This window comes from Massilia niastensis DSM 21313 (genome assembly GCF_000382345.1).
GTDB classification, from domain to species: domain Bacteria; phylum Pseudomonadota; class Gammaproteobacteria; order Burkholderiales; family Burkholderiaceae_D; genus Telluria; species Telluria niastensis.
The window spans coordinates 1-56,386 of record NZ_KB908113.1 but is presented as its reverse complement, the minus strand read 5'-3'; the positions used below and the strand labels follow the sequence as shown (position 1 = coordinate 56,386).

Genomic DNA, 56,386 nt, shown 5'->3' with positions numbered 1-56,386 from the left:
CGGCATGCCTGCTGTCCGCTCGATCTGGCACGGTTGCGCCTTCGTGGCGGCGTATATCGCCTGCGACATGCTGAGCGGCCCGGAAGCCCGCTACCAGACCATCGCGCCGGTCTGGCATCCGGCCGCCGGCCTGGCCTTGTATGCCGTGATCCGGCACGGCAGGCGCGCCCTGTTGCCGCTGCTGGCCGCGGCCTTGCTGGCGGCCAGCATCACGCCCGCCATGCCGGCGCGGCCGGCGCTGTCCCTGCTGGCGGGCCTGCTTCCCGTGCCGGTGTACGTGGCGCTCGGCCTGTTCACGCGCAGCCGCCTGCCCGGCAGCACCTTCTTCGCCAGCCATCGCGGCATGCTGACCTGGGCGGGCGTGGTGTCGCTGGGAAGCCTGGCCAGCGCCATGGTGTACGCGGCGATGCTGCTCGGCCCCGGGCTGCATGCGCAGCGCCCGTGGATCGACGTGCTGACCCGCTACACCATTGCCGAGACCGCAGGCATGCTGGTGATCGTGCCCGCCGCCTGCTGCCTCCTCGACCCGGAGCTGCGCGCCGCTTTCCTGGCCCGGGTCCGCAACCGCGACACCGTCGCGTACACGGCGTTGATCGCGCTGGTGCTGGCGATCGCCCTGCAAAGGCCGGCGCCGGCCTCGCTGGCCTACTACCTGCTGATGCTGCCGCTGGCCTGGGCAGCCTCGCGCCAGGGCATGGCCGGCGCCGTCACCGCGGCCATCGTGCTCGAAGCGGGCGTGACCATCGCCGCGCTGTGGCCGATCGCCTCCACCGCGCACATCCCGAATGTCCAGATGCTGGTGCTGACCCTGACCTTGTCCGGCTTCCTGATCGGCATCGCGGTGGACGTCGCCCGGCGCGCCAGCCACGAACTGCGCCACTCGCTGCGCCTCGCCGCGGCGGGCGAAATGGCGGCCGCGGTGGCCCACGAACTGAACCAGCCGCTCACCGCCCTGTCGGCATACGGCAGCGCCTGCCAACGCCTGGTGACGCGCGATGGCGGCGATCCGCTGCTGACCAAGACGATCCATGCGATGGCTGCGGAATCGCAGCGCGCCTCGAACGTGCTCAAGCGCCTGCGCGAATTCTTCCGCAGCGGTTCCATCGCACTCGAGGAGCTGTCGCTGGCGGAACTGATCGACGACAGCGTGAACCCGTTTGCCGAGCAGGCCCGCAACGACGGGGTGAGGCTGGAGGTCCATGCGATCCCCGCGGCGACCTTGCTGGGTGACCGGATACAGCTGGAGATCGTGCTGCGCAACCTGCTGTCGAACGCCTTGCAGGCGCTGGCCCAGATGCCGGAAGGTATGGAGCGCCGCATCACGGTCGATGCGGGCGTCGAAGGTGTTTCAATCTGGATCCGGATCGCCGACAATGGCCCTGGCATCGACGACAAGATCCGCGCCCGCCTGTTCGAGCCCTTCGTCTCGCTGAAATCGAGCGGACTGGGGCTTGGGCTGGCGATCAGCCGCTCGATCGTCGAGACCCATGGCGGCTCGCTCACGGCCGAGCCGGGCCGCCATGCGGTACTGAACATCACATTGCCCGCGCAGCCGCCGGGCGCGGAAAGGACGTAATGCATGGCCAGTGAAAACACCGTCTATATCGTCGATGACGATGCGGCCGTGCGCGATGCGCTGGGCTTGTTGCTGAGCCTGAACGGATACAGGACGGCCTTCTTCGCCAACGCCGAGGCATTCCTGCGTGCGTGGTCCCCCGGGTTCCGCGGCTGCATGCTGCTCGACATCCGCATGCCGGGGATGGACGGCCTCACCCTGCAGAAGACCTTGCGCGAACATGGCTGCCGCCTGCCTGTCCTGGTGATCACCGGCCACGGCGACGTCGATTCGGCGCGCATAGCGTTTCGCTCGCAGGCCGTCGACTTCCTCGAGAAGCCGCTGCAGGAAGCGCAACTGGTCAACGCGATCGAAGAGGCCTTCCTGCGCCAGGCCAGCGATCGCCGCGCGAGCCCGGCCCACGCCGAGTATGCGCGGCGCCACGCCAGCCTCACCCCGCGCGAACGCGAGGTCATGCAACTGGTCGTGGCCGGCCGCCATAACCGCGAGATCGCCCACGACCTCGGCATCAGCGTGCGCACCGTGGAGGTGCACAAGGCGCGCATGATGGAAAAGCTGCAGGCCGCAACGGTCGCCGACCTGGTCCGCCAGCACCTGCAGCACGGCGCCGAGTAGGCCGTGCAGGCGCCGGCGCCGGCGTCAGCGCAGGTAGTCGCCTTCGCGCTCGGGCTGCGCGACCACCTCGAGGAGTTCGATGCTGATCAGGCCCCCGCGCGGCCGCGGCCATTCGATCGCGGTCCCGGCAGCCAGCCCAAGCAGGGCGCTGCCGACCGGGGCGAACACCGAGATCCGGTCCTCGCCGCCGGCGTCCTCCGGGTACACCAGGGTCAGGCAGAACTCCTTGCGCGGTACGGCCAAGGCGAAGCGCACCGTCGAATTCATCGTGACGACATCCGGCGGCATGTCTTGCGGCAGCCGGATGTCGGCCCTGTCGAGCTCGTCCATCAAGGCTTCCTGGTCCCGCAGGGCAACCGGGGGCATGGCTTCGAGCAGCGCCTCGAGGCGCTCGAGGTCGCGCAAGGACACGATGAGTTGGGTTGGATTGTCCATATTTACACTCCTTATAGATCAAGATACCGGCCTGCCAGGCGGGCGGGCCGGCGCGTCGCTGCTAGAGCGCGGATTCGAACAGTGTGGCGACCGTGGCGATCGCCGCGGCGGCCCCGCCGGACAGCATGGCGCGGGCCAGCACCCGGCGCTGGCGCACGCCGCGCGCGACGATGTCCTTGGCAATGCGCCGCTTTCCCCAAGCCTCCATGCGTGACCTTGCATGGATGGCGGCGTCGCGATCGGGTGGTTCGGGCTGGCGTTTCATCGAAATATCCCTCCTGGCCTGGGCCGGCTCTGCGCCGTCCCGGCAATACACGTGCGCTGCCGGCCGCAGTCGGCCGACAGTCCTGGAAGCTGGTCGTGGAATGGCCCGGAGGATGCGCCGGCATGCAGGCGCGCATCCGCCGAGCCTAGCGAAGGCGGGCGATGTCTCGCGAGCGACGGGGTGGACGGCGTGCTGCCGACCCGGGCGCGGAAGCACCGGCCAAGGCGAGGCAGTCCAGCTTGCAGGTGGGCTTGGTCATTGTCGTTCGGATCCGTCGGGTGGGCGCAGCACGCCAACAGTATCGCCGAAGGCCGCAGCAAAGACATCCGGGTCGCGCGTAAGGGTTTCCCTGATATGCCGCGGCCCGGTTCCAGCCGGGCATGCTATGCTTTTCGGCTCCTATCTCATGGAACCAATGATGACTGCAAAGATCAGTGCGGCGATAGTCGGATTGTCGGTGATGCTCCCCTGCGCGGCCCAGGACGGGCGCCGGCTGGATCCGACAGAGACGGAAGTATGGGCGGCGGAGCCCAGGGGCGTCGTCCCCGGCGCCTCGGCCGGCGCGCCGTCGGACGCGATCGTGCTGTTCGATGGCAAGGATCTTCGTGAATGGGGCCCGGCTGCTTCGCCCGCCAACCCGGCCGATTGGGTCGTCGCGGGCGGCGTGTTTAGCGTGCGCCCACGGAGCGGCGACATCCAGACCAGGCGCCTGTTCACGGACTACCAGCTCCACCTGGAATGGCGCGTGCCGGCCTCGCTCTCGGGCAGCGGCCAGGCCAGGGGCAACAGCGGCCTGTTCCTGGCCTCGACCGGCGTCGACAGCGGTTACGAGCTCCAGATCCTCGACTGCGCCGGCAACAAGACCTATGCGAACGGGCAGGCGGCCAGCATCTACAAGCAGCACATCCCGCTGGTGAACGCCTGTGCCGCGGCCGGCGAATGGCAGACCTACGATGTCATCTGGACCGCACCGCGGTTTTCCGCCGATGGCGCACTGGTCTCGCCCGCGTACGTGACCGCACTGCACAACGGGGTCCTGGTGCAGAACCATGTCGCCCTCCGGGGCGAGTCGGTGTATGCCGGCAAGCCGTCTTATCGCAGGCATGGCCCCGCGCCGATCAAGCTGCAGGATCACGGCGATGCCGTCAGCTTCCGGAATATCTGGGTGAGACCCCTCTGACGGCGACTGCGGGACAAGCGCGCCGGCTAGGACAGCATCCTGCCAAGCGCGCCGGCGCCCAGGGTGATCGCATCGGCGACCAGCCTCGAGACGGCCACGGCAAGGCAGATGAACAGGATCATCTGGCCGATGCGCAGCACCCGTTCATGGCCCCGCCAGCGCCTGCCGAAGCGCAAGGGGCCGTGGAAGCGCATGCCCAGGTTCAGTGGCGCGTGTCGACGTTTCATGATTGTCTCCGTTGTCAGGTTTGCGCAGAGAAAGAACATCACTGCGGACCGATATGCATGTCCTTATGTTATCCCTACTTTCCCTCACGGAGCGCATCGCAGTTCGCAGATCTTCTAGTAAACCCCGCCTTTTGCCGGTGGCGCAGCCGGCTTGCCGCCAAATTCGGCGCGCAAGGCCTGCGCTCCCGACGCCAGGATGCGTACGTCGAGCCCCACCGCCACGAAGCTGCAGCCAAGTTCCAGGTAGCGTCGCGCCAGCGCGATGTCCGACACCAGGGTCCCAGCCGCTTTACCGCTGGCGGTAATGCGCCGGATCGCATCCTCGATGGCAGCCTGCACCTCGGGATGCCCCGGCTTGCCGCGATGGCCGAGCGAGGCCGACAGGTCCGCCGGGCCGATGAACACGCCGTCGACGCCATCCACCGAGCAGATTTCCTCCAGGTTATCCAGCGCCAGCCGCGTTTCCGCCTGCACCAGCAGGCAGACCTCGTCGTTGGCGCGGTCGAGGTAATCGGTGCGCAGGCCCCAGCGCGACACGCGCGCCGCGGCGCTGCCGACGCCGCGGATGCCTTGGGGAGGGTACAGCATGGCCGACACCAGGCGCCGGGCCTGCTCGGCGGTGTCCACCATGGGCACCAGCAGGGTCTGGGCGCCCACGTCCAGCAGCTGCTTGATCAGCGCCGGATCGCCGGAGACCGGCCGCACGATGGGATGGGAGCGGTAAGGCGCCACTGCCTGCAGTTGTTCCAGCACGCCGCGCACGTCGTTGGGAGAATGTTCGCCGTCGAGCAGCAGCCAGTCGAAGCCGGCGGTCGCGCAGATTTCGGCGGTATAGGAGTTGGCGAGGGAGAGCCACAGGCCGATCTGTTGCTGCTTGCCGGCCAGCGCCTGCTTGAATGTGTTGTCGTACATCGTCGGTGTCCGTGAGTGTGGGTTTAAGCGGGTTGGCGCGCTGCGAGATTGCCGTGGCGGATGTACTTGATATTCAGGTACTCGTCCAGGCCGTAGCGCGAGCCTTCCCGGCCGTATCCGGATTCCTTGATCCCGCCGAACGGGGCGATCTCGGTCGAGAGTGCGCCATCGTTCACGGCGACCATGCCGGCTTCGATGGCTTCCGCGACCTGCCAGACCCGGTCGATGTCGCGTGAATAGAAGTAGGCGGCCAGTCCATAGGGCGTGTCGTTGGCCAGGGCGATGACTTCCTCGTCCGTGCTGAATGGCGTGACCGGCACCAGCGGCCCGAAGGTCTCCTCGCAGGACATGCGCATCGAGGCATCCACATCGGCCACGACGGTGGGCGTGAAGAAGTGCCCGTTCGGCGCCTCCGCGCAATGATGGCGGCCGCCGCCAACCACGATTTTCGCGCCGCGGCCGAGCGCATCCTGCAGGTGCGACTCCACCTTGTCCACGGCGCGCGCATTGATCAGGGGGCCGATCTCGGCGCCGCTGGTGGCCGGGCCGATCGTCAGGCTGCCGACCCTGGCGGCCAGCTTGTCGATGAATCGTTCGTAGACGCCCTGGTGCACGTAGACGCGGTTCGGGCAGATGCAGGTTTGTCCGGCATTGCGGAATTTCGCCACCATCAGCCCGGCGACGGCGGCGTCGAGGTCCGCATCCTCGAAGACGATGAACGGCGCATTGCCGCCGAGTTCCAGCGACAGGCGCTTCAGGGTATCGGCGCTCTGCCGCGCCAGGTGCTTGCCGACCGGCGTCGACCCGGTGAAGGAGATCTTGCGCACCCGGAAGTCCTCGAGCCAGGTGTCGGCCAGCCCCGCCGCGCGCTCGCGCGACGTGGTCAGGACATTGACCAGGCCGGCCGGCGCACCGGCTTCCTGCAACAGCGCCGCCATCGCCAGTGCGGTCAGCGGAGTGTCCTCGGCCGGCTTGCACACGACCGCGCAGCCCGCTGCGATCGCAGGAGCGATCTTGCGTGCAAGCATGGCCATCGGGAAGTTCCAGGGCGTGATGGCCGCGACCACCCCGACCGGTTGCTTGATGACCAGCAAGCGATGATTCGCATGCTGCTCCGGGATGATGTCGCCGCCGCCGCGCTTGGCTTCCTCGGCGAACCAGCTGATGTACGAAGCGCCATACGCCACTTCGGTGCGGCTCTCGGCCAGCGGCTTGCCCTGCTCGAGCGACATCAGGCGCGCCAGGTCTTCCGCATTGGCGAGCACCAGCGCATGCCAGCGCATCAGCAGCGCGGCCCGGTCGCGGGCCACGGTATGGCGGAACAGCCCGAACGCGCGCTGCGCCGCGTCCACGGCGGCGCGGCCATCCTCGGCGCTGCAGTCCGGCACCTGGCCGATCGTGTCACCGGTGGCGGGATTGATGACTTCCAGGCGGCGGCCGTCGGATGCGGCCACCCAGGCGCCGTCGAGGAGCGACTCGCTGCGGATCAGGTCGGTACGGTTCAGTGTCAGGTTCATGGCGAGAGTAGGAATCGAAAATGGTGTAATCGGAAAATCGGGATCAGCTGACGACGCCCAGGTGCCAGGGCACGAATTCGTTATCCCCCAGTCCCAGCAGTTCGCTCTTGGTGCGCTGCCCCGATGCACTGCGCAGGATGTGCTCGAAGATTTGCTGCCCCATTTCCTCGATCGTCACGCCGCCGTCGATGACCTGGCCACAATTGATGTCCATGTCACCCTCGAGACGCTTGTACATCGGCGAATTGCTGGCCAGCTTGATGGTCGGCGCGGGCTTGGAGCCGAACATCGAACCGCGTCCGGTGGTAAAGCAGATCAGGTTGGCGCCGCTCGCGATCTGGCCGGTTGCGGCCACCGGATCGTAGCCGGGCGAATCCATGAAGACGAAGCCGCTCTTGTCGATCGGTTCCGCATACTCGTAGACCGCCTGCAGGGGCGTGGTGCCGGCCTTCATGGCGGAACCCAGGGATTTCTCGAAGATATTGGCGAGACCGCCCTGCTGGTTGCCATGGCCGACCACCCCATTGAACTGCGCATTCTGGCCTTTGGTGTATTCCTTCCACCATTCGAGGCGGTCGAGCAGTTTCTGCCCGACTTCCGGCGTGACGGCGCGGCGGGTCAGCATGTTTTCCACGCCGTGGATTTCCGGCGTCTCGGACAGGATCGCGGTGCCGCCATGGCGCACCAGGATGTCCATCGCCGCCCCGAGCGCCGGATTGGCCGTGATGCCCGAGAAGCCATCCGAGCCGCCGCATTCCAGGCCCACCTTGATATGGCTGGCCGACACGCGCTGGCGTTGAATCGCGTTCGCGGCCGGCAGCATTTCCTTCACCGCTGCAATGCCGGCCTCGATCGTCTGCTGCGTGCCGCCCACTTCCTGCATGACCATCGCGCGCATCCGGGTTCCCTCGATGAGGCCCTGCGACGTGACCAGGTCGGCGACCTGGTTGCGCTCGCAGCCGAGACCGACGATGAGGGCGCCCGCAAGGTTGGGATGACGGACATAGCCCGCGATCGTACGGCGCAGCACATCGAAGTGATAGCTCGGCGACGACATGCCGCAGCCGCTGGTCTGCGCAAAGGCGACGACCCCGTCGACATTCGGGTAGTCGGCCAGGCGCTCCTCGGTGAACCAGTCGGCGATCTTCCTGATGGCGGTTGCCGAACAGTTCACGGACGAGAAAATGCCGATGAAATTGCGGGTGCCCACCCGTCCATCGGGACGGACGATGCCCATGAAGGTCGCGCGTTCTTCCTCCGGCACATACTTCACCGGTTTCACATCCAGGCCAAAGCCGGGATCGCGCTCGAACTCGACGAACTCGATGTTGTGCGAGTGCACGTGCTCGCCGGCCTCGATGGTGCGGGCCGCCAGTCCGATCACGGTGTCGTACTTGCGAATCGGTTCGCCACGCTCGATGCGCCGCGCCGCCACCTTATGGCCGGCGGGGACTTGCGCGCGCATGCGGACGATGCCGCCCCCGATCTCGATCTGCTGGCCCAGGCTCAGGACTTCCTTCGCGATGAAGATGTTGTCGGCCTCGTTCAACCGGATCAGCGGTCTTGAAAAATCCTTGTCTGTCACTGATTGCATCATGCTTCCTTGGGGATGTGGGGTCCTGGGCTAGGCGGGAATGCGCCTGCATCAACCGTTCTTGATTTGTTCCTTGAGATTCAGCTTGTCGATCAGGCGCTTGTCCCGGATGTATTGCGAGAGGACGTATTTGCGGTAGTCCTCGCCATTCAGGTACATCAGCGGGGTGTCGATCTTGTCGCAGGCTTCCTTGAATTGCGGGCTCATCACCGCCTTGTGGAAGACCTCGCTCAGCTTCGCGACGATGTGCGGGGGCAGGCCGGCAGGCGCGCCGATGCCGTTCGGCGCATCGACCACCACGTCGTAGCCCGCATTCTTCAGGGTGGGAGAATTCTTGAAGCGCGCCGGACGTTCCGCGCCCCAGGTGGCCAGCAGGCGCAGTTTGCCTTGCTCGACATGCGGCGCCCACGAGCTGGAGTCCGCCAGGACATCGACCATGCCGGCCAGGGTATCCATCAGGGCCGGCGAGCCGCCCTTGTAAGGAATATGATTCATCTTGATCCCTGCGGCGAGGCAAAACTCTTCCATGCCGACGTGGGTCGCACCGGCGATGCCCGCCGTGGCGTAGCTGATCTTTCCGGGGTTCGCCTTCGCCGCCGCGACCAGGTCGGCCAGGGTCTTATAGGGCGAATCGGGGCGCACCACCATCCCGAAGGTCTGGCCCGAAGTGCGTGCGATGAACGTGAAATTCTTCAGCGGATCGAAGCTCACCGTGCCGAGCTGGGAAAAACGCGTGATCGAGATCGGCAGCTGGCCGATCGTGTAGCCATCCGGTTGCGCGATGGCGATCGCGCGCGCGCCGATCATGCCGGAGGCGCCGGCGCGGTTCTCGAAGACGATCGGCTGGCCCAGCAGCTGGGCCGCCACGCGGGTGAGCACGCGCATGGTGGCGTCGGCGGTGCCGCCGGCCGGCCAGGGGCAGATGAAGGTGATCGGGCGGGTCGGATAGGCGCCCTGCGCCAGGGCCGGGGTGATGGACAGGCCGGTGGCGGCGATGCCTGCGACACCCGCGCCGGCCTGCAGCATCAGGCGGCGCTTGGGATTCATGGAACGATCGGTCATGGTTGTCTCCTACCATCAAGAAAAAGGTTGGCGTACCGCGGCTTGGGGCCGTCTTCGCATGTTAGCGGTTAATGTAACCGGTAACATAGTAAGCCGAATGCGCGATAATTGCTACAATCGTGGTTCAAAAAAGTGAAAATTCTTGTGAGCAATAATTTGAGTGACGAAACGGCAGAAACTCCCCGCGCGGCGTCCCGGCGGGCCCGGCCCAATACAGGCCGGGTCACGATCACGTCCCTGGCAAAACTGGTGGGCGTGACCAAGGTGACCATTTCGCGGGCGCTCAATACGCCGCACCTGGTCTCTCCCGACACCTTGCGGCGGGTGCAGGAAGCGGTGCGCGAGACGGGCTATATCCCGAATCTTGCCGCCGGCTCGCTGGCGTCGAACCGCAGCCGCCTGGTGGTCGCGCTGGTGCCGAGCGTCTCCGGATCGGTGTTCCAGGAGACGACCGAGGCGATCACCCTGGCCTTGCGCCAGCGCGGCTACCAGTTGCTCGTCGGCCAGGTCGGCTACGACGAATCGAGCGAAGAGGTCCTCATCGAGGAAATCCTGGGCCGGCGTCCGGCCGGCATCGTGCTGACTGGGGTGGTTCACTCGCAGAATGTGCGCCAGCGCCTGGTCGCTTCGGATATTCCGATCGTCGAAACCTGGGACCTCACCGCCTCCCCGATCGACATGCTCGCCGGCTTTTCGCACGAACAGGTGGGCAGGCAGGCGGCGGAATTCCTGTACCAGCGCGGCGCCCGCCGCCCTGCGGTGATCACCCCCGACGACAAGCGCGCCATGAAACGCGCGAATGTATTTTGCGAAGCAATGCGCGGGATGCTGGGCAAGGACGCGATTGCGCTGCGCGCGGTCAAGGCGCCCACCCATCTCGGCGACGGGCGCCACGCGCTGGCCAGCCTGCTGGAGACGGACCCGGATATCGATGCGGTGTTCTGCGCCGCCGACAGCCTGGCGCTCGGGGTATTGATCGAGGCGCGGGCGACAGGGATGGCGGTGCCCGGACGCCTGCGTGTGCTGGGCTACGGCGACCTGGAGTTTGCCAAGGATACCGACCCGCCGCTGACGACGCTGCGCATCGACGGCACGCGCATCGGCAAGCTGGCTGCCCATATGCTGATCGAGCGGATCGAGGGCCGCGACGTGGAGCAGCCGATCGTGGACGTCGGCTTCCAGCTGATGATCAGGAGCAGCGCCTAGTCCCCTCAGCCCCGCAGCGCCCTGCCCTCGAATGCGGGAGGACGTCCCGGGACGGCTCGATGGGAAGGCGCCAGCACGCGTCCCAGCGGCACTTCCACCCACCGGAAGAATGCGGCCCCGGCCACCAGGCTGGCGGCCCACGCGGCCAGCATGCCGAGGGCCTGCGCATGCGGCTGCTCCGGGACAAAGCGCGCGAAGGCTGCGTTCACGACCAGGCACACGGGGAAGTGAACCAGGAAGACTGAAAAAGAGATCTTTCCCGCGCTATCGATCAGCGACAGCGCGCGGCCGCCACCGGACATCAGCCGGGCCCGGCCGAACAGGAACAGGACGCAGGCGACGGCCAGGGCCACGGCGATGCGGCTGCGGTAGGCCAGCGCCAGGGCAAGCAGGGTCGGCAGCAGCAGCATGGCCAGCAACAGCGCTGCGCGGCCGGGCCGGCGGCCCGGCTCGCTCGCCCACCATGCGAGGACGCCCAGTCCATAGCTGCCGAAGAAATACGGCGCCCACACATCCCAGTCGGCATCCCGGTTGAACACCAGCAGCGAGGCGCTCACGCCCGCCACCACAAGGGCAGGCATCAGCCAGGCCTGCGGCCGCTGGCCCGCAAGACGGCCGGACAGCCAGGCCAGCAGGACCATGAGCGCGTACAGCTGGAAATCGATCGCCACGTACCAGGCGCCGGCCGACAGGGATTCGACCCCCAGTACGCTGTGCAGCAGCAGCATGTGCGCCCACAGCTGGCGCAGGGTGGGCGGGGCCGAGATCGAATCGTGCGTCATCCACGCACTCGCCCAGGCGGATGCGATGACCGCCAGCAGCATCGCGGCGATGAACGGCGGCGCCAGCTTGATATAGCGCCGCCAGATGGCCTGGAATGGATTGCCTGTTCCGGGAAGGCCCTGGGGCGCCAGCGATTTCGCCGCCAGGAAGCCGCCGATGACGAGGAAGACTTGCACGGCGATGCGTGCGTCCTCGTAGAGCCAGTCGATGAGCGACGGCATGATGGACCGCGCATGGTCGGCCATGGGGCCGTAGAACGCCAGGTGATGCAGGACGATCAGCTGCGCCGCGCCGGCCTTCAACACATTAATCAGGACAAACTGCTTCTCTTCCAATGCTTTTGTTACCACGCGCTACCAACCTTGCTTCAACGGTGCTGCACCCGGCTTTCATGAGGCAGAAGTGCGGTGATACTGCCGGGCGGCGCCATCATAGCTGAGCAGGATAACTTCAGTCCACGCGATACAGCTCAGAAATAAATGTTGCAGCGCCAATCCTTCACATGCCTGAACCAGAGCGTGGACCCGTTCACGCATGAGCGCGCGCCCTGGTTCGGTCAAGCCAACAGGCGCTCAGTATTCCCAGAAGGCCGGTACCCATCGAAACTGCTTGCCGTCGACTCCCACCCGGCCGACCGATGGAAACGGCATGTGCGTGGCCACCAGCAGCCCGCGGTTCGCCGCCAGTTCCTGCATCATGCCGACCCGGACACGGGCCGCCTCGTCGGGGTAATGTTCGAAGCCGTTGTGCCAGTCGGGGTGCTCGAAGCCGACCTGGAACATGGTGTCGCCGGCGAAGGTCAGCCGCTCGCCGCCCGACGCCAGGTAGACCACGCTGTGCCCGGGGGTGTGGCCGCCCGTGCGACGGACCAGCACCCCGGGCGCCACCTCATGCTCCTCGTCGAACATCCGCAGATGCTTGTGGTACTCGTTCAGGAAGCGCGTGGCGGTGGCCCGGAGCCTGTCCGGGACCGCCGACGGCATGGAAGTCCGGGAGAAATCGGGCGCCGTCCAGAACTTCACTTCAGAGGCGGCCACATGGATCCGCAGGTCCGGACGCAGCCGTTCCTTCACCCCGTCGGCAAGCAGCCCGCCGACATGGTCCATGTGCATGTGGGTCAGCACCACGTCGGTCACGGACGCAAGGTCGATGCCGGCGGCCTCCAGTCGCCGCGGCAACTGCCCGGCCCGCGGGAAGCCCGGGAACTCTTCTCCCAGTCCAGCGTCAATGAGTATGTAGCGGTCGCCGCTACGCACCACAAGCACGTTCAGCGCCCAGCCGATGGCGTCATGCGGCAGGAACATCTGGTCCAGCCAGGTCGCCAGGTCGTCCGATGCGGCATTGGTGGCGATCGTCACGGGCGGGATAGTGAGCACCCCATCGCTCACCACCAGCACGTCGATCTCGCCGACCCGCAGCGCGTAGCGCGACGGGACCAGCTCGTCGCGCCCCGGCCCAACGGGGCGCAAGGTGTTGTCTAGAGAAAGCATGATGAAATCTCCAAAGGGACGGCCCGCTTGCACGGGCCAGACCAGTCGGGCGACTGGCAGCAGCTTGCTGATTTGCTCCCAGCAATCCTGAGGAAGGCGACACCCAGGGTCGCCGGGGCCGGCTCACGGCAGAAGGCCGCATGTCGTCATCGTAGATAGCAAGGGCGCGAGGCGATAGGCCTCCAAACGGGCTCACAGTGTTGCCCGATACGCAGCAAACAGCAATATGCAGGAGGAGAGAGCCCGCAGGCCGCGCACAGAAGGCTCAGCGGGTAGTGGCGCAGGCTTGGTGGACAACTGCCTTGTTGCGGCGGTGTCATCGTCAGGAAGAACGGTCGCTCGTGGCGACCGTTCTTCGCCAACGGCAGGTATTAATGTCGGAACGCGTGCTGGAAGCGGCTCATGTCGACAGTGGGCGGATGGCCGTTTCCCCACTGGACGACCGGCTGGGCCGGACTGGGGCTGGATTCCGAGAGCAGGATGCCGGCCACGGAGGCGCCCAACAGAAGACCGGCGCCAAGGACGTATTTCAAAATAATCATGTTCGTCTCCAAAACAGGATGTCATTTGCCCGAGTGGTCTATGCCTGCCCACTTCTTCTTGAATAGCAGGGGCGTTGCCGCCCCTTGGCCGTTCAGCTGTAGCGATAAAAACCTTGCCCGCTCTTGCGCCCGAATCGTCCTGCATCGACCATCTCGCGCAGCAAGGGCGCGGGCCGGTACTTCGGATCGTTAAAGCCGCCATAGAAGGTTTCCAGTACCGACAGCAGCGTGTCCAGGCCGATCATGTCGGCCAGGGCCAGCGGGCCGAGCGGGTGGCCGCACCCCAGCTTCATGCCCTCGTCGATCTCTTCGGCCGTCGCCAGCCCTTCCTGCAGCACGAAGATCGCCTCGTTGATCATCGGGCACAGGATGCGGTTGACGGCAAAGCCCGGACTGTTCTTCACCGAGATCGGGCTCTTGCCGATGATCTCGGCCAGCGCCCGGGCGCGCCCGTGGGTCTGGTCGGAGGTCTGCAGGCCGCGGATCAGCTCGACCAGCGCCATGACCGGCACCGGATTAAAGAAATGCATGCCGATGAAGCGGTCGGGATGCTTGCTGGCCGAGGCCAGGCGCGTGATCGAAATCGACGAAGTGTTGGTCGCGATCACGGCGTCGGGCCGCAGCACGGCGTCCACCTGCTTCAGGATCGCCAGCTTGAGCGCTTCGTTCTCGGTCGCGGCCTCGATCACGATGTCGCAGTCGGCCAGGTCGGCATAACTGGTGGTGCCGCGGATCCGCGCCAGCGCCGCCGAGCGGGCGGCTTCGCTGATGCGGCCCTTGCTCACCGAGCGGGACAAGGTGGCGCCGATCGAGCTGATTCCGCGGTCGATCGCGGCCTCGGACACGTCCACCATCACCACCTCGCGTTCGGCCAGCGCGCAGACCTGCACGATGCCGCTGCCCATGATGCCGGCGCCGATGACGCCGATCTTCCTGCATTCCATCACTGTCTCCAATCGGTTGTTCAAGAGTGGGTGAACTCGGGCTTGCGCTTGGCCAGGAAGGCGGCCATGCCCTCCTTCTGGTCGCGGGTCGCGAACAGCGCGTGGAAGCTCTTGCGTTCGTACTGCAAGCCCTCGCTCAAGGGGGTTTCGTAGGCGCGGTTCAGGGCTTCCTTGGCGGCGATCACGCTCGGCAGCGACATCCCGGCAATCAGCGCCGCACTGGCCAGCGCTTCTTCCTCGAGCCGCTCGAGCGGCACCACGCGCGCCACCAGGCCGCAGCGCTCGGCCTCGTGCGCGTCCATCATGCGGCCGGTGAGGACCATCTCCATCGCCTTGGCCTTCGAGACCGCGCGCGGCAGGCGCTGGGTGCCGCCGGCGCCGGGAATGATCCCGAGCTTGATCTCCGGCTGGCCGAAGCGCGCATTCTCGGCGGCGATGACGAAGTCGCACATCATCGCCAGCTCGCAGCCGCCGCCCAGGGCGAAGCCGGCGACGGCCCCGATCACGGGCTTGCGCACGCGCAGGATGGTTTCCCAGTTGCGTGTGATGAAGCTGGTGCGCACCGCTTCCGGGAAATTCATGTCCTGGATCGCCTCGACGTCGGCGCCGGCGGCGAACGCCCTGCTCCCGCCGGTGAGGACCAGGCAGCCGATGCCCTCGTCGCGGTCGAACTCGAGCAGCGCCGCCCCGAGCGCGTCCATCAGGGCGTCGTTGAGGGCATTCAGGTTGTCCGGCCGGTTCAGCTGGACGATGCCGACGCGGCCGCTGCGGCGCGTCAGGATGACGGGTTCTTGCATATTGTTCTTTCTGGTCAATAAGCCAGTTCGCCATCGGCGCGCTGGTACAGCGAACGCTTCGGGGCGGCGAACACGCGGCGCAGCATGGGTTCGAAGAATGCGAGCGGCAGGGTCTCGCCCGCCGGATCGAAGGCCGGTCCATCGTAGAGCGCGCAGAATTCCACCGTGCGCCGGTAGTACGGATGGTCCTTGAACTGGTCGCGCAGGTTGCGGTCCAGGCCCAGGTGGTGGAAGAAGTAGAAGCCCTGGAAGATGGCGTGCTTCTCGATCATCCAGTGGTTCGCCTCGCTGACGAAGGGCTGCAGCATGACCGCCGCGTAGTCGGCATGGTTGTAGGGACCGAGGGCGTCGCCGATGTCGTGCAGCAGCGCGCACACCACGTATTCCTCATCCTCGCCGGCGCGGTGGGCGCGGGTCGCGGTTTGCAGGCAGTGTGTCAGGCGGTCGACCGGGAAGCCGCCGTAATCGCCTTCCATCTGCCGCAACTGGTCCAGGATGCGGTCCGGCAGCGCGGCGGCGAACGGCGCGAAATGGCCGGTGATGCCGGCCCAGTCCTCGGCGCTGGCATTGCCGATATTGGTGAACGTGGTCCCCATGGCGGCTCTTCCGTTCACAGGCGGAAGCCCGGATCGGCCCGGTCCAGGCGGCGCAGCAGGGCCGGCCACGGCACCCCGCCGTCCAGATGCTTGCGGTTGCCGCGCATCGCGCGGTTCATCTCGACCGTCATCTCCACGGTGTTCGATTCGATCTCGGGCGCGATGTGATTCAGCTCGGCGCCGCAGCTTTGCGCCTTGACCTGGACCTCGCAGGCGCGCTGCAGGAAGTACATCATCAGGAAGGTGTCGGCGATGGTCTCGCCGGCCGTCAGCAGGCCGTGGTTGGGCAGGATCAGGTAGGACTTGTCGCCGATATCCTGCTGCAGGCGGGCCTTTTCCCCGGGGTTCAGCGCCACGCCTTCGAACGGGTGGTATGCTAGACTGGCCCGTATGAAGATGGCCTGCTGCGATAGCGGCAACAGGCCACCCTTCTGCATCGACACCGCGATCCCTTCGGCCGTATGCGTGTGCAGCACGCAGCCGACATCATGGCGCACCGAATGGATCGCGCTGTGGATGATGAAGCCGGCCGGGTTGATCTCGTAGGGGCTGTCGAGCAGCTTGTTGCCCGCCAGGTCGACCTTCACCAGGTTCGAGGCGGTGATCTCGTCGAACATCAGGCCATACGGATTGATCAGGAACTCCTCTGTGCCCGGCACCTTTGCGGAGATATGCGTATAGATCAGGTCTTCCCAGCCATACCGCGAAATCAGGCGGTAGCATGCCGCCAGGTCGACGCGGGTTTGCCACTCGGCGTCCGAGACCCGCTGGCGAACCTCGGAGTGAATGAAAGAATCGGCGCTGCTCATGGGTTGTCTCCCGGGTTGTCATTTGTCTGATCGAGTATAGAGAGCGATGAATTTCCTGAATGTCAAAGAGGCGACAATCCCCGCCGAATTCGACCGCCGCGCTTTCCTGTTGCGCAATCCGCTGTTCCGGGCCATGCCGGCCGATGCCATCGACGCCTTGTGCGCGATGGCCCATGTCCGCCGCCTGCCCGACCGCGCGCGCCTGCACGACAAGGGCGACCGTCCGGACGGACTGTACGCCGTCATCGACGGCTGCATCCGCGCCACCGGCTCGACGCCGGACGGGCGCGAAGCGCTGCTGGCCCTGATGGAACCGGGTGTCTGGTTCGGAGAGTCGTCGTTGCTGGAGGATGCGCCGCGCGCCTACTGCGCCGATGCCCAGGGCGACTGCACCCTGCTGGTGATCCCGCGCGCCCAGCTGTTCGCGCTGCTCGATGCGCGGCCGGAGCTGTACCGCTGCTTCGTGCCGCTGCTGTGCCAGCGCATCCGCATGTCGACCCAGCTCCTCGAGAGCAATGCCCTTCTCTCCCTGGAAGGCAAGCTGGCACGGCGCCTGGTACTGCTCTACCAGAATGCGCTGCAGGGCAGCGGCGAGCGGCCGCGCCGGACCTTGCCGGTGTCGCAGGAAAACCTGAGCCAGATGATCGGCACCAGCCGCCAGAGCATCAACAAGATGCTGAAGGAATGGGAAGCGCTGGGCATCGTGGAGCGCCACTACGGCAGCATCACCGTGCTCGATCCCGCTGCGCTGGAGCGCCTGGCCGAGACCTAGGGTGGGCGGCTCGGACATCAGGGGAATTAGTCCAGTGGACTAATTCCCGGACTGATGTCCCCCACGCGGTGATCGTTGGCAGCAAGATCGTCGAGCCCGGCATCGGAGCCGTCAACCATCGCCGCGTGGGCGGCCAAGCCGCCCACCCTACGACTGCCGCGGGTCCGACGAGCAGGCCCAGTCGATGGCGTTGGCCAGCATCCTGCGGAACGAAGGATGGCGATAGGCCGAGGGGCCGTCGCCGCACTGGAGATAGACGATCGGGCTGTTGCGGTAGTGCCTGATCCAGCCGACCAGGTTGCTGCCGGGCGGGTGCTCCCAGCCTTCGTTGCAGTGCATCTGCCCTGCCAGGGCCAGGCGCGCGGAATGGAAGTTCTCTTGCGTGAACTGGAAATCGCTGCGGAACAGCGGCGTCACCTCGTCTTCGCATACCTGGAACAGGTACAACTCGTCGGTGAGCGTGAAGGGATCGATGCCCTCGGTGACGGGATGGCGCGCCACCGGCGAGACCGTGTGGGTCACCTCCATGCGATAGCCGGAATCCGGCTGCGGCACGCCGCGGCACGCCATCGGCTGGTACAGGAACCGGGCGCCCACGATCTCGGCCCATAGCGGCCAGGCCGGCCAGGAAGCGCAGGCGTGGTGCAGGATCACCAGCGGCACGCCCTCGTCGAGCATCGCCAGCAGGCCTTGCTGGTATTCCAGGGGCGGCGCATGGAACACCGGCACCCCGTCGCCGCCACGGCGGAATTCGATGCCGGGCATGTCGTACAGCACGTAGCAGCCGAACCGGCGCGCGCACTGCGGCGTGAACAGCAGCTGGGCGGCCGGATGCTCGACCGCCGACCATGCGATCGCAGGATTATCCTCGAACACCGCATAGAACTCGTCACGCGCGAAGGCGTGGCCGCGCGTGACCACCAGCACCTCATGGCGCCCTCCCGGCGGCGCGAAGAAGGTCTCGCCACCACGCCCGGCGCGCCCGCTCATTCCTTCTTGCGCGTGCGCGGCGCGCTCCTGGCGGCGGCACGCGGCCGCTTGGTCGAGGCGCTGGCGGCCGATTCCTTGAAGGCCTCGATCCGCTCTTCATCCGGGAAGCGCAGCTCGCCGACGCGGATCTTGCGGATCATGTCGGCGGTGAAGGTCAGCAGCGCCCACTCGTTATCGCTGTCGCGCCACAGTTCCCGGCTCATGGTCAGTCCTTCGAGGATGGAGCGCAGGAGGCGGCGCGTGAGATCGAGCTTGTGCATGTCGTTGCGCCACTCGGGGAACACCTTCAGCAGTTCTTCCTTCCACACCAGGTCGTGGTGGCGCGCGCGCGGCAGGAAGATCGTGCGCAGCTCCTTGTTGGTGCGCGACGCAACGCGCATCTCCAGGTAAACCTGCATCTCCCGGCTCTGGCACTGCTGCCAGTCGATCGCGACCGCGCTGTTGCGGTCCATGCGGTCTTCCTCGCTCAGCGCACGCACGGTCTGGCTGAAGGTCGTCATGTGCTTGTAGAACGCATAATCGATCACGGCCACCATCAGGTCCTGGCTGGTCGGATAATGGTGCAGCAAGGCCCCGCGCGAAATGTTCGCCTGCTTGCAGATCAGGTTATGCGAGGTGTTCGCGTAGCCATGCTCCGCGAGGCAATCGAGCGCCGCCTCGAGGATCGCTTCGCGGGTTTTCGCGCTCTTGGTTTCCTGCGGGCTGTCCGGCCGCGGGGACAGCCCATCGGGTGCAAGCTCGAGGATCGCGGATGACATTTCGCTGCTCATAAACTATTGGCTTTCTTTCATTCTTCGTTATTGACACACGGATGCTACATCTTCGAGAGCCGCGCGGTGCGTTCGAAACGCGCGGAACTCAGGATCGTCCCCATCAAAACCAAAATCATCCCGAAAAAGTGCCACTCGGTCAATTTTTCATTTAACAGAACGGCGCCGAAACCGACGCCCATCACCGGCACCCAGGACATGTAGATGGCGGCGCGGCCCATGCCCATCGCCGCCACCCCGCGCGCCCAGGCAATGCCCCCCAGCGCGGTCACGATGGCGCCGGAGAACAGGATCACGCCCCAATCCCACCAGCCAAGCAGCCGCACGGCGGCCAGCGGCGCGGGCAGCGCCACCAGCGCGTGCGCCAGCAGCGCGACCGTCCCCACCGAATACAGGAAGGTATTGATGGCGACCGCGCCGGTATCGCGCGACAGCCGCTGCAGCACCAGCACGCCGCCGGCGAAGGCCAGCATCGAGGCCGCCACCATCAGGTCGCCGAGAGAGGCGCCGGAAAAGCGCGTTCCCTCCCGGTTCAGCACCACCATCAGGACGCCGGCCACCGCCAGCAGCGCGCCGCCGACGAAGGCGGCCGACAGGCGCTTGCGGAACACCCAGGCCTCCAGCACCCCGTTCAGCAGGGGATTCAGCGCCAGGATCAGCGCCGCGTTGCCGGCCGTGGTGCGCTCCATGGCGGCAGCGAACAGCATCTGGTTCGCATACACCATCAGCAGCGCGCAGCCCAGCGCCATGGCCAGCATGCGCCCGCGCCAGCGCGGGAAGGACTGGCGCGCCGCCAGCAGCAGCGGCACCAGGACCAGGACGGCGCTCAGCATGCGCAGCGCCGCGACCAGCCGTACGTCGGTGACGCCGGTCAGCCACTTCACGGCGCTGACGTTCAGCGCCCACGCGGCCATCGTGACCATCAGGCCGAGATGGATGCCGAGCGGGACCTTCGCGCTGTCGGGCGCCGGCGCCGTCATCACCCCTCCTGCCGGCGATTGGCCGCGGCCATGCTGCGTGCATCGAAGCCGCCGACGCGGTCGCCCGAGATCAGCTCGCTGTGGCTGTGCGCGAACTGGTGCCAGGCGAAGGCAGCCTCCATCGCGTTGCGCTTGCCCTGCAATTCCTCGACATGGTTGACCGCCTGCTTGGCCAGCGCCAGCGCCATGCGCGGCTGAGCGGCGACCTTGGCGGCCAGCGCATAAGTGGCGCTTTCCAGTTCGTCGCGCGCGACCACGCGGTTGACCATGCCCATCTGCCATGCGCGTTCGGCGCTCATGCGATCGCCCGTGAACAGGAATTCCTTGGCGATGCGCGGATTGAGCTCGTACGGATGGGCGAAGTATTCGACGCCGGGTATCCCCATGCGCACCACTGGGTCCTGGAAGAAGGCGTCGTCGCTGGCGACGATCAGGTCGCATACCCAGGCCAGCATCAGGCCGCCCGCGATGCAGGCGCCCTGCACCATTGCGACGGTCGGCTTGGGCAGGTCGCGCCAGCGACGGCACATGTTCAGGTAAACCTCCTGCTCGCGTGCGTACATGAATTCGCCGCCCGGCTTGTTGGTGTGGTCCCACCACAGGTTGACCCGCTCGAAGGGCTTGTTGACGTCGCGGCCCGGCGTGCCGATGTCGTGGCCGGCGCAGAAGTGCTTGCCCTCGCCGCGCAGCACGATGACCTTGACGGCGTCGTCGTCGACTGCGCGCCGGAAAGCCGCATCGAGCGCGTAGGTCATCTGCGAGTTCTGGGCGTTATTGTACTGCGGGCGGTTGAGGGTGATCGTGGCGATGCCGTCGGCGCTGGCATAGCGCACCGGCTCGTCGGTCTCGTACACGGAACGGTCCTCGCGCCCGGCCAGGCCTTCCTCGTTCTTGGTCACTGACATGGTGTCTCCCGTCTAACGGCGCGCACGGGCGCGGCGTGCATAAAAATCGTCGATCGCGGCGGCGAACTGCGGCCGCACCGCGCAATCGAGGAAGGCGGCATGCTCGGCGTCGAGCTGGGCGTGCAGGGGCTGCAACGAGGAAGCGCGCAGCAGGCGCTTGAGGTGGGCCAGCGCATGCGGCTCGCGCCGCGCCAGCGCCTGCGCCAGCGCTTCGGTCTCCGCGGCCAGGTCGGCGCCGTCGACCACCCGGTTCACCAGGCCCAGGCGCTGCGCCTCGGCCGCGTCGAAGGTCTCGCCCAGCATGGCGATTTCCATCGCCTTGCGCAGGCCGACCAGCCGCGGCAGCGACCAGGACATGCCGCCGTCGCAGCTGGTGCCGATGTCGCTGTAGGCGAAGCTGAAACGCGTACCGCTGGCCGCGATCGCCAGGTCGGCGCCGAGCACCAGGCTCATGCCGGCGCCGGCTGCGGCGCCGTGCACGCTGGCCAGCACCGGCTTCGGCATGGCCGCCAGCAGCGCGGCCGCCCGGTGCACCGGCGGAATCAGGCTGTTGACCGTGTCGGCCGGTGCGGCGCGCAGCGCCTGCAGGTCGCCGCCGGCCATGAAGGCCTTGCCGCTGCCGCTCAGGATCACGACCCGCACGTCGGCATCCGCGGCGACCCGCTCGCAGGCATCCACCAGCGCCTCGGCCAGTTCGACGTTCAGGGCATTCAGCACGTCGGGACGGTTGAAGCGCAGGCTGGCCACGTGGCCGTTCAATTCGAGGGACAGGCAGGAACGCATCGCATTCTCCTTATTGTTGGTCCGGTACCTGGAACACCAGCCGGCCATCGAGTTCCGGCGTGATCTTGATCTGGCAGCTCAGGCGGCTGTTCGGACGGCGCTCGGCGGCCACGGCGTCGAGCAGCTCGTCTTCCAGCTCGCCCGGCGGCGGCAGGAGGTCGATGCACGAGGGATCGACATACACGTGGCAGGTGGCGCAGGCGCAGGAACCGCCGCATTCGGCGACGATGCCGCGCACCCCGCCCTGCACCGCTGCGCTCATGGCGCTGGCGTTCTTCAGGACATTCACTTCCCTGCGCTCGCCTTCCGGCGAAATGAATATTGCAACTGGCATGGCGACTCCTGGATCGTGTTATCTATCTTGTTCATTGAAACTGTGCGGGCAGCTTGCCGAGGAAGCCCGCTTCACGGCTGTGGAACAGTGCCGATGCCGAGTTCCCTGCGGTCGAGAGGCCCGAATCGACCACCACCGTGTGCGCACTGACATGGCGCGCGGCGTCGCTCGCCAGGTACAGCAGGGTTTCGGCGATTTCCAGCGGCTGGGCGGCGCTGCCGAGCGGCGACTTGGCCGCGGCGCGCTCGGTCGATGCGGCGCGGTCGCCGTACACCTGGTCGACCAGGGGCGTGACGACCAGGTCGGGCGCGACCGCATTCACGCGGATGTTGTAATGCGCCAGTTCCGAGGCTGCCCCGCGGGTGATCGCGATGACTCCGGCCTTGGCCACGCTGTACACCTGCGGGCCGACCCCGCCCACCACGCCCGCCAGGCTGGACAGGGACAGGATGCTGCCGCCGCCGCCCTGGTCGCGCATCTGGCGGCCCGCATGCTTGATGCCATAGAAGACGCTGTCGAGCAGCACGGCCAGCGTGCGGTCCCAGTCCTTCGCATCGGTGTCGAGGATGGAACCGATCACGCCGATCATGCCGGCATTGTTGATCATGCAATCGAGGCGGCCATGGCGCGCGACGCTGTAGCGCACGGCGGCTTCCACCTGCGCTTCCACGCTCACGTCGGCGGCGGCGAAACCGGCGTCCAGCTCGGCGGCCAGGCGCTGCCCGGCCTCGGCATTGATATCCGACAGCACGACGTGTGCACCTTCGGCCGCGAACAGGCGCGCGGTATGGGCGCCGATGCCGCTGGCGGCGCCGGTGATGAGTACGACCTTGCCTTGCAGTCGTCCGTTCATGGGTGTTCTCCTTGGCCGGATGGGCCGATGAAGCTCATCGGACGGTCGCGCAGCACGCTCGCGCCCGAAGCGAAGCCGCCGGCAGTGACGCCGGAATCGACGACCAGGGTGTGGGCGGTGACGTGGGCCGCCGCATCGCTGGCCAGGTACAGCAGGGCCGCCGCGATCTCGTCCGGCATCAGGGGCGAGCCGAGCGGCGACACCTGGGTGGCGCCCTGGATCGCGGCTTCGCGGCCGCCGCGGATCCCTTCCACCAGCGGCGTCACCGTCGTGCCGGGAGCCACCGCGTTGACGCGGATGCCGTATTGCGACAGCTCGGAGGCGGCCGAGCGGGTCAGCCCGATCACGGCGTGCTTGGCCGCCGTGTAGGCATGCGGACCGAGTCCGCCCATGACGCCAGCAATGCTCGACAGCGAGAGGATCACGCCGCTGCGCCGCTCGCGCATCCGGCGCGCCGCGTGCTTGATGCCGAAGAAGACGCTGTCCAGCAAAATCGCCTGGGTCGCGTGCCAGGCCCTGGCGTCGGTCTCCATGATGGACCCGACCGCGCCGACCACGCCGGCGTTGTTGATCATGCAATCGATGCGGCCGTGCTGCCGCACCGTGTGCAGCACCGCGGCCTCCACCTGCTCTTCGCGGCTGACGTCGGCGGCGATGAAGCTTGCGCCCAGCCGCGCCGCCAGGGCTGCGCCGCGCTCCTGGTCGATATCGGCCAGCACCAGGCGCGCGCCCTCGGCGTGGAACAGCAGTGCCGCCGCTTCCCCGATCCCGCTGGCGGCGCCGGTCACCAGCACCACCTTGTCCTGCATCCGTCCTGTGGTTTGTGCGTTCATGTGCTTATCCCAGGAGTGCGTAAGGACGATCGACCCACTTGCGCAGCGCCGCCAGGAAGGCGGCGCCGACCGCGCCGTCGATCACGCGGTGGTCGCAGGACAGCGTCACCGACATCAGCGAGCGGAATTCCACGCCGCCCTGCGCCCCTTCGCAGGCTTCGCGGCGCGCGCTGCCCACCGCCAGGATGGCGCCCTGCGGCGGATTGATCACGGCGTCGAACTGGCGGATCCCGAACATGCCGAGGTTCGACACGGTGAAGCTGCCGCCGCTGAGCTGCTCGCGGGTCAGGCGGCGTCCACGCGCCCGTTCGGCCAGGTCGGCGATCTCGTCGGCGATGGCGAATACGCCCTTGCGCTCGGCGTCGCGGATCACCGGCGTCACCAGGCCGCCCTCGAGCGCCACCGCCAGGCACAGGTGCACGCCGCGGAACTGCTTGATGCCGGCGTCGGTGAAGTGCACATTCGCGGCCGGCACGTCGCGCAGCGCCAGCGCCACGGCGCGCATCAGGAAATCGTTGATCGACAGCTTGCGCCGGCCTTCGTTCTGGGCGTTGATGGCCTGGCGCAGCGCCATCAGGGCGTCCAGCTGGAGGTCGACCGTCAGGTAGAAGTGCGGGATGGTCTGCTTGGACTGGGTCAGGCTGGCCGCGATCGCCTTGCGCATGGCGGTCAGCGGGATCAGCTCGAAATCCTCTTCCTGCTGCGCGGGCGCCTCCGGCTGCTGCGCATTCCTGATCGATTCCAGCACGTCGCCCTTCAGCACCAGGTTGCGCGGCCCGGTGCCCGTGACCTGCTCCAGGTCAAGGCCATGGTCGAGCGCCAGCTTGCGCGCGGCGGGACCGGCGCGCTTCGCGCTGCCATCCGCGACGGCGGTGGCGACCTGCGCCGGTCCGGCCGCACGCGGCCGCAGGGCGTCGAGGTCGGCCACCGAGATACGGCCGCCGCGCCCGGTGCCGGTCAGCGCCGACAGGTCGATCGCACGCCGGTTCGCCAGGCGCCGCGCCACCGGCGAGGCGTGTACTCCGGCGTTACGCTCGGCCAGATGCCGCGGCAGCGGCGGCGGCAGGCTGGCCTGTTTCAGCTCGGCGGCCGGCGCCAGCGCGAATGCGTCCTCCAGCGAGACCCGGCCGTTGCGGCCGCTGCCGCTCGCCTGGCTCAGGTCGATCCCGGCGCGGTTGGCATGGCGCCGTGCGACCGGGCTGGCATTCACGGCCGCATTGGCGGCGATCAGGCGGACCAGCTCCTCGCCGCTCGGCGGCGCTGCAGCGGATACGGGTGCGGGTGCTTCGGACACCACGGAGGCTGGCGTCGGTTCGGCGCTGGCCGGCGCGACCGGTGCGACCGGTGCGACCGGCGCGGCAGTTCCACCGATGCCGGCGGCAGCCAGGAAGGCATCGATCTCGGCCTCGCTTACCTCAGGATCGGCAGTGACGCCCAGCAGTCCGCCGACCGCCACCGTGTCGCCGACCTGGCCCACCAGGCGGCGCACCACGCCGGGCATCGGTCCCATCGCGTCCATCGTGCTGACGATCTTCGAGGTTTCGATGTCGACCAGCTCGGTGCCCTTCTCGATCGTCGATCCGGGCGCGATATGCCAGGCGGCGATCGTCCCCTCGGTCATTTCCAGCCCCCACTGGGGCATGTTGATGCGGTGGATATTGGCCATGGCAAACTCCTCAGTGCGCCAGCGCCGAACGGATGCCCTGCTCGACGCGCGCGGCGTCCGGCAGCCAGGCCGCTTCCAGCTCGCGTGCGAACGGGATCGGGCTGTGCGGCGGCGTGACCGTCACCACCGGCGCGCGCAGGCTGGCGAACCCCCGGCGCGCCACCAGGGCCGCGATATCGGCCGCCAGGCCGCAGCGCGGCGTGCCTTCGTCGACCACGATCAGGCGGCCGGTCTCGCGCACGCTTTCCAGGATCAGTTCCTCGTCCAGCGGCGAGGTGGTGCGCGGGTCGATCAGGTCGCAGCGGATGCCCTCGGCCGCCAGCTTGTCGACGGCTCCCTGCGCGATCTTGACCATCTGGCCGCTGGCCACCACGGTCGCGTGCTCGCCTTCGCGCACCAGCACCCCCTCGCCGAACGGGATCGCGTAGTCGCCGTCCGGCACCTCGCAGGCATCGTTGTAGAGCATCTTGTGCTCCATGAAGATCACCGGATCGTTGTCGCGGATCGCCTGCAGCAGCAGCCCCTTGGCGTCATAGGCATTCGACGGCACCACCACCTTCAGGCCCGGGATCGAGGACAGCAGGCCGTGCAGGCTCTGCGAGTGCTGGGCCGCGGCGCTGCGGCCCGCGCCCATGGTCATGCGGATCACCAGCGGCGCATTCGCGCCGTTGAACATGTACCGGAACTTGGCCGCCTGGTTCAGGATCTGGTCGAAGCACACCCCGACGAAATCGCAGAACATGATTTCCGCGACCGGGCGCAGCCCGGCCAGGGCAGCGCCGTTGGCCGCGCCGATGATGGCCGACTCGCTGATCGGCGTATCGATCACGCGCAGCTCGCCGAACTTGGTGTACAGCCCCTTGGTCAGTCCGAACACGCCGCCCGCCACATCGCGCTGGCCCGAGGTGCCGCCGGCGCCGCCGGCCACGTCCTCGCCGATCACGATGACCGACGGATCGCGCTCCATCTCGAGGTGCAGCGCGTCGTTGATCGCTTCCCGCATCGTCTTCTTGCTCATGTCTCCGGCCCAATCAGTAGTTGTCATAGATATTGGTCAGCAGGTCTTCCGGCGCCGGCCGCTGGCCGTTGCGCGCTTCCTGCACCGCGCGCTCGATCAGCGCGCCGACTTCGCGGTCGATCTGGTCCAGGCTGGCCTCGTCCAGCTCGCCGCTCTCGGCCATGCGCTTGCGAAAAGCAAGCAGGCAATCCTTCTCGGTGCGGTAGTGCTGCACCTCGTCCTTGGCGCGGTAGTTCTGCGGGTCGCCCTCGAAGTGGCCGAAATAGCGGATCGTGGTGCAATAGATGGCGGCCGGCCCGGCGCCGCTGCGCGCCAGCGCCAGCGCCTTGCCCATCGCCTCGTACACGGAGAAGAAATCGAAGCCGTCGGCCTCGAACACCGGGATGCCGAAGCCTTCGATGCGCTGGACGATGTCGTCGCAGCCGATGCCGTAGGACGCGCCGGTATGCTCGCTGTAGCCGTTGTTCTCGAACACGAAGACTTTCGGGACCTTGAGCACGACGGCCATGTTCATGGCCTCGAACACCGTACCCTGGTTGGAGGCGCCGTCGCCGGTGAAGGACACCGCGACCTTGCCCTCGCCGCGCAGCTTGCAGGCGATCGCCGCGCCGACCGCGATCGGCTGGCCGGCGCCGACGATGCCGTTCGCGCCCAGCATGCCCTTCTTGACGTCGGCAATGTGCATCGAACCGCCCTTGCCGCCGTTCAGTCCATCGCGGCGGCCATGGATTTCCTTCATCATGCCGACCACCTCGCAGCCCTTGGCGATGCAATGGCCGTGGCCCCGGTGGGTGCTGATGATGTAGTCGGCATCGTCGAGATGTTCGCAGGCGCCGACCGCGACGGCTTCCTGGCCGCAGTACAGGTGGGTGAAGCCGGGAATGGCGCCGGCCGCGTTCTCGACGTGCACCCGCTCCTCGAATTCGCGGATGGTCTTCATCTGGCGGTAGGCCTGGAGCAGCTGGGCGCGCGACAGGGCGGCGCCGGGCGCGGCGGCCAGCGCCGTCGCCTTCTTCCTGGTAGTCAGTTTTTGGTCTGCAGTCATCTCACACTCTCATGTTCAGGGGCCGGTTTCGCACGTCTCTTATAAAAAACAGTTCGACCTGCATGTTTTACACCAGAAAAGCGAAAAAAGCAAAGAAAAACTGGTCGAAACCGGGGGAGGAAAAACGGGACCAGGGGCGGTCCCGCGGGAAAGATGGCGCAGCGCACCCTATCCGGGCGGCCGCCGGAAAACGCCTGCCGGCTTACTTCTGCGCGCCGTGCGCCTCGTCCAGCAGGGCCTGGATGTGGCGGTGGATGTTCTGCAACGCCAGTTCATTGGCGCCCAGCACCGGCTTGAAGCTGTCGGGCGCCCATTCCATGTTGCGCTGGCCGTCCTGCGAGACCGAGTAGTCCTCGGTGCTGACCACCTTGTGGATGAAGTCGTGCATCTCGGTCCAGGGTTCGGTTTCGGGGTGATCCATCATGTGACCCGGCTTGTAGGTCGTCAGCAGGCTGGTGGCCCGGCCGACGTGCTCGCCCGGGAACACCTTCGAGACGCCGTAGAACTGGCGCCCGTCCTTGATGCTGTTGGTATTGATCACCACGTTCGGGAAGATGTAGAACAGGCCGCCATAGGTAGTGTCGGGCCATTCTTCCTCGGGTTTGTCGCTGTACTCGAGGAATTCGGCGCGCGGCATGGCCAGGCGGTGGTGCGGGCCGTAATTGTCGTAGCTCATGATGTTCGACAGCGCCAGCGCACCGATCGAGGACGGGTGCAAGGTAGCGAAATGATACCCCTCGCCGTAGGTATCGAGCGCATACTTCCAGTTGGCATCGACATCGATGCGGGTGGTCTTCATCGGACGCGCATTTTCCAGTTCGAGCGAGGCGAGCTCGCGCGCGAAGCCTTCGCCCAGGTGGGCAATGATATCGATCGGCTCGCCATTCGGCACCGCGCGCACGAAGATCAGGCCGTGCCACTCGGCCACCGGGACCGGAATCAGGTTGCGCTGCGTGCGGTCGAGGTCGGCGAAGCCTTCCGACCCCGGTATCCCGACCAGCTTGCCGTCCAGGTCATAGGTCCAGCCGTGGAACTTGCAGCTCATGCGGATCTTGCGCTTGCACTCCGTGACCAGCTTGGCAGCCCGGTGCATGCACATGTTGAGGAAGGCGTTGACCTGGCCAGCCTTGTTGCGCACCAGCAGGATAGGCGGACCGACCTCGTCGAACAGGAAGGTATCGCCCGGCCCCGGCAGGTCGCCGCTGAAGGCGGCCAGTACCGGCCGCTGGCGGAACAGCACCTCACGCTCTTCCGCGTGGCGCACCGGATCGGTGTACACGCTCCGGTCGAGCTGCATGCTGCCTTCGGCCAGGTCGGTCGTGCGGTTCTTGATGTGCTCGATCGTACGCTTGCGCAGCCTGTTGCGCGATACCTGGCGCAGCACCGCCCATTCGGACGGGGAATCGGCGCCCTGGGCGTCGCAGGCTGCGACCGGGTTGTCATGTTCACTCATCGCTTGTCTCCTTCGTTATGCTTATGGATATCGATCTTAAACGCTGGCGCGCATCCAGTCCTGCGTTTGTCGCAGGACCGCGCGGGCGCGTTCGCTGAAATCGGGATAGCGCCGGCGCAGCGCCTGCGACCGGACTTCGAGGCTGAGCGGCGTATGCGCCGGCAATGCGGCCAGCAATTGCGCCAGCGGCAGCTCCCCTTCCCCGCTGCACAGGCGCCGGTCGACCGCTTCCGCGCGGATCGCCGCGCGGTCGCCGGCGGACGGTCCCTTCGCGGGCGCGTCGCACAACTGGGCATAGCTGAACCATTCGGGCGGCAGCGCGGCCAGGTCCGCCGGCCTGCCGCCGGAACGCTGCAGGTGCAGCGCATCGACCAGCAAAGCCTGGTTCGGCTGGGCCGCGTCACGCAGGATCGCGGCCGCGGCATGCAGGTCCGGCACATCGGTAAAGGCGCCGAATTCCAGCGCCACCCGCAGCGGCAGCGGCCGCGCGTGCTCGCACAGCCGCACGAACCTGTCCAGCGTGGACGCCCGGTTCGGATCGGAGCTGACCACAAGCACATGCGCCGCCCCCAGTTCGGCGGCGATGTCGATCGTGGCCAGGAGCGCGGGATCGAAGGGCCCCGGACGCAGCCAGACCACTTCGGCATCCAGCACCCGTAGCCCGGTGGCCCGCAGCGCGCCCTGCACCTGGCGCGTGACCGAGACATCCCAGCGCGCCGGTTCGATCCACAGTCCGACCGCCTCGAAGCCGGCGTCAAAGGCGGCATACACCGCCTGCACCGGACTCGCCTCGGGAATCACGCCGGACGCCAGCGACAGCAGGGTAGCCATCAGCTGCGCTTGCGCACCGGGTTGCTGCCGTCCCAGTCGCGCGCCGCTTCGCGCACGCTGGCGAAGAAGGCGCGACCGGCCGCGTCGCCCTTCCACAGCTCGACCATCGTGCCCGGGCCGCCGTTGGTGTCGACATAGATCACTTCGGCGCTGCCGCCGCGGAACTGGGCCTCCTGCAGCACGGTCGCCCCGGCCGCCGCGCACACTTCACGCGCATGCTGCATGTCCTCGACCGCGATGCAGACGTGGTGCAGGCCTTCCAGGCCCTGCTCGCGCCAGGTCGAATAGATCGACGGGGTGTCGTTATGCTGCTTGATCAGCTCGATCTGGATGTCGCCCCAGTAGCCGACAGCGGCAGTGAAGTCGATGTCGGCCGGTTCGTCGCGGTACTTGCAGTTCTCGGCCCTGATGTGCTCCATCAGGTAGAACGGGCCGGCGCCCATGGTGCCGGTCCAGAACCGCAGGGCGGCGTCGAAGTCGGCCGGCACGAAGGCCAGCTGCATCACCTGGCCGAGGCTGGCGATCGTGTCCGGCAGGCTGGCTGCCGCGTTCGGATTGCTCATCGTGTTCCCCCTCAAGGATAAACGTTCTGCAACATACCGCCCTTCTTCTCCATGAAGGTGACGGTTTCTTCGGCGACTGCCGATTTCAGCACCTCCATCGCCGCCAGGTAGCGCGGATCGCTGCGGTAGGCATCGCCGCTCATGACGCGCTCGACATGGGCCATGTTCTCCATCTCCCAGATGTCGATCACCACGGCCGGCTTGATCGGGCCGTAGCGTTCGACGAAGCAGCCATGCAGCTTCCAGCCCTGCTCTTCCAGCAGCGGCACCAGCTTGTTCAGCAGCACATCCAGCAGGGACTGCAGCTGGTAGGCGTCCACCTTCAGCGTGGCCTTCATGAAAATCGACATCCTGTCTCCCTTCTTATCGTTGGTTGTGGCTGGCGGCGGCGACCTGCACCGGTCGCCCTGCCTTGCGTGGCGCCTGCGCCGGGCTGCGGACCGGCTGGTCGGCCTCGGTGCGCAGCAGGAAGTGCGACAGCGCCGGAATCAGGACCAGGGCTCCCACCATATTCCACAAGAACATGAAAGTAAGCAAGATACCCATGTCAGCCTGGAACTTGATCGGCGACCAGGCCCAGGTCACCACGCCCGCCGCCAGGGTCACGCCCACCAGCGCCACCACCTTGCCGGTGAATTCCATCGCGTGGCGGTAGGCCTGGCCGAGCGGCATGCCGGCGCGCTGCATCTGCAACTGCACGCTCAGCAGGTAGAGCGCATAGTCGACCCCGATGCCCACGCCCAGGGCGATCACCGGCAGGGTCGAGACCTTGATGCCGATGCCCAGCAGCGCCATCAGCGCTTCGCACAGGATCGAGGTGATCACCAGCGGAATCACGGCCACCAGCACCGCGCGCCAGCTGCGGAAGGTCACGTAGCACAGCACGATCACGGCGGCATACACGTACAGCAGCATCAGGCGGTTGGCCTTCTCGACCACGATGTTGGTGACGGCCTCGATCCCGGCCGGCCCGGCGGCGAGCAGGAATTTCAGGTCCTGGCTGTCATGCTCGGCGGCGAACTTCTCGACCGCCTGCACCACGCCCTTCAGGGTTTCGGCCTTGTGGTCGGCCAGGTAGGCGAACACGGGAATCGTCGAGCACGCGGGGTCGACCAGTTCCGGATTGTCGGTCATGGTCCACTGGGACGCGGCCCCGAGCAGGGTCGGGTTGCGCACGGTGCTCAGCCACTTCGGATTGCCCTCCTGCAGCCCGGCCACCAGGTTCAGCACGTTGTCGGACATCGCGTTCGCGCTCTGCACGCCCGGCACCTGGCGCAGGGTCCAGGTCAGGTTCTCGGTTTCGCGCAGCACCCGGTAGTCCGAGCACATCTCGTCCTTGGTCTTGACGATCACCACGAACTGGTCGTTCGACAGGCGGTAATGGCTGCGGATGAAGTTGGCGTCCTGGTTGTAGCGCGAATCGGCGCGCAGTTCCGGCGCGCCCGGATCGAGGTCGCCGATCTTGACGCCGAGGCTGATCACGAAGCCGACCACGGTCAGGACCGTCGCCACCGCGATCGCGCCCAGTGCCCAGCCCCGTTGCGTGAAGTGCTCGAGCTTGAGCCACAAGGCTCCCGCGCCGCGCCCGTCATGCGCCGCCTTGTCCTTGGCCAGGCTGCGCGCCACCGCCGACGGGCTCACGCCCACATGGGACAGCAGCACCGGCAACAGCAGCAGGTTGGTGAAGATCAGCAGGGCCACGCCGATGCTGGCGGTCAGGGCCAGGTCCTTGATGACCGGGATGTCGATCACCATCAGCACGCCGAAGCCGACGGTGTCGGCCAGCAGCGCGGTGAAGCCGGCCAGGAACAGGCGGCGGAAGGTATAGCGCGCCGCCACGTACTTGTGGGTGCCGCGGCCGATATCCTGCATGATGCCGTTCATCTTCTGCACCGCGTGGCTGACGCCGATCGCGAACACCAGGAAAGGCACCAGCATCGAGTACGGATCGATGTAGTAGCCCATCAGGCGGATGATGCCCAGCAGCCAGGCCACCGCCACGCAGGAACAGGCCAGCACCAGGACGGTGCTGCGCACGCAGCGCGTGTAGACGTAGATCACCAGCGCCGCCACCGCCGCCGCGATGCCGAAGTAGGTGATCACCTGGTGCATGCCGTCGATCAGGTCGCCCACCAGCTTGGCGAAGCCGATCACGTGGACCTTCACCTTGCCCGGCTGTTCGAACTTGCCGCGGATGTTTTCCTCGACATAGCGCGAGAATTCGCCGTACGACAGCGCCTTGCCGCTGGCCGCATCCTGTTCCAGCAGCGGCACGACGAACATCAGGGACTTGTAGTCGGTGCCCACCAGGCCGCCGACCAGGCCGGCCGAGCGGATGTTGCGCTTGAATTCCTCGATCGACTTGGCCGAACCGTCGATCACTTCCGGCATCACCGGACCGCCGCGGAAGCCTTCCTCGGTGACCTCGGTCCAGCGCACCGAGGACATCCACACCGATTTCATCCAGGCGCGGTCGACGCCCGGCGTCAGGAACAGCGCCTCGTTGATTTCCTTGGTCTTTTCCAGGAAGGCGGGGTCGAAGATGGTGCCGTTCGGGTTCTCCACCACCACCCGCACCACGTTGCCCAGGCCGCCCAGGCGGGCGCGGTTCTCGAAATAATTCTGCACGTACGGGTGGCCCTGCGGGATCACCTTGTCGAAACTGGCGTTGACCTCGAGGTGGCGGATCTGCAGGCCCAGGAACACGGTCACCAGCAGGCACAGCGCGATGAAGAGGCGCCGGTTGTTGAAGACCAGGCGTTCGAGCAGGTTGCCGGAACGCTTGTCGAAGTCGGCGGGATCGCGCACGACCGGCATGGCCGCCTGTTGTTTGTTATCGGATAACATACTTGCGCACCTTAAGGTTGACTGGTGATGGATTCGGCGCGCACGCCGCTCGCGCCGACCACGACGACCGAGCGGGGGCCGGCGGCCGCCACGTTGAAGTAGGCCATCGGGCGCTGCACCCGGACTTCGGCCAGCTTGCCGTCGGCGCGCCCGGCCAGCAGCTTGCCGCCCTGGGTCGACAGCACGAAGCCGCCACCCGGCAGCGCCGTCGCGCCGGTGATGGCGTCGGTCACGCCGGTGTCGCGCCTGGCCCAGCTGCGGCCGCCGTCGCGCGACTGGAACACGTTGCCGCGCAAGCCGTAGGCCAGCAGCGAATCGCTGCTGCCGAGCAGGCCGAAGTAGGTGCCGCGATACGGCGACTCGACCGCCTCGAACTGCCGGCCCTCGGCGTTCCAGCGCAGCAGCAGGCCCTGTTCTCCGGCCGCGAACAGCTGGCCGCCCGACTGCGCCAGCGCATACAGGTGCAGGCCCTTCGGGTTGTCGATGCGGCCCATCAGCGGCTCCCAGCTCTTGCCGCCATCGCGGGTGTGGAAGGCCAGGTTGAAGGCGCCGACCACGAAGCCTTCCTGCTGGTTGAGGAACAGGACATCGAGGAAGGGCTTGCCGGGGCCCTCTTCCACATAGCGGTCGATGTCGGCCAGCAGGGCCGCCGCTTTCGCATCGCCCTGCTGCGCGCGCTGGGTGTAATGGGTCTTCATGACCTCGAGCGCGCGGCGGCCGTCGAACTGCCGGGTCCAGCTGGCGCCGCCGTCGGCGCTGTGCAGGACCACGCCGTCATGACCGACCGCCCAGCCGTGCGTGGGCGTGGCGAAGCGCACCGCCACCAGGTCGGTGCTGACCGGCGCCGGCGACTGCTTCCAGGTCCTCCCCTGGTCCTGCGACACCAGGATGTGGCCGCGCGGACCGACCGCCACCAGGCTGGCGCCCGCCGCGGTCACCGCCGTCATGCGGCTGCTGGCGGCCAGGCCCGGATTGACCTGGGCCGGCGTATCGAGCGGATCCTTGAATCCGGTGGCGGTGGCGGACGCGGCAACGCAGGCCAGCACGCCGGTCAGGCTGAGTTTATTGAACATGTTCATTCCAAGGCGACTCCGGTAACGGTCGCGCCGCAGCCTGGGCCGCGGCGCGCCGGTTGCGCTGCTTACTTGAAGATGGTCTTGTCGAGGTAGTCCGGCGACAGCTGGGCCGGCGACAGGCGCGGGACCACGTGGTAGCCGCCGGTGACCGAGTTGAACATGTACACGCCGGAGATCAGGTCGATCACGTAGTTATCGGTGATCGAAGGCGCCGGCACTTCGTAGGCCGGAGCACCCATCTGCTGGTTGATGCGGTACAGGTTGCCGGCCTTGTCGTAGCTCTCGGCGATGCCGTCGCTGTACGAGTCTTCGTCGATGAAGAAGTCGCGCTTGCCGTACACATGGCGCTTGCCATCCTTGAGGGTGGCTTCCACGTGCCACACGCGGTGCAGTTCCCAGCGCTGGCATTCCGGGTTCTGGAACCGGGTGGTCTTGGCGCGCTGGGCCGCGTCGCAGCCGCCGGGGGTCATCGGATACATCGCGCGGAAGTTGTTGTACGGAATGTACTTCTCCACGCGACCGATCAGCTTCCACTGGAAGCGGTCTTTCTTGCCCGAGAACAGCTGGTCTTCGTCGTAGACTTGGGCGCCGCCGGTGGCGCTGATCGGGGTGTCGGCCGCCGAGTCGGGCGACAGGCGGACGCGGCGGGTGGCTGGCTGGTAGGCATAGTTGCGGCGCTCGCTGTCGGACAGCATGTCGTGCCACAGCGTGTTCATGCCCGCAAGCCGGGTCGGGCCGGTGTATTCCATCCGGAACGACAGCGACATCTCGGGCTTGTCCTTGCTCTTGTCGTAGAAACCGTAGTCCTTGTAGTTGTGGCCGCGTGCGGTCACGACCATCTCGCCGCTCGGCTTGACGTAGTTGACCGTCATGTTCTTCGACATGATGGTCGGGCGGTAGCGCAAATCGTGGTTCCACATGACTTCCAGCCCGTTGGCCGGAATCGGGAACGGGATGCCGAAGCCGCAGCCCTTCGAGGTGTCGAGTCCGAGGTCGTCGTTGATGGTCGCGCAGCGGGTCGCGTTCTTCTTCGAATTGTCCAGCACCTCCTGCGGATAGGCGGCGGTGCGGCGGCTCTGGTAGACGTTGATGTAGAAGTCCGGGTACTTCTTCATCATGGCCATGGTGCCGGGCGTCAGGCGCGCCTTGTACTGCTCCATGTTCTTGTGGTCGATGCGCAGCAGGACCTTGTCCTCAGGGAAGGGATCGGGACGCGCGCCCGGATTCTTCGGATCGTAGCCGGCCGGCGGCTTGGTCAGCCCGCCGGTGTATTCCGGAATCGTGCCGTCGGCATTGGCGGCCTTGATGGCGCCCCAGGGCGTCAGGGTGGCGCCGAGCTGGGCGGCCTGCTCGGCGGTCGGGGCGGCCTGGGCGGTGCCGGCCAGGAACGGTACTGCAATCAGGATGTGGCGGAATTTCATGTCTGTCTCCTAGTGATCGTTGGGCGCTTAGAACGAGCCCTTGTAGCCGAAGGTGATCCAGCCGCGGTCTTGCAGCTGGGAGCCGTTACTCGCTGAAATCAATCCCGTTACCGGGTCAGTGCGCCTGGTTGCCAGGTAATCGTTGTAGGCGATGGTGAAATCGTGCTGCTGGTTATAGGTCAGGGTGGCGCCGATGGTGTAGCTGCCGGCCTTGTAGTTGCCGCCGCCGAGCACCGCGCTGTTGCCCTTCAGGCCGACCGTCACCGCGGCCGTGGCGCCGACGTCCCAGCCGACCCGCACTGCGGTCCAGGTCGGCGAGAAGCGGATCGTTCCCTGGGCCGAGCTGGTGGTGGCGCAGCCGGTGCGCTTGTCGCGTTCCGGCAGGCCCGGGCGCACGCAGCCGTTGAAGTACTGCTGGCCCGAGGTCACCTTGTCGAGCGAGCTGAAGGCCAGCTCGGCGGTCAGCGAGGCGCTGTCGAACATGCCGGTCTGGCCGAACAGGGTGACCGCGTTTACCAGGCCGTGCCAGGTATTGCCGCGCGCGCCTTCACGGGCGCCGTCACTGATGGTGCTGGCCAGCGCCGTCTTTTCGCGGTAGACCAGCTCGGCGCCCACGCTGACGCCTTCGATGTTCTTCGCCAGCGACAGGCCGTACAACTTGGTGTTTTCCGGATAAATCGCCGCATACGTGCGGTTCGCCACGTTCAGGCTGACGGTCGGCGAGCGCTCGTCGAACACGCGGTAGTAGGCGCCCACCGTGGCGCCGATGGCCTCGACGTTGTAGCGCGCCGCCACGCCCCAGTCGCCGCGCTTCTTCGGCTCGACCAGGCGCTGGTTGAGCAGGTCCACGCCCGGCGCCAGGGAAAACTTGTCCGGTCCGCGCAGCAGGAAATCGGTGCCGGCCAGGTAGGTGCCGCCCTCGGCCAGGCGGGTCGGCTTCCACTCGTAGTAGTACTGGGCGGCCAGCGACAGGCGGTCGGTCAACTGCAGCGAGGCGTAGATCTGGCCGACCGGCAGCGACACTTCCTTGGCGTCGGCGCCCGGACTGGCGACCGCCTTCAGGCCGTCCACCGGCGCCTGGGCGTAGGACACGCTGTGGGTGGACAGCACCACCGCCTCGCCCCACAGGTTGGTCTGGCGGCCGGCCTTGACGGTCAGCGGCATGCCGCCCAGGTCGAAGTTGCCGAACACATAGGCGTCGAGGATCTCGCCCGACGGGCCTTCGTGGAAGCGCTTGGTGTGGTTGGAGTAGCGGTTGCCGAAATAGCTGCCGCGATTCTCCAGGCCGGGCGCGGTATGCACGGTCTTGTTGAAGGCGCCGTCGTACCAGGCCGAGCCGCTCACGCGGAAGCCGTACTTGGCGGCCCAGGCCACGTCCAGCTCGCTCAGCAGGTCGACCCGGCCGTTGACCAGGTCGCCGCGGTCGTAGGCCATGTCGCCCTCGTCGGTGCTGGGACTGCTGGCGATTGCCGGGTCGCGCGACTCGGCGCGCACGCCGAGGTTGACGCGCACCGTGTTACCCCAGCGGACCTGCAGGTCCGGATTGCCGGTCTCGATTTCGATTGCCTGGACACTGCCGGCCGTACCGTACAAGGCCACCAGGGAAGCCGCGAGCGCGGTGAGCTGCCTGTTTCTGGAACTGGAACGCATTGCCATCTCCTATGTAGTAATTTTTTTATGCTTCTATCCTGCCGCCGCGGCCCGGCCTATCCCTGGCCGCGTCCTGCCTCTACTTGCTCCAATCGATCACCAGCTTGCCGATGTGGCGATTGCTTTCCATGGTGCGGTGCGCCTCGGCCGCCTCCCCGGGGGCGAAGCTGGCGTAGATCTCCGGCGCCAGCGCCCCGCTTTCCAGCAGCGGCCAGACCTTTTCCTTCAGCTGTTTCGCGATCGCCGCCTTGAACGGGATCGAACGGGCGCGCAGGGTCGAGCCGCTGATCGTCAGGCGCCGCATCAGGACCTTGAGCAGGTCGACGTTGGCGCTGCTGCCGCCGAGGATGGCCACCAGGGCCAGGCGGCCGTCGGGCGCCAGGCAGTCGATGTCGCGCGGGATGTAGTTGCCGGCCACGATGTCGAGCACCACGTCGACGCCACGTCCATCGGTCAGTTCCCGCACCACGGCCACGAAGTCCTCGCTGCGGTAGTTGATGCAGCGCTCGGCGCCCAGGCGCTCGGCGGCGCGGCACTTGTCGTCGCTGCCGGCGGTGGCGAACACGCGGTGGCCGAAAGCCCGTCCCAGCGTAATGGCGGTGACGCCGATGCCGCTGGTGCCGCCGTGGACCAGCAGCGACTCCGGCGCGCCCGTTTCGGTGCGGCCAAGGCGGGCGCGGTCGAAGATATTGCTCCACACGGTGAAGTAAGTCTCCGGCAGCGCCGCCGCCTGCACCGCGCTCAGGCCGGCCGGCAGCGGCAGGCACTGGGCCAGCGGCGCCACGCAATACTCGGCGTAGCCGCCGCCGGCCACCAGGGCGCAGACGGCGTCGCCGATGCCCAGGCCGAAGGGATTGGCGCCGCCGAGGTCGCCACCGACGATCTCGCCGGCGATTTCCAGGCCCGGCAGGTCCGAAATGCCGGGCGGCGGCGGATAGTTGCCTTCGCGCTGGGACACGTCCGGACGGTTGACGCCGGAGGCGGCCACCCGCACCAGCACTTCGCCCGGACCGGGCGTCGGAATGGCGCGCCGCTGGAGTTGCAGCACTTCGGGGGCGCCGTAGGCGGTGATGGCGATGCCGCGCATGTCGGCAGCCTTGTGCAGGTCAGGTTTCAAGATATTTATCCAGGGTTTGGTGGAAATGGCGAATCCGCGATTCTTGATAGTTACCGAGTTGCAATTTCTTGGTCTTCGACGCCTTCATGCCGGCCTGAACGTGCGGGAGATTGCCCATGTCCTGGTCGATGACGCTGCCCAGCACACCGAGCGCCGAAGCCCAGTTCTCGTCGGCGTCGAGCATCCGCATCGGGACCATGCCGGGGCCGGGCTCCCCGTCGCGCACGAAGCTCAGGATGCGCACTTCCATCAGGGTGTGGTCCTGGTCCGGCCACGGGCGCCAGCGGTACAGCACCGTCGGCGAGAACCCGCCCCAGGGGGAAAAGTTGGGAAACACGTTATAGGTGAGCGCGTCCTGCACTTCGGCGTCGCTGGCGTGGTCGAAGTCGCGGCCGGCCAGTTCGCCGAAGCGCTTGCGGTTGAAGTCGCCCATGACCTCGCGCGCACTGCGTCCCTCGGGCACGGTGATCGTGGTGTTTTGCGGCACCACCCGCCCGTTGTACTTCAGGAAGGCGTCCATGACTGCCTGCTGGTCCAGGTCCACGCCTTCCAGGTGCGGCGACGGGATGCCGAACGGGGTGATGGCCAGGTTGACGTTGTCGCCGTACAGGTTGTACTTGCTGTTGCTGTCGCCGGTGAACGCCATGATCTGCGGATGGGTCGCGATCACATGGAAGGCTTCCATGAAGGCTTCCGCTACCGCCTTCCAGTTGGCGGCGACCACCTTGCCGGCCCAGGCCGTGGTCACGCGTTGCTCCGGCTGCCAGCGCTCGAAGTGTTCCGGCAGCGGCGCCAGGAATTCCTGCAGCGTGGGGCCGCCGGCGTCTTCCTTGATGAAGATGAAGCCGCCCCAGAGCGCCACCTGGGCTTCGGGCAGTTCCATCTTCTCGCCTTCCAGGTGCGGGAAGTCCCAGCGGCAGGGAATGTTCTTCAGCGTGCCGTCGGTATTCCAGGTGAACGCGTGGTACGGGCACTTGAATTCGCTGACGTTGCCGCTGGTGGTGCGCAGCTTGCGGCCACGGTGCAGGCAGACGTTATGGAAGGCGCGCACCGAGCCGTCGGGCTGGCGCGCCAGCAGGAAGGAACGGCCGGCGTTCTCGTACACCACCACGTCGCCGGGCTGCGGCATTTCCTCTTCGCGGGCGGCGAACTGCCAGACACGCGGCCACATGCGCTCGACTTCCTGCTGGAAGAACTCCGGGCTGGTGTAGCGGTCGGTCGACAGCGGCGCCGAGCCGAGATGGCGCGAGGCGTCGCGCCGGAGGAACACCGGCACGGTGCGGCTGTCGGCGTCGGCCAGCTCGTCCCAGGTACGGCCGGGACAGCGCGCCGACTGGTCCCCGCTGCATGGTCGATCATTTTCCGCCATCGATATCTCCTCCTGTTGTGAAGCTGCTGCGGGTTCGTTGGTGTTCGGTAGAGACTCTACCCACCAATGAAACAAAAAACAAGCGTTCCGAACTGTTTTTTTCTTAGTTTGTTGGAGCCGGTGACCGGCTGGCCGCTTTGGTGTGCACCGCAACATCCAGCGCCGGAGATGGGTCTTCATGGGAGACATTGCTGGATCGAGTGGTGCATTGCAGCACCAGGAAACGGTGCGGATGTGCTGCACGCGAGCCTTGGGAAAATACAATCTTTCGGCAAATTAGAATCCAGCTAGACTGTTTTTAATTTTAGCTATAGACTGATTTGCACTCCCCCCAACCACACAGGAAGAAAGCCGATATGGATCTCCAACTCAAGGGCAAACGTGCCATCCTCGCGGGCGCCACCAAAGGCATCGGACGCGCCGTCGCACAGGCGCTGGCGGACGAAGGCTGCGCCATCCAGCTGTGCGCGCGCGACCAGGCCGGCGTCGACGGCGCCGTCGAACAACTGCGCCAGGGCGGCGCCACGGTGGGCGGCGCCAGCGTCGACCTGGGCGATGCGAGCGCCTACCGCGCATGGGTGGCGCAGGCCGCCGAGAACATGGGCGGCTGCGACATCTTCATCTGCTTCGGGTCCGGCGGCGGCGGCCCTGCCTCCGAAGAGCGCTTCCAGGCGGCCTTCGAGCTGGACCTGCTGGCGACCTACCGCGGCATCGAGGCCGCCCTGCCCGCCCTGGAACGCTCCGAACACGCCTCGGTCATCGTCATTTCGACCACCGTGGCGATCGAGCCGGCCTTCGGCCCGCAGCCCTACGCCGCACTGAAGGCGGCGGTAACCAACTACGCCGGCGCGCTCGCGCACAGCCTGGCCGCCAAGCGCATCCGGGTCAACACCGTGTCGCCGGGCCCGATCTTCATCGAGGGCGGCGCCTGGGACAAGATCAAGGCCGGCCGTCCCGAGCTCTACGACAAGACCGTGGCCCAGGTGCCGCTCGGCCGCCTCGGCCAGGCCGAAGAAGTCGCGCATGCGGTCGCCTTCCTGGCTTCGCCGCTGAGCGCCTTCACCACCGGCACCAACCTGGTGATCGACGGCGGCATGACCCGCCGCGTCCAGCACTGAGCGGGGCCCGGCATGCGCCTGAACTGCGTCCTGATCGCCGGCGGAAAATGGCATGACATCGACCATGCGCGTCTCGAGCTGCTCAAGCTGCTGGCGGAAGACGAACGGGTGCGGGTCCGCGTGTTCGAGGATTACGCGGACCTGGACGCCATCCGCGCAGCCGACCTGCTGGTGACTTACACCTGCGATGTCACGCCCACCGAGTCGCAGCAGCAGGCGCTGCGCGCCTACGTGGCCGGCGGTGGGCGCTGGTTCGCGCTGCACGGCACCAATTCGATCCTGCGCTTCCTCGAGAACGGTAGGATCGATACGCCGAACGACGCCCCGCTGTTCATGGACACGCTGGGTTCGATCTTCCAGGCCCACCCGCCCATCGGTCCATACACCGTGACCCCGACCGGGGTCGCGCATCCGGTGGTGGACGGCATCCCGGCCTTCGACGTCACGGACGAGTTGTATCTGTCCGACGTCGTCGCGCCGATCGAGGTGTTGCTGGACACCGAATTCGAAGGCGAGGCCGGCAGGTTCATTTACAATCGGTGGGAAAAGCGACGTCATCCGGTGCTGTACCAGCGCCGCATCGACAGGGGCGCGGTGCTGTACCTTACCCTCGGCCACTGCCGCGGCCATTACGACCTCCAGCCGATGGTCGACTTCTACCCGCAGGTCGAACGCTGCGCGTGGGAGCACCCGCTGTATTACGAGCTGCTGCGACGCGGCCTGGCCTGGGCCAAGGCGCGCGACTGACGGCTGCGAACCGCATTCACGACACAAGGGCCAGCATAGGCCTCGCACAACAAGGAGACGACATGCACGACACCAACAAGGGGGCGGCGCCGATCAGCCGCCGCGAGCAATTCAAGGCTTTGGGGATCGCTTCCCTGGGCGGCATGCTCGAATACTTCGAATTCATCATCTTCGTTTTCCTGGCGCCGCAGATCGTGCGCCACTTCTCCTCTCCCGACATGCCGGAGTGGGTGCGCCTGATGCAGACCTTCGGCATCTTCGCCGCCGGCTTCCTGGTGCGCCCGGTGGGCGGCATCCTGATGGCCCAGCTGGGCGACCTGGTCGGGCGCAAGCGCATCTTCACCCTGACCCTGGCGCTGATGGCCTTCCCGACGCTCGCCATCGGCCTGCTGCCGGGCTACGAGCAGATCGGCGTCTGGGCGCCGATCCTGCTGCTGCTGGCGCGCCTGGCCCAGGGCATCGCCCTCGGTGGCGAACTGCCGGGTGCGATCAGCTTCGTCTCCGAGCAGGTCAGCGGCAGGTGGGTCGCGTTCGCGCTCGGGATCCTGGCCTCGACCGTCTGCCTCGGCTCGCTGGCCGGCTCGATGATCGTCAGCGGCCTGGCCGGCGCCCTCGGCGCCGAGGCCATGATGGACTACGGCTGGCGCATTCCCTTCCTGCTGGGCGGCGTGTTCGGCCTGCTGTCGGTCTACCTGCGCCGCTTCACCCACGAGACCCCGGTGTTCGAGGCGATGAAGGCGCGCCTGATGCTGTCCGAGCGCCCGCCGTTCCGCGTGCTGGTGGCCGAGCACCGCTTCAACCTGTTCAGCGGCATGGTGCTGGCCGCGACCACCACCGTCGTCGCCGCCGCCACCCAGCAGTTCCCGATCACCCTGTTCGTCACCATGAAGCACCTGCCGATGCCCGAAGTGTCGGGACTGCAGACCCTGATGATCGCCTTCACCATGGTGGGCAACATCGTGAGCGGCCTGCTGGTTTCCTGCCGCCTGGTCTCGCTGCGCACCGCCTACATCGCCTGCCAGCTGGCGATCATCTTCGCCATCTTCTGGGCCTACCGCCAGACCAGCACCGCCGCACTGGTGCTGCCCTTCATCTGCCTCGGCATCTGCGGCGGCGGCGCCATGGGCCTGTCCCTGACCCTGCTGGCGCGCTCCTTCCCGGCCCAGTTGCGCTACACCGGCCTGGCGACCTGCTACAACATCCCGATCGCCATCTTCGGCGGCACCGCGCTGATCGTCCTGACCTACCTGTCGCGCTTCTCGTACGACTACGCGGCCCTGTATCCGGCCGTGTTCTGCGTGCTGGCCATCGCCGCCGCCCTGCTGCTGTGGCCACGGCGCTTCGCGATCAGCCCGTTCGACCAGAACGACCCGGACGCCAATCCCGCCACCGCCCAGGTTGCGGCCGGCGCCGTGCATGCCAATGCCAACACTTGAACCGGCAGGACCTACCATGTCGACCGAATCCACCGTCGTGATCGTCGGCGCCGGCCATGCCGGCGGCGCCGCCTGCGCCCAGTTGCGCGAACAGGGCCATCGCGGCCCCATCGTCCTGCTCGGCGACGAGCCGGGCCTGCCCTATCACCGTCCTCCGCTGTCGAAAGCCTTCCTGAAGGGCGAGGCGGATCAGGACTCGCTGCTGCTGCGTCCCGCGTCCTGGTACGAGGAGCAGGACATCACGGTGCGCAGCGGCCGGAAGGTCTACGCCATCGAGCGCGACGCGCGCCAGGTCGTCCTGGCCGAGGGCAGCCGCGTTCCGTATGACTACCTGATCCTGGCCACCGGCGCCAGTGCGCGCCGGCTGGCGGTACGGGGCGCGCAGCTCGACAACATCCTCAGCCTGCGCGATGCCGGCGACGCGGCCCGGCTCAAGGCCGCGCTGCAACCCGGCCGCAGGCTGGCCATCGTCGGCGGCGGCTACATCGGCCTCGAAGTCGCGGCCTCGGCGCGTGCGCTGGGCCTGGACGTGACCGTGCTGGAACGCGAGGAACGCCTGCTGGCGCGGGTGGCAAGCGCCCCGCTGGCCGCCTTTTTCGCCCAACGCCACGCCAGCCACGGAGTGACCATCCTGCGTGGTGCGCGCCTGTCTCACTTCGAGGGCGAAGGCGCCGTCGAGGCCGTGGTGGTGGAAGACGGCAGCCGGATCGCCTGCGACGTCGCCCTGGTGGGCGTGGGCGCACAGCCGCGCGACGAACTGGCGCGCGCCTGCGGCCTGGAATGCGGGAACGGCGTGGTAGTGGACGAGCATGCGCGCACCAGCGACCCGCGGATCTTCGCGATCGGCGACGTCAGCTGGCGTCCGATGGGAGTGTACGGGAGCCACCAGTGCCGCCTCGAGAGCGTGCCGAATGCGAACGAACAGGCGCGCCAGGCGGCCTGCGCGATTGCCGGCAATACCTGCCCGGCCTGCGAAGTGCCGTGGTTCTGGTCGGAGCAGTACGACATCAGGCTGCAGATCGCCGGCCTGCCCTGCGGCGCCGACCGCCAGGTCGTGCGCGGCATGCCGGAACTGGGCAAGTTCGCGGTCTACCACCTGAACGGAGAACAGGTCATGGCGGTGGAAGCGGTGAACTCGCCACTCGACTTCATCGCCGGCAAGCAGTTCATTGCCAGCGGCGTCGCGGTCTGCCGGACAAAGCTTGGGGATACGGCCTGCAAGGCCAAGGAAGCGGCGCTGGCGCCGGCATGAGGGTATCGCCACCTCACGGTGGCGATACCCTCACAAGCGAATCAGCTGCGATTGCGCTGATCGATGAAGCAAAGCGACTGGTACAACATCTCCACCTTCCGCATCGGCTTGCCCGCAGCCGCCGCAGCCGCCAGCGGCGCCGCATAGATGGCCTGCAGTTCCAGCGGCCGCCGTTCCTTGTAATCGAGCAGCATGCTCGGCGTGTAATCCGGCTTGCCGTCCGTGGCGGACCAGGCCTTGTCGATGTAGCCCTCCCCCAATGAATGGCCGCAGGTAGCCGCGGCGTCGATCACTTCTTCCATCAGTTCGCGGATCAGGGCGCGCGTCGTCGGGTAGCTCATCAGGGCCCTGGTGCCGCTGTCGAGCAGTACGCTGACGCCATTGAAGGGAATGTTCATGACCAGCTTCTGCCAGCGCGCCTGGATTAGGTCGTCCATCAGCGGCGCATCGATGCCGGCCACGCGAAACAGTTCCCCGGCCTGCTCCAGCACCATGCGGCCATTGTCGCCAGGACCGGAGTGGTAGCCGAGGTTGACGCTGCCATAGTCGTGGTGGCCGATCACTCCCGGCCCTTCGCGGTGCACGGAGATGATGCACAGGCCGCCGATCAGGTGCAGCGATTCGGGCAGCAGCTTGCGCAGTTCGTCCTCGACGCCGAAACCGTTCTGGAACAGCATGACCTTGGCGCCGGGCGCCGCGACCCGCGCGATCGCGGGGGCCAGGCCGGCGTTGGCGGTGGTCTTCGCGGCCACCAGCACCCAGTCGCACTGCGGCATGTCGGCCGCGTCGCGGTAGGCCTGCACCGGATGCAGCCGGGTGTCGCCGAAGCGTGCGCTCTTGAGCAGGAGACCGTCGCGGGCCACCGCGTCGTATTCGCTGCGCAGCAGGAAGTGGACGTCGAAGCCGGCGCGCGCCAGCATGATGCCGTAGAAGCCGCCGATGCCGCCGACGCCGATGATGCCGATCCGTCCTGCCGGGCGGCTTGCGGTTGCTGCATTATTCATTCACGTTCTCCGGATAGTGTTTCATGGCGCCGTACAGCAGCCAGGCAGCGCCGCATGCGCTGGCGCTGCAAACGATGGCCAGCGAGGTACCGACCCTGGCCGGGTCGCCCAGGATGTGGTCGGTGACGAAAGCGATGATGCTCGGCGCAATGCCGAGGCCGAACAGCGAAATCAGGAAATAGAAGATCGATACCGCGATCCCGCGCATGCGGTTGGGCGTCGAGATCTGCAGCGCCGATGCCGCGACCGCCCACGGCAGGCCGTAGAACAGGTTGATCAGGCCGGCGACCAGCAGGGTCATGTCGTAGCTGCCCGCGAACGGGAACGCCGCGCACAGCAACGCGACCACGCCCGCGCACAGCATCGGGCAACGCACCGGCGCGTCGCGGTAGCCGCGCCGGTTCAGCCAGCGTTCGACCCAGGGCCCGGAATAGATGCCGATGGCGCCGACGATCAGGACCTGGGCGCCGAGGCGCAGCCCGACCGAGGCCGGATCGGCGCCGAAATGGCGCATCAGGTAGGCCGGCATCCAGGTCGGGAAACCATAGATGACGATGGCCAGCAGCGACAGGCCGATGAAATAGCGGCCGTAGAATGCCCGGTTGTCCCAGAAGAAAGCGAGCGTCTGGCGCATGGTGAAATGCTGGTCCTTCTGCGCCGCGCCCGCCATCGAGCTGCGCTGCGGCTCCTTGACGGTGAGCAGCACCAGGGCCAGCAGCAGACCGGGGGCGCCGACCATCACGAAGGTCAGCTGCCAGGTACTGAGGTGGGCGAGGATGGGGAACCACTGGCCGAGGGTCGCTGCCGAACCGATCACCATGCCGCCGGCGATCAGCGCCAGCCCCGCGCCCAGCGACGGCCCGAGCATGAAGATGCTCATGGCGCGCGGGAGCTTCTCGCGGCTGAAGTAGTCGGCGATCAGTGAAAAGCCGGCCGGCGCCAGGCAGGCCTCGGCCGCACCGACGCCCGCGCGCGCCAGGAACAGCTGCCAGAAGTCGGTCGACATCCCGCACATGATCGTGAAGAAGCTCCACAGCCCGACGCCGAGCGCCAGCACCCGGCGCCGGTTGCCGGTATCGACCCAGCGTCCGAACACCGGCCCGAAGCTGACATAGGCCGCCATGAAGGCCAGGCCTTGCAGGAGGCTGATCTGCACGTCGGTCAGCAGCAGGTCGCGCTTGATCGGGTCGACCAGCAGGTTCAGCACCTGGCGGTCGATGAAGGCGACCGTGTAGGCGAAGGTCAGCAGGTAGACGACGTACCAGGCATAGCCGCCGTCGCGCTGGATCGCCGGCCGCAGGCTCATGCGGACGTTGAAGTCGTTCATGTCGGTCTCCTCCCTCAATTATCCGGCGCGCCGGCCTTGATCCAGGCGGCCAGCATGCCGAGTTCTCCGGCGCCCAGCTGCTCCTGGCCCATCGGCATGCGCATGCCGCTGCCGCCGTTGTCGAGGTGGGTGCCGCGCAGCTTGTGCAGCAGGTAGCTGCGCTCCGGCTTGCCGGGATCGACACGCGGCATCGGGGCCTGCACGGCCGCCTTGCCCACCAGGCTGGCGTAGGCCAGGGTCGGCGCCAGGCCGAGCTGGCCCTGTTCCTCGCCGGTCGTGTGGCAGGCCACGCACTGGCGCTGCAGCAGCGGCAGCACGTCCTTCCTGAAAGCGGGAGCCTGGGCCTGGGCCGCGGACGACATCAGGACCAGGCATGACAGCACTGCGGCGAACACATTTGCATGCATGACAACTCCTTCAGGCGGCCGTGGTGGCGCCATGGGCCGAACGGGCGGCGATGTAGCCGAAGGTCAGCGCCGGCCCGATGGTGCCGCCGGCCCCATAATAGGCCGCGCGCGACGGGCTGGCGATGCAGTTGCCGGCGCCGTACAGGCCGGCGATCGGCTTGCCGTCGTTGCCCAGCACTTCGGCGCGCGCATTGATCTGCGGGCCGCCATTGGTGTCGAGCGCCCCCGGCGCCACGATCACGGCATAGTAGGGCCCCTGCGCCGTGAACGGATGCAGGGTGCGGTTGGCCATCCCGGCCACCTTGCTCTCCTGCCCCTTCTGCGGGCGCGAGAAATAGGCCAGCCAGTCGGTTTCGGCGGGGTCGCGGCCGCGCTGGAAATCGTCGTCGCGACCGGCCCTGGCGAAGCCGTTGAAGCGCTCGACCGTCTGCCCGAGCTGGCTCCCGAATGCCTCGTTCAGGCGCACCTCGCCGATGCGCGGCGCCAGCTTGTCCAGGCGCGCCTGGATATTGGCCCCCAGCTCCGCGAGGGTCGCCCCCTGGATCAGGTGGGGCGACTCGCGCACGTCCTGCGGGAACGGGAAGCTGCCGCCGTACACGTCGATGCCGCGCTGGTCGAACACCATGAACAGGAACTGGTTGGCATACTCGGCCCGCACCGGATCCCAGTCGAAGTGCACGCGGGTGCGGTCGTTGTAGTTGCGCTTTTCGTTGACGACACGCCGGCCATGCTTGTTCACCAGGATCATCGCGTCGCCGGGCGGGATATTGATCGCCGTGCCCACCGATGGATTGACCAGAGCTTCTTCCAGCACGACCTGGGTGCGCCAGGCGGTGCCGAGATCGCCCATGCGCGCCCCGGCCGCCGCGGCCATGACGAGGAAGTCGCCGGTGGCGCCGGGACTCGCGCACGAACCGTACACGGGACCGGTGTGGCGCGCGGTCAGCTCGGCATTGTGGGCAAAGCCGCCGCTGCCGAAGATCACGCCTTTTTTGGCGCGCACGAACAAGGTCTTGTCGCCCGCCTTGACCTCGACGCCGGCGACACGTTCGCCCTGGCGCACCAGGTTCATCACGCGGTGGCCGGCCAGCAGGGTCGCGCCGCGCTTTTCCAGCCAGGCGACCATCTGGTCGACCATGCCGGAACCGCGTCCGGCCACTTTCGGATCGGGCCAGACCGCCCGGCCCTTCGGCGCCTTGTTCTCCGGGAGGGTCGCCGCGTAGTCCGGCGACGGGCCGACCCCGCCCGGCAGGTCGAAACGCACCAGGTTCGCCGCGCCGATCGCATTCAGGCGCGCCACCGCCGGCGCGCCGTTGCGGTACCAGGCCTGCAGCAGCTCGAATTCGGGAGCCTCCAGTCCGTAGTTGGGGCTGTCCTTGCGGTAGCGGGCCGGATAGGCGTAGCGGCACATGTAGCGCAGGCAGTCGGCCTCGGGATCCTGGACGCCCTGCGCCTGCATGCTGAAATTGTTGGGGATCCAGGCCACGCCGCCGGAACGGCGGGTGGTGCCGCCGAAGATCGGCGCCTTCTCGAGCAGGACCACCTTGCTGCCCAGGTCCACCGCCGTCACCGCCGCGCTGCAGGCGGCCGCGCCGCTGCCGACCACGACGATGTCGGTTTCCATGTCCCAGCGTACCGGGGCGCCCTTGCGTTCCGCCTGGGCCTGGGCGGCGCCCATGCCGCCCAACATGGCCGCACCCGCCAGGCTGCCGCCCAGCAGGTGGCGACGTTTTGCGTCGACGTTCATTGTCTTGTCTCCGATGATGGATGCCAGTTCAGCACGGTCGTTCCAATAAAAACCGTCCAGCCTGACTTTATTGAGATCGATAGTACAACAGAAACCGTCCCGGAAGGAACGGGTTTTTCAGGTCAGCCAGGGGCGCGGCCGCGGCTTGCCGGTGGACCGGATGGCCGCCGCGTCGAGCTCTTCCGCACTCGGGTTGCGGCGCAGGGTCAGGCCGCCGTTCACCTGCAGGTTCTGCCCCGTCATGAAGCATTCGTCGCTGCCCAGCCACACCGCCGCCGCCGCGATGTCGCCGGGCGTGCCGACCCGGCCGAGCGGATAGCAGCCCTGGTAGGTCTCGAACACGGCGGGGATGGCGCGCGCCCGGCTCCCCATCGGCGTATCGGTCAGCCCCGGGGAGATCGAGTTGGCGCGGATGCCGCGCGCGCCGTACTGGTTGGCGATGCAGCGCATCACATGGTCGAAGCCGGCCTTGGTGCCCATGTAGGCGGCGTGGTCGTCGAGCATGATGGTGGCGGTGGCGGACGAGATCTGGATCAGCGAACCGCCCTGCTCCATGGCGCCCAGCACGGCCTGGAAGAAGTAGAACGGCCCGATGAACTGCAGCGCGGTGATGCGCTCCAGCTCCTCGGGCGTGGTCAGCTCGAAGGGCTTGAGCAGGCCCCAGCCGGTGCCGTTCAGGGCGATGTCGATGGCGCCCATGCGCTCCTTCGCGGCGCGCGCCAAATCCAGCGTGTCTTGCCGGCGGGTGATGTCGCACTGGTGCGCGTATCCGCCGATCTCGTGCGCGAAGCGCTCCAGTTCCTCCAGCTGGCGCCCGGCCACCATCACCTGCGCGCCTTCCTCCGCGAAGCGGCGTGCGATCGTCTGCGCCATGTTGTCGCGCCCCGCCGCGCCGATCACCAGCGCGCGCTTGCCTTCCAGTCTGCCCATTGCTGTCTCCTTTCTAGTGGTTTGCCGCTCAGACCCCGACCACCGATTTGGCGATGATCGTCAGTTGCACTTCCGATGCGCCGCCGAAGATGGTGAACGAGCGGCTGTTCAGGGCGTCCGGCACCAGCAGCGGCAGCAGGCTGTCGCCCTGCCCGGGCGCCTCGCTCCAGTGCAGCGCCTGCGGCCCCAGCACCTCGACGCCCAGCCCGGCAACGGCCTGCTTCATGCGGCTGGCGCGCAGCTTCAGGATCGAGGACACCGGCCCCGGGTTCTGGCCCGGCTCGAGCCCGCCCATCACGCGCAGCTCGAACATCTCGAAGCTGTCCAGGTCGGCGCACACCTCGCCGAAACGGGCGACCAGGCGCGGATCGGCGCGCACGTCGATGCCGCCGGCCCGCAGTTCGTCGATGGCGTCGCCGATGCGCTTGAGCTGCGAACGCAGCCGGCCGCTGAAGATGCCGCCGCCGCGCTCGAATTCGAGCAGGTACTTGGCGCACTCCCAGCCGGCATTCTCGGCCCCGATCCGGTTCGCCTTCGGCACCCGCACGTCGGTGAAGAACACCTGGTTGACATCATGGTCGCCGGCGATGGTCGGGATCGGGTGGACCTCGATGCCGGGCGTGTCCATGTCGATCAGCAGGAAGCTGATGCCGTCCTGGCGCTTGCCTTCGGTGCTGGTGCGCACCAGTGCGAACATCATGTTGGCGTGGTGCGCATGGGTGGTCCAGATCTTCGAGCCGTTCAGTACATAGTCCTCGCCGTCCGGCACCGCCGCCATCTTCAGCGACGCCAGGTCGGAACCCGAGCCGGGCTCGGAAAAGCCCTGGCACCAGTAGTCCTGGCCGTCGAGGATGCGCGGCAGGTAATGGCGCTTCTGCTCTGCGGTCCCGAAGCGCTGGATCACCGGGCCGACCAGGCGCACGCCCATCGGATGCACCAGCGGCGCCCCGGCCAGGGTGCATTCGGACTCGAAGATGAAGCGCTGCGCCGCGCTCCAGCCGGTGCCGCCCCACTCTTCCTGCCACATCGGGACCAGCCAGCCCTTGCGCCGCAGGGCCTGCTGCCATGGCCCGGATATCTCGGGCTCGGGATAGATGCCGGTCGTGTAGCGCTGTCCGCGCCGCAGTTCCGGGCTCAGGTTCTCGTTCAGGAAGGCGCGCACTTCGTCGCGGAAGGCCAGGTCGGCCGGGCTGAGGTCAAGATGCATGCTGGTTTCCTTTCGGCGTGGTCAGGACGCGGCTGGCGCGGTAGGCTTCGCTGTCGAGCATGATGGCGCCGTAGCGGCCGGCGAACCAGGCGGCATCGCCGTACTGCTGCGAAAAGCCGAGCAGCTTGCGGTAATAGCTGGCGATCGCCAGTTCCTCGGACACGCCCATGGCGCCATGGAGCTGGACCGCCTGCTGGGCCACGAACAGCGCGCCCCGCCCGAGCTTGGCCTTGGCCAGGGCCGCCATCTCGATCGCGGACTGCGGATCGCGTTCGATGCGCAGGGCCGCCAGCTGGCAGGCGGCCAGCGCTTCCTCGCAGTGGACAGCCATCTCGGCGAGGCGGTGCTGGATCACCTGGAACTTGCTGATCGGCTGGCCGAACTGGACCCGCTCCCGGGTATAGGCGGCGGTCTGCTCCAGCGCGGCCTGCATCGCGCCGCTGGCTTCCCAGCACTGGCTGACGATGGCTTCGGCCAGCAGCCGGTGCAGCACCGGTGCGGCGTCGTCCTCCGCGTCAAGCCGTGCACCGGCGTCGACGCGCACCTCGGTTAGCACCAGGTCGGCGGCGCGGCCGCCGTCGAGCGTGCGGCGCTCGGCCAGCGTCAGGCCGGGAGCGTCGCAGGGAACGAGGAACAGCGCCTGGGCGCCGTCCTCGCCCAGGGCGGACACCAGCAGGGCATCGGCGCCCGGGGCGCCGGCCACCAGTGACTTGCGGCCGTCGAGCACGAAGGCGCCGCCCTGGGCGCGGGCCCGGGTGGCGCGCGCCGCCCAGGGATCGGGATTGGCGCTTTCATCGTGCGCCAGCACCACACGCCGGCTGCCGGCCACGAGATCGGGCAACCAGGCCTCGCGCTGCGCGGGCGTGCCGAGTTCCGCCAGCAGGCGGGTACCCAGCAGCACGCTGTTCAGGTAAGGTTCGACCACCAGGTGGCGCCCGAAGGCGCGCATCAACAGGCCGCTCTCCAGCGCGCGCCCGTCGATGCCGCCATCATCCTCGGGCAGCGGCAGGCCGAGCCAGCCCATGCCGGCAAAGCTCTCCCACACGGCGGGCGACAGCGCGTGCGGGGCGGCCAGGCTGTTGGCCCGCTTCAGGAAGTCGTATTCATGGGTCAGGTATGCGAGCACGCTGGTCTCGATCATTTCCTGCAATTCAGTCAGTGTCAGCTTCACGGTCAACTCCAGCAACAGTCAAAGGGGTGGGCCGTCAGCGGGTCAGCAGCAGCGCGTCGATGGCCACCGCGCCGGACTGCCTGACCTGGAGCGGGTTGACCTCGATCTCGGCCACCTCCTCGCCGAGCGCCAGGGCCGCGCGCGACAGGGCCGCCACCGCGCCGGCCGCCGCCGCCACGTCCGCCTTCGGACGGCCGCGGAAACCGTCCAGCAGCGGATAAGCCTTGATACTGCGCAGCATCTCCGTGGCGCTGTGTTCGTCCACCGGCAGCAGGCGGTGGCTGACGTCCCGATACAGTTCGGTGAGCACGCCGCCCAGCCCGACCGTCAGCGCGGCGCCGAAGACCGGATCGCGGGTGACGCCGGCGATCAGTTCGGCCACGCCCTTCGACATGGCCTGCACCAGCACGCCCTGCAGGCGCGCCTCCGGGGCATGGGCCCGCGCCGCGGCCAGGATCTCGTGGAAGGCGGTGCGCACCGCGGCCTCGTCCTGCAGGTTCAGGCGCACGCCGCCGGCCTCGGTCTTGTGGGCGATGTCCGCGCTCAGGATCTTCAGCACGACCGGATAGCCGATCCGCACCGCCGCCTCGACCGCCGCGTTGGCGTCAACCGCCGGGGCTTCGGCCACCGGCGGCACGCCGAATTCGGACAGCAGCAGCTTGGTGCGGTACTCGTCGAGCTGTGCGAGCTCGCGCGCCACCGGCGCCGCCGCGCCCGACTTGCGCAGCTCGGCCCAGCGCGCCACGCCGGCGCGCCCGTCCAGCCAGTGGCAGAATGCCGGCAGGGCCTGGGCGGCGCGGCCGATGTCGGTGAACACCGGGATGCCGCCCTCCGCCAGGCGCGCGCGGCAGGTGGCCTTGCCGGTATCGATCGCGACGAACAGGCGCGGATGGGCCGCGCACACTTCCAGCAGGGGCTCGGCCATGCGGTCGAGCAGCGCTCCGGTGGCGTACACCACCACCGTGTCGATGGCGTCGGTGCTGGCCAGTGCGGTGAAGACCGAGCGCACGAAATCGGGGTTGTTGACGATGTTCCCGGTCACGTCGACGGGATTGGACACCATGCCGTAGTCGGGAATACCGTCGCGCAGCGCTTGCTGGACCTGGTCGGGCAAGGTCGGCACGTCCATTCCGGCGCCGATGAACTTGTCCGCCAGGATCGCGCCCAGCGCGCCGGACAAGGTGACGATGGCGACCCGCTTGCCGCCCTGGCGCTGGCGGAACCCGCTCAGCCAGGCCAGATCGGCCATCTGGGTGAAATCCTGGCCCTGGATCACGTTCAGCTGGCGAAACGCGGCTTCGTACAGCGCCATGTTCCCGGCCAGCGCCGAGGTGTGCGAGCGCACCGCCTCGGAACCCTTCTCGGTCTGCCCCGCCTTGTACATGATCATCGGCTTGCCCGCCTCGGCGAAGGCCAGCGCCGCCTCGATGAAGCGCTGGCCGTCGCGCAGCTGCTCGATGTAGCCGACCACGCAATCGCTGTCGCCGTCCTGGGCCAGGTATTCGAGGTATTCCGAAAATTCGACGCAGGCTTCGTTGCCGGTGTTGATGAAGTGGCTGACGGTCACGCCGAGCTGGCGCATCAGCGCAAACACCGTCGAGCACACGTTCCCGCTCTGGGTGACCAGGCTGGCGCGTCCCGCCCCCGGCTGCGGTTCGACATTCCTGAAGACGCTGGCGAAGGCGGTGTAGGCATGGGTATTCAGGTTGGCGAAGCCCATGCAGTTCGGTCCCGCGACCGGCATGCCGCTCTCGCGCGCAAACGCTTCCAGCTCTTCCTGCAGCGCCGCGCCCTCCCCGCCCATCTCGGCGAAGCCGGCAGCGTACACGATGGCGGCCCTGGCGCCGTGCGCGCGGCAGCGGCGCAGCATCGCCGTTACATCGGCCGCGCCGATGGCCAGCACGACCAGGTCCGGCGCCGCCGGCACCGACTCGATATCAGGATAGCAACGGTAGCCGAAGACGTCCCCGTATTTCGGGTTGACCGGATAGACCCGACCCTGGTAGCCGAAGTGCTTCAGCAGATCGAGGGGCATGCCGCCGATACGCTTCGGATCGTTGCTGGCGCCAATCATGGCGATGGAACCCGGCTGCAGCATGGGTGAAAGGCGGTGTGGCATGGCGATCGTCTCTCTCGAAAATTGTTTTGCAATCGCGACTGCGTCGACTGGCAAGATCGACCGCGTATGCGCTAGAATAAAAAAACAGGCTGCCTTGCTTTTTTATATTATGCATAAAAGACGGGCAGCGCACAATCGGATTTCAGGCAAGGCCCCGGGGCCCTTCCCGGTCGATCACATGAGGATGCAGCATGACCGATTTATCAGTACTGACTAACCTGACCAGCTACACGCCCGTCAACAAGGTGCGCTTCGTTACCGCCGCTTCGTTGTTCGATGGCCACGACGCCTCGATCAACATCATGCGCCGCATCCTCATGGCCAACGGGGCCGAGGTCATCCACCTGGGCCACAACCGCTCGGTCGAGGAAATCGTGACCGCGGCGCTGCAGGAGGATGCCCAGGGCATCGCCATCTCCAGCTACCAGGGCGGCCATGTCGAATACTTCAAGTACATGATCGACCTGCTGAAGGCACGCGGCGGCCCCCACATCAAGGTGTTCGGCGGCGGCGGCGGCGTGATCGTCCCCCAGGAGATCGAGGACCTGCATGCCTACGGCGTGACGCGCATCTTCAGCCCGGAGGACGGACAGCGCATGGGCCTGGTCGGCATGATCCTGGCGATGATCCATGCCTGCGACGTCGACCTGTCCGCCTATGCGCCCACCACGCTCGACGTCCTGGCGCGCGAGGCCGGTCCCGCGCGCCACCGTCCGCTGGCCCAGCTGATCACGGCATTGGAGAACGGCAGCGCCGGCCCGGCGCTGCAGGAAGCGCTGGCCCGGGCGGCGGCAGGCAAGCCCGTGCCGGTGCTGGGGATCACCGGCACCGGCGGCGCCGGCAAGTCCTCGCTGACCGATGAGCTGATCCGGCGTATCCGCCTGGACCAGGACGACGCACTGGAAATCGCCGTGATCTCGATCGACCCCTCGCGCCGCAAGTCGGGCGGCGCCCTGCTGGGCGACCGCATCCGCATGAATGCCATCTCTCCCTGGTCGGGGCGCCAGCAGGTCTTCATGCGCTCGCTGGCCACGCGCGAGGCCGGTTCCGAAGTGTCCCCCGCCCTGCCCGGCGCCATCGCCGCCTGCAAGGCTGCCGGCTTCGACCTGGTGATCGTGGAGACCTCGGGCATCGGCCAGGGCGATGCCGCCATCGTGCCGCTGGTGGACCTCAGCATGTATGTGATGACGCCGGAATTCGGCGCCGCCTCCCAGCTCGAGAAGATCGACATGCTGGATTTCGCCGACTTCGTCGCGATCAACAAGTTCGACCGCCGCGGCGCACTCGATGCGCTGCGCGACGTCGCCAAGCAGTACCAGCGCAACCGCGAGCGATGGAGCGACGCCGTCGAGACCATGCCGGTGTTCGGCACCCAGGCCTCACGCTTCAATGACGATGGCGTCACCGCCCTGTACCATGCGCTGCACGACGCGCTCGCCGCTCGCGGCATGCGGACCGGCCCCGGGCTGCTGGCGCGCGAGCCGGTGCGCCATTCCTCCGGCCGCAATGCCATCGTGCCGCCCGCCCGTTCGCGCTACCTGGCCGAGATCGCCGACACCGTGCGCGGCTACCACCGCAACGTCAGGAAGCAGGTCACGCTGGCGCGCGAGCGCCAGCAACTCAGCGAGACCAAGCGCATGCTGGCCGCCGCCAACAAGGGCGCCGACTTCGACGACCTGATCACGGAGCGCGACCACGCCATGGACGGCGGCGCCAAGAAGCTGCTGGCGATGTGGCCCGACATGCAGGCCGCCTATGCGGGCGAAGACTATGTCGTCAAAATCCGCGACAAGGAAATCCGCACCCGCCTGGTGCAGCGCACCCTGTCGGGCAATCCGATCCGCAAGGTCGCCCTGCCGAAGTACGAAGACCACGGCGAAGTGCTGCGCTTCCTGATGCTGGAAAACGTGCCGGGCTCCTTCCCGTACACGGCCGGCGTGTTCGCCTTCAAGCGCGAAGGCGAAGATCCGACCCGCATGTTCGCCGGCGAAGGCGACGCCTTCCGCACCAACCGCCGCTTCAAGCTGGTGTCCCAGGGCATGGACGCGAAGCGCCTGTCGACCGCATTCGACTCGGTGACCCTGTACGGCGCCGA

53 protein-coding genes (1 of these 53 cut by a window edge) are annotated in these 56,386 nt (G+C 67.3%); 10 read left to right on the top strand and 43 right to left on the bottom strand.

The genetic code is table 11. From position 1 onward, the window contains the following. On the top strand, positions 1-1,576 hold the 3' portion of the coding sequence (locus H162_RS31380) for an ATP-binding protein (RefSeq protein ID WP_020655301.1). It extends 5 nt beyond the left edge of the window; only the last 1,576 of its 1,581 coding nucleotides appear in the window; its start codon lies beyond the left edge, outside the window; its stop codon occupies positions 1,574-1,576. 3 nt (positions 1,577-1,579) lie between these two features. Continuing rightward, entirely contained in the window at positions 1,580-2,191 is a 612-nt protein-coding gene (locus tag H162_RS0120140) for a response regulator transcription factor (RefSeq protein WP_020655300.1), read from the top strand. Positions 2,192-2,215: 24 nt separating this feature from the next. On the opposite strand, the gene rnk is transcribed toward H162_RS0120140, so the two are convergent. Both rnk and H162_RS34200 read right to left on the bottom strand, forming a co-directional pair. After that, positions 2,216-2,626, bottom strand: a complete 411-nt coding sequence (gene rnk, locus H162_RS0120135) for a nucleoside diphosphate kinase regulator (protein ID WP_020655299.1) — start codon at positions 2,624-2,626, stop codon at positions 2,216-2,218. A gap of 61 nt (positions 2,627-2,687) precedes the next feature. Next, complete coding sequence (locus tag H162_RS34200) at positions 2,688-2,891, bottom strand: hypothetical protein (protein WP_156885712.1); 204 nt, start codon at positions 2,889-2,891, stop codon at positions 2,688-2,690. A 418-nt stretch (positions 2,892-3,309) separates the two neighbouring features. Between H162_RS34200 and H162_RS0120125 the strand changes: the two genes are divergently transcribed. After that, the gene (locus tag H162_RS0120125; protein WP_026354879.1) at positions 3,310-4,071 is read left to right on the top strand and encodes a 3-keto-disaccharide hydrolase; all 762 of its coding nucleotides are present in this window, start codon (positions 3,310-3,312) and stop codon (positions 4,069-4,071) included. A 26-nt stretch (positions 4,072-4,097) separates the two neighbouring features. Here the strand turns inward: H162_RS0120125 and H162_RS34195 are convergent, their stop codons facing one another. The 5 genes from H162_RS34195 to H162_RS0120100 all read right to left on the bottom strand — a co-directional run bounded on the left by H162_RS34195 (position 4,098) and on the right by H162_RS0120100 (position 9,383). Further along, the gene (locus H162_RS34195) at positions 4,098-4,298 is read right to left on the bottom strand and encodes a hypothetical protein (protein WP_156885711.1); all 201 of its coding nucleotides are present in this window, start codon (positions 4,296-4,298) and stop codon (positions 4,098-4,100) included. Between the two features lie 114 nt (positions 4,299-4,412). Continuing rightward, a complete protein-coding gene (gene hpaI, locus H162_RS0120115; protein WP_020655295.1) occupies positions 4,413-5,210 on the bottom strand; it encodes a 4-hydroxy-2-oxoheptanedioate aldolase in 798 nt (265 codons plus the stop codon). A gap of 23 nt (positions 5,211-5,233) precedes the next feature. After that, complete coding sequence (locus H162_RS0120110; protein WP_020655294.1) at positions 5,234-6,727, bottom strand: NAD-dependent succinate-semialdehyde dehydrogenase; 1,494 nt, start codon at positions 6,725-6,727, stop codon at positions 5,234-5,236. A gap of 43 nt (positions 6,728-6,770) precedes the next feature. Next, complete coding sequence (locus tag H162_RS0120105) at positions 6,771-8,321, bottom strand: UxaA family hydrolase (RefSeq protein ID WP_026354878.1); 1,551 nt, start codon at positions 8,319-8,321, stop codon at positions 6,771-6,773. Positions 8,322-8,372: 51 nt separating this feature from the next. Beyond that, the gene (locus tag H162_RS0120100) at positions 8,373-9,383 is read right to left on the bottom strand and encodes a tripartite tricarboxylate transporter substrate binding protein (RefSeq protein WP_020655292.1); all 1,011 of its coding nucleotides are present in this window, start codon (positions 9,381-9,383) and stop codon (positions 8,373-8,375) included. A gap of 144 nt (positions 9,384-9,527) precedes the next feature. Between H162_RS0120100 and H162_RS0120095 the strand changes: the two genes are divergently transcribed. Continuing rightward, positions 9,528-10,589, top strand: a complete 1,062-nt coding sequence (locus H162_RS0120095) for a LacI family DNA-binding transcriptional regulator (RefSeq protein ID WP_026354877.1) — start codon at positions 9,528-9,530, stop codon at positions 10,587-10,589. Positions 10,590-10,594: 5 nt separating this feature from the next. On the opposite strand, the gene H162_RS0120090 is transcribed toward H162_RS0120095, so the two are convergent. The 7 genes from H162_RS0120090 to H162_RS0120060 form a co-directional block, all read right to left on the bottom strand. Then, a complete protein-coding gene (locus H162_RS0120090; RefSeq protein WP_020655290.1) occupies positions 10,595-11,707 on the bottom strand; it encodes an acyltransferase family protein in 1,113 nt (370 codons plus the stop codon). Between the two features lie 237 nt (positions 11,708-11,944). Beyond that, complete coding sequence (locus H162_RS0120085) at positions 11,945-12,862, bottom strand: MBL fold metallo-hydrolase (RefSeq protein ID WP_026354876.1); 918 nt, start codon at positions 12,860-12,862, stop codon at positions 11,945-11,947. 371 nt (positions 12,863-13,233) lie between these two features. Further along, positions 13,234-13,404: a hypothetical protein gene (locus tag H162_RS34190; RefSeq protein WP_020655288.1), complete on the bottom strand. Its 171-nt coding sequence runs from the start codon at positions 13,402-13,404 to the stop codon at positions 13,234-13,236. 92 nt (positions 13,405-13,496) lie between these two features. Continuing rightward, positions 13,497-14,348, bottom strand: a complete 852-nt coding sequence (locus H162_RS0120075) for a 3-hydroxybutyryl-CoA dehydrogenase (RefSeq protein WP_020655287.1) — start codon at positions 14,346-14,348, stop codon at positions 13,497-13,499. Between the two features lie 20 nt (positions 14,349-14,368). Then, a complete protein-coding gene (locus H162_RS0120070) occupies positions 14,369-15,145 on the bottom strand; it encodes an enoyl-CoA hydratase (protein ID WP_020655286.1) in 777 nt (258 codons plus the stop codon). 14 nt (positions 15,146-15,159) lie between these two features. Next, entirely contained in the window at positions 15,160-15,741 is a 582-nt protein-coding gene (locus tag H162_RS0120065) for an HD domain-containing protein (protein WP_020655285.1), read from the bottom strand. Between the two features lie 14 nt (positions 15,742-15,755). Further along, on the bottom strand, positions 15,756-16,550 hold the full coding sequence (locus H162_RS0120060; protein ID WP_020655284.1) for a class II aldolase/adducin family protein: 795 nt from the start codon (positions 16,548-16,550) through the stop codon (positions 15,756-15,758). A gap of 46 nt (positions 16,551-16,596) precedes the next feature. Between H162_RS0120060 and H162_RS0120055 the strand changes: the two genes are divergently transcribed. Further along, positions 16,597-17,322 carry a Crp/Fnr family transcriptional regulator gene (locus H162_RS0120055; RefSeq protein ID WP_020655283.1) on the top strand — a complete coding sequence of 242 codons (726 nt, stop codon included), beginning with the start codon at positions 16,597-16,599 and terminating at the stop codon, positions 17,320-17,322. 147 nt (positions 17,323-17,469) lie between these two features. On the opposite strand, the gene H162_RS0120050 is transcribed toward H162_RS0120055, so the two are convergent. The 21 genes from H162_RS0120050 to H162_RS0119950 all read right to left on the bottom strand — a co-directional run bounded on the left by H162_RS0120050 (position 17,470) and on the right by H162_RS0119950 (position 39,826). Then, positions 17,470-18,312 (bottom strand): ThuA domain-containing protein, encoded by an 843-nt coding sequence (locus tag H162_RS0120050; protein ID WP_020655282.1) that lies wholly within the window; start codon positions 18,310-18,312, stop codon positions 17,470-17,472. Next, positions 18,309-19,070 (bottom strand): TetR/AcrR family transcriptional regulator, encoded by a 762-nt coding sequence (locus tag H162_RS32785; RefSeq protein WP_169444529.1) that lies wholly within the window; start codon positions 19,068-19,070, stop codon positions 18,309-18,311. Before H162_RS32785 ends, H162_RS0120050 begins: the two co-directional genes overlap by 4 nt. 56 nt (positions 19,071-19,126) lie before the next feature. Beyond that, positions 19,127-20,062, bottom strand: coding sequence for a DMT family transporter (locus H162_RS31370; RefSeq protein ID WP_020655280.1), 936 nt, complete (start codon positions 20,060-20,062; stop codon positions 19,127-19,129). Beyond that, positions 20,062-20,967, bottom strand: a complete 906-nt coding sequence (locus H162_RS0120035; protein WP_020655279.1) for an enoyl-CoA hydratase — start codon at positions 20,965-20,967, stop codon at positions 20,062-20,064. The genes H162_RS31370 and H162_RS0120035 overlap by 1 nt, the downstream gene beginning before the upstream one ends. Positions 20,968-20,979: 12 nt before the next feature. Continuing rightward, complete coding sequence (locus H162_RS0120030; protein WP_020655278.1) at positions 20,980-21,750, bottom strand: enoyl-CoA hydratase/isomerase family protein; 771 nt, start codon at positions 21,748-21,750, stop codon at positions 20,980-20,982. A gap of 10 nt (positions 21,751-21,760) precedes the next feature. Continuing rightward, entirely contained in the window at positions 21,761-22,084 is a 324-nt protein-coding gene (locus tag H162_RS0120025) for a 2Fe-2S iron-sulfur cluster-binding protein (protein WP_020655277.1), read from the bottom strand. A 31-nt stretch (positions 22,085-22,115) separates the two neighbouring features. Further along, positions 22,116-22,937 (bottom strand): SDR family oxidoreductase, encoded by an 822-nt coding sequence (locus H162_RS0120020; RefSeq protein ID WP_020655276.1) that lies wholly within the window; start codon positions 22,935-22,937, stop codon positions 22,116-22,118. Next, entirely contained in the window at positions 22,934-23,770 is an 837-nt protein-coding gene (locus tag H162_RS0120015) for an SDR family oxidoreductase (RefSeq protein WP_040787752.1), read from the bottom strand. Before H162_RS0120015 ends, H162_RS0120020 begins: the two co-directional genes overlap by 4 nt. Before the next feature lie 4 nt (positions 23,771-23,774). Further along, positions 23,775-25,436, bottom strand: coding sequence for a dihydrolipoamide acetyltransferase family protein (locus H162_RS0120010; protein WP_020655274.1), 1,662 nt, complete (start codon positions 25,434-25,436; stop codon positions 23,775-23,777). Between the two features lie 10 nt (positions 25,437-25,446). Continuing rightward, entirely contained in the window at positions 25,447-26,454 is a 1,008-nt protein-coding gene (locus tag H162_RS0120005; protein WP_020655273.1) for an alpha-ketoacid dehydrogenase subunit beta, read from the bottom strand. Positions 26,455-26,467: 13 nt separating this feature from the next. Next, positions 26,468-27,499: a thiamine pyrophosphate-dependent dehydrogenase E1 component subunit alpha gene (locus H162_RS0120000; protein ID WP_020655272.1), complete on the bottom strand. Its 1,032-nt coding sequence runs from the start codon at positions 27,497-27,499 to the stop codon at positions 26,468-26,470. 202 nt (positions 27,500-27,701) lie between these two features. After that, positions 27,702-28,952 carry an aromatic ring-hydroxylating oxygenase subunit alpha gene (locus H162_RS0119995; RefSeq protein ID WP_020655271.1) on the bottom strand — a complete coding sequence of 417 codons (1,251 nt, stop codon included), beginning with the start codon at positions 28,950-28,952 and terminating at the stop codon, positions 27,702-27,704. 36 nt (positions 28,953-28,988) lie between these two features. Next, the gene (locus H162_RS0119990) at positions 28,989-29,783 is read right to left on the bottom strand and encodes a sugar phosphate isomerase/epimerase family protein (protein WP_020655270.1); all 795 of its coding nucleotides are present in this window, start codon (positions 29,781-29,783) and stop codon (positions 28,989-28,991) included. Continuing rightward, entirely contained in the window at positions 29,783-30,346 is a 564-nt protein-coding gene (locus tag H162_RS0119985) for a VOC family protein (RefSeq protein ID WP_020655269.1), read from the bottom strand. Before H162_RS0119985 ends, H162_RS0119990 begins: the two co-directional genes overlap by 1 nt. Positions 30,347-30,357: 11 nt before the next feature. After that, positions 30,358-30,696, bottom strand: coding sequence for a hypothetical protein (locus H162_RS0119980; protein WP_020655268.1), 339 nt, complete (start codon positions 30,694-30,696; stop codon positions 30,358-30,360). A gap of 13 nt (positions 30,697-30,709) precedes the next feature. Then, entirely contained in the window at positions 30,710-33,193 is a 2,484-nt protein-coding gene (locus H162_RS31365) for an efflux RND transporter permease subunit (protein ID WP_211223727.1), read from the bottom strand. An 11-nt stretch (positions 33,194-33,204) separates the two neighbouring features. Then, positions 33,205-34,266 (bottom strand): WD40/YVTN/BNR-like repeat-containing protein, encoded by a 1,062-nt coding sequence (locus tag H162_RS0119970; RefSeq protein ID WP_156885709.1) that lies wholly within the window; start codon positions 34,264-34,266, stop codon positions 33,205-33,207. A gap of 68 nt (positions 34,267-34,334) precedes the next feature. Further along, positions 34,335-35,690, bottom strand: coding sequence for a DUF1329 domain-containing protein (locus H162_RS31360; protein ID WP_020655265.1), 1,356 nt, complete (start codon positions 35,688-35,690; stop codon positions 34,335-34,337). 27 nt (positions 35,691-35,717) lie between these two features. Further along, on the bottom strand, positions 35,718-37,340 hold the full coding sequence (locus H162_RS0119960; RefSeq protein WP_020655264.1) for a DUF1302 domain-containing protein: 1,623 nt from the start codon (positions 37,338-37,340) through the stop codon (positions 35,718-35,720). Between the two features lie 79 nt (positions 37,341-37,419). After that, on the bottom strand, positions 37,420-38,427 hold the full coding sequence (locus H162_RS0119955) for an NAD(P)H-quinone oxidoreductase (RefSeq protein ID WP_020655263.1): 1,008 nt from the start codon (positions 38,425-38,427) through the stop codon (positions 37,420-37,422). Between the two features lie 19 nt (positions 38,428-38,446). After that, positions 38,447-39,826 (bottom strand): aromatic ring-hydroxylating oxygenase subunit alpha, encoded by a 1,380-nt coding sequence (locus H162_RS0119950; protein ID WP_020655262.1) that lies wholly within the window; start codon positions 39,824-39,826, stop codon positions 38,447-38,449. Between the two features lie 356 nt (positions 39,827-40,182). Between H162_RS0119950 and H162_RS34185 the strand changes: the two genes are divergently transcribed. The 4 genes from H162_RS34185 (at position 40,183) to H162_RS0119930 (ending at position 44,379) form a co-directional block, all read left to right on the top strand. After that, a complete protein-coding gene (locus H162_RS34185) occupies positions 40,183-40,944 on the top strand; it encodes an SDR family NAD(P)-dependent oxidoreductase (protein WP_020655261.1) in 762 nt (253 codons plus the stop codon). Between the two features lie 12 nt (positions 40,945-40,956). Further along, the gene (locus H162_RS34180; RefSeq protein ID WP_020655260.1) at positions 40,957-41,691 is read left to right on the top strand and encodes a ThuA domain-containing protein; all 735 of its coding nucleotides are present in this window, start codon (positions 40,957-40,959) and stop codon (positions 41,689-41,691) included. A gap of 62 nt (positions 41,692-41,753) precedes the next feature. Continuing rightward, complete coding sequence (locus H162_RS31355) at positions 41,754-43,127, top strand: MFS transporter (protein ID WP_020655259.1); 1,374 nt, start codon at positions 41,754-41,756, stop codon at positions 43,125-43,127. Positions 43,128-43,143: 16 nt separating this feature from the next. Beyond that, complete coding sequence (locus H162_RS0119930) at positions 43,144-44,379, top strand: NAD(P)/FAD-dependent oxidoreductase (RefSeq protein WP_020655258.1); 1,236 nt, start codon at positions 43,144-43,146, stop codon at positions 44,377-44,379. 41 nt (positions 44,380-44,420) lie between these two features. On the opposite strand, the gene H162_RS0119925 is transcribed toward H162_RS0119930, so the two are convergent. The 8 genes from H162_RS0119925 to H162_RS0119890 form a co-directional block, all read right to left on the bottom strand. Beyond that, positions 44,421-45,383 carry a putative 2-dehydropantoate 2-reductase gene (locus H162_RS0119925; RefSeq protein ID WP_020655257.1) on the bottom strand — a complete coding sequence of 321 codons (963 nt, stop codon included), beginning with the start codon at positions 45,381-45,383 and terminating at the stop codon, positions 44,421-44,423. Beyond that, a complete protein-coding gene (locus H162_RS0119920; protein WP_020655256.1) occupies positions 45,376-46,710 on the bottom strand; it encodes a spinster family MFS transporter in 1,335 nt (444 codons plus the stop codon). Before H162_RS0119920 ends, H162_RS0119925 begins: the two co-directional genes overlap by 8 nt. Before the next feature lie 14 nt (positions 46,711-46,724). Then, the gene (locus H162_RS31350) at positions 46,725-47,117 is read right to left on the bottom strand and encodes a c-type cytochrome (RefSeq protein WP_020655255.1); all 393 of its coding nucleotides are present in this window, start codon (positions 47,115-47,117) and stop codon (positions 46,725-46,727) included. Between the two features lie 10 nt (positions 47,118-47,127). Continuing rightward, positions 47,128-48,864, bottom strand: a complete 1,737-nt coding sequence (locus H162_RS0119910) for an FAD-dependent oxidoreductase (protein WP_020655254.1) — start codon at positions 48,862-48,864, stop codon at positions 47,128-47,130. A gap of 117 nt (positions 48,865-48,981) precedes the next feature. Further along, complete coding sequence (locus H162_RS0119905; RefSeq protein WP_020655253.1) at positions 48,982-49,794, bottom strand: SDR family oxidoreductase; 813 nt, start codon at positions 49,792-49,794, stop codon at positions 48,982-48,984. A gap of 28 nt (positions 49,795-49,822) precedes the next feature. Beyond that, positions 49,823-51,001 (bottom strand): acyl-CoA dehydrogenase family protein, encoded by a 1,179-nt coding sequence (locus H162_RS0119900; protein WP_020655252.1) that lies wholly within the window; start codon positions 50,999-51,001, stop codon positions 49,823-49,825. Next, a complete protein-coding gene (locus H162_RS0119895) occupies positions 50,991-52,172 on the bottom strand; it encodes an acyl-CoA dehydrogenase family protein (protein ID WP_026354867.1) in 1,182 nt (393 codons plus the stop codon). Before H162_RS0119895 ends, H162_RS0119900 begins: the two co-directional genes overlap by 11 nt. A 34-nt stretch (positions 52,173-52,206) precedes the next feature. Then, positions 52,207-54,291 carry an acetate--CoA ligase family protein gene (locus H162_RS0119890; protein WP_026354866.1) on the bottom strand — a complete coding sequence of 695 codons (2,085 nt, stop codon included), beginning with the start codon at positions 54,289-54,291 and terminating at the stop codon, positions 52,207-52,209. Between the two features lie 191 nt (positions 54,292-54,482). Between H162_RS0119890 and H162_RS31345 the strand changes: the two genes are divergently transcribed. Continuing rightward, the coding region (locus H162_RS31345) for a methylmalonyl-CoA mutase family protein (RefSeq protein WP_020655249.1) at positions 54,483-56,386 on the top strand (1,904 nt) is incomplete at its 3' end.

Excerpts from the sequence above, each read along its gene's own strand:
- H162_RS0120140 (WP_020655300.1), top strand. The coding sequence starts at position 1,580 with ATGGCCAGTGAAAACACCGTCTATATCGTCGATGACGATGCGGCCGTG.
- rnk (WP_020655299.1), bottom strand. The coding sequence starts at position 2,626 with ATGGACAATCCAACCCAACTCATCGTGTCCTTGCGCGACCTCGAGCGC.
- H162_RS34200 (WP_156885712.1), bottom strand. The coding sequence starts at position 2,891 with ATGAAACGCCAGCCCGAACCACCCGATCGCGACGCCGCCATCCATGCA.
- H162_RS0120125 (WP_026354879.1), top strand. The coding sequence starts at position 3,310 with ATGACTGCAAAGATCAGTGCGGCGATAGTCGGATTGTCGGTGATGCTC.
- H162_RS34195 (WP_156885711.1), bottom strand. The coding sequence starts at position 4,298 with ATGAAACGTCGACACGCGCCACTGAACCTGGGCATGCGCTTCCACGGC.
- hpaI (WP_020655295.1), bottom strand. The coding sequence starts at position 5,210 with ATGTACGACAACACATTCAAGCAGGCGCTGGCCGGCAAGCAGCAACAG.
- H162_RS0120110 (WP_020655294.1), bottom strand. The coding sequence starts at position 6,727 with ATGAACCTGACACTGAACCGTACCGACCTGATCCGCAGCGAGTCGCTC.
- H162_RS0120105 (WP_026354878.1), bottom strand. The coding sequence starts at position 8,321 with ATGCAATCAGTGACAGACAAGGATTTTTCAAGACCGCTGATCCGGTTG.
- H162_RS0120100 (WP_020655292.1), bottom strand. The coding sequence starts at position 9,383 with ATGACCGATCGTTCCATGAATCCCAAGCGCCGCCTGATGCTGCAGGCC.
- H162_RS0120085 (WP_026354876.1), bottom strand. The coding sequence starts at position 12,862 with ATGCTTTCTCTAGACAACACCTTGCGCCCCGTTGGGCCGGGGCGCGAC.
- H162_RS34190 (WP_020655288.1), bottom strand. The coding sequence starts at position 13,404 with ATGATTATTTTGAAATACGTCCTTGGCGCCGGTCTTCTGTTGGGCGCC.
- H162_RS0120075 (WP_020655287.1), bottom strand. The coding sequence starts at position 14,348 with ATGGAATGCAGGAAGATCGGCGTCATCGGCGCCGGCATCATGGGCAGC.
- H162_RS0120070 (WP_020655286.1), bottom strand. The coding sequence starts at position 15,145 with ATGCAAGAACCCGTCATCCTGACGCGCCGCAGCGGCCGCGTCGGCATC.
- H162_RS0120065 (WP_020655285.1), bottom strand. The coding sequence starts at position 15,741 with ATGGGGACCACGTTCACCAATATCGGCAATGCCAGCGCCGAGGACTGG.
- H162_RS0120060 (WP_020655284.1), bottom strand. The coding sequence starts at position 16,550 with ATGAGCAGCGCCGATTCTTTCATTCACTCCGAGGTTCGCCAGCGGGTC.
- H162_RS0120055 (WP_020655283.1), top strand. The coding sequence starts at position 16,597 with ATGAATTTCCTGAATGTCAAAGAGGCGACAATCCCCGCCGAATTCGAC.
- H162_RS0120050 (WP_020655282.1), bottom strand. The coding sequence starts at position 18,312 with ATGAGCGGGCGCGCCGGGCGTGGTGGCGAGACCTTCTTCGCGCCGCCG.
- H162_RS32785 (WP_169444529.1), bottom strand. The coding sequence starts at position 19,070 with ATGTCATCCGCGATCCTCGAGCTTGCACCCGATGGGCTGTCCCCGCGG.
- H162_RS31370 (WP_020655280.1), bottom strand. The coding sequence starts at position 20,062 with ATGACGGCGCCGGCGCCCGACAGCGCGAAGGTCCCGCTCGGCATCCAT.
- H162_RS0120035 (WP_020655279.1), bottom strand. The coding sequence starts at position 20,967 with ATGTCAGTGACCAAGAACGAGGAAGGCCTGGCCGGGCGCGAGGACCGT.
- H162_RS0120030 (WP_020655278.1), bottom strand. The coding sequence starts at position 21,750 with ATGCGTTCCTGCCTGTCCCTCGAATTGAACGGCCACGTGGCCAGCCTG.
- H162_RS0120025 (WP_020655277.1), bottom strand. The coding sequence starts at position 22,084 with ATGCCAGTTGCAATATTCATTTCGCCGGAAGGCGAGCGCAGGGAAGTG.
- H162_RS0120020 (WP_020655276.1), bottom strand. The coding sequence starts at position 22,937 with ATGAACGGACGACTGCAAGGCAAGGTCGTACTCATCACCGGCGCCGCC.
- H162_RS0120015 (WP_040787752.1), bottom strand. The coding sequence starts at position 23,770 with ATGAACGCACAAACCACAGGACGGATGCAGGACAAGGTGGTGCTGGTG.
- H162_RS0120010 (WP_020655274.1), bottom strand. The coding sequence starts at position 25,436 with ATGGCCAATATCCACCGCATCAACATGCCCCAGTGGGGGCTGGAAATG.
- H162_RS0120005 (WP_020655273.1), bottom strand. The coding sequence starts at position 26,454 with ATGAGCAAGAAGACGATGCGGGAAGCGATCAACGACGCGCTGCACCTC.
- H162_RS0120000 (WP_020655272.1), bottom strand. The coding sequence starts at position 27,499 with ATGACTGCAGACCAAAAACTGACTACCAGGAAGAAGGCGACGGCGCTG.
- H162_RS0119995 (WP_020655271.1), bottom strand. The coding sequence starts at position 28,952 with ATGAGTGAACATGACAACCCGGTCGCAGCCTGCGACGCCCAGGGCGCC.
- H162_RS0119990 (WP_020655270.1), bottom strand. The coding sequence starts at position 29,783 with ATGGCTACCCTGCTGTCGCTGGCGTCCGGCGTGATTCCCGAGGCGAGT.
- H162_RS0119985 (WP_020655269.1), bottom strand. The coding sequence starts at position 30,346 with ATGAGCAATCCGAACGCGGCAGCCAGCCTGCCGGACACGATCGCCAGC.
- H162_RS0119980 (WP_020655268.1), bottom strand. The coding sequence starts at position 30,696 with ATGTCGATTTTCATGAAGGCCACGCTGAAGGTGGACGCCTACCAGCTG.
- H162_RS31365 (WP_211223727.1), bottom strand. The coding sequence starts at position 33,193 with ATGTTATCCGATAACAAACAACAGGCGGCCATGCCGGTCGTGCGCGAT.
- H162_RS0119970 (WP_156885709.1), bottom strand. The coding sequence starts at position 34,266 with ATGTTCAATAAACTCAGCCTGACCGGCGTGCTGGCCTGCGTTGCCGCG.
- H162_RS31360 (WP_020655265.1), bottom strand. The coding sequence starts at position 35,690 with ATGAAATTCCGCCACATCCTGATTGCAGTACCGTTCCTGGCCGGCACC.
- H162_RS0119960 (WP_020655264.1), bottom strand. The coding sequence starts at position 37,340 with ATGCGTTCCAGTTCCAGAAACAGGCAGCTCACCGCGCTCGCGGCTTCC.
- H162_RS0119955 (WP_020655263.1), bottom strand. The coding sequence starts at position 38,427 with ATGCGCGGCATCGCCATCACCGCCTACGGCGCCCCCGAAGTGCTGCAA.
- H162_RS0119950 (WP_020655262.1), bottom strand. The coding sequence starts at position 39,826 with ATGGCGGAAAATGATCGACCATGCAGCGGGGACCAGTCGGCGCGCTGT.
- H162_RS34185 (WP_020655261.1), top strand. The coding sequence starts at position 40,183 with ATGGATCTCCAACTCAAGGGCAAACGTGCCATCCTCGCGGGCGCCACC.
- H162_RS34180 (WP_020655260.1), top strand. The coding sequence starts at position 40,957 with ATGCGCCTGAACTGCGTCCTGATCGCCGGCGGAAAATGGCATGACATC.
- H162_RS31355 (WP_020655259.1), top strand. The coding sequence starts at position 41,754 with ATGCACGACACCAACAAGGGGGCGGCGCCGATCAGCCGCCGCGAGCAA.
- H162_RS0119930 (WP_020655258.1), top strand. The coding sequence starts at position 43,144 with ATGTCGACCGAATCCACCGTCGTGATCGTCGGCGCCGGCCATGCCGGC.
- H162_RS0119925 (WP_020655257.1), bottom strand. The coding sequence starts at position 45,383 with ATGAATAATGCAGCAACCGCAAGCCGCCCGGCAGGACGGATCGGCATC.
- H162_RS0119920 (WP_020655256.1), bottom strand. The coding sequence starts at position 46,710 with ATGAACGACTTCAACGTCCGCATGAGCCTGCGGCCGGCGATCCAGCGC.
- H162_RS31350 (WP_020655255.1), bottom strand. The coding sequence starts at position 47,117 with ATGCATGCAAATGTGTTCGCCGCAGTGCTGTCATGCCTGGTCCTGATG.
- H162_RS0119910 (WP_020655254.1), bottom strand. The coding sequence starts at position 48,864 with ATGAACGTCGACGCAAAACGTCGCCACCTGCTGGGCGGCAGCCTGGCG.
- H162_RS0119905 (WP_020655253.1), bottom strand. The coding sequence starts at position 49,794 with ATGGGCAGACTGGAAGGCAAGCGCGCGCTGGTGATCGGCGCGGCGGGG.
- H162_RS0119900 (WP_020655252.1), bottom strand. The coding sequence starts at position 51,001 with ATGCATCTTGACCTCAGCCCGGCCGACCTGGCCTTCCGCGACGAAGTG.
- H162_RS0119890 (WP_026354866.1), bottom strand. The coding sequence starts at position 54,291 with ATGCCACACCGCCTTTCACCCATGCTGCAGCCGGGTTCCATCGCCATG.